The following is a 57,671-nucleotide window of genomic DNA, read 5'->3' as shown; positions in this document are numbered from 1 at the left end:
CCGCACCCAAGGCGCGGACACCCATCATGGCTGAAGCCGTGATGGCCACGGTGGCCGCCGAGAAACCGCGCAACGCCTCGCTGACCGACTGGATCGCCGTCGCCGCCGGCGCGCTCGGCGCGTTGCTGGCGACCCTGGACGTGTCGATCACCAACTCGGCACTGCCGCAGATCCAGGGGCAAATCGGCGCCACGGGCACCGAAGGCACCTGGATCGCCACCGGCTACCTGATGTCGGAAATCGTGATGATCCCCCTCGCCGCCTGGCTCACCCGCGTGTTCGGCCTGCGCCGCTTCTTGATCGGCACGGCGCTGATGTTCACCGCGTTCTCGATGTTCTGCGGCTTGTCTTCCAGCCTCGGCGCGATGATTGCCGGGCGGATCGGCCAGGGCTTTGCCGGGGGCGCGATGATCCCCACCGCACAAACCATCGTGCGCACGCGCCTGCCGCCGCACCAACTGGCGATTGGCACCACGATGTTCGGCATGACCGTCATCCTCGGCCCGTTGCTGGGCCCGGTGATCGGCGGCTGGCTGACGGAAAACATCAACTGGCGCTGGTGTTTCTTTCTCAACCTGCCCATCAGCATTGCCCTGATCACCCTGCTGATCACCGGCCTGCCGACCGAGCGCATGAACCTGCAACGCTTTATCAGCGCCGACTGGCTGGGCATTCTCGGCCTGGCCATGGGTTTGAGTTCGCTGACTGTGGTGCTGGAAGAAGGCCAGCGTGAACACTGGTTCGACTCAACACTGATCACCTGGCTGACCCTCACCACCGTCACCGGGCTGTTCCTGATCGCCGTTGGGCAATTCCGTTCGAGTACGCCGATCCTGCGCCTGCAACTGCTGCTCAACAGAAGCTTTGGCAGCGTGCTGCTGATCGGCACCACCGTCGGCGCCGGGCTGTATGGCACGGCCTATCTGGTGCCGCAGTTCCTCGGGATTCTGTCGGGCTACAACGCCCAGCAATCGGGTTCGATCATGTTGCTGTCGGGCATTCCGGCGTTCCTGCTGATGCCGATTTTGCCGCGAATGCTCGGCCGTTATGACCTGCGCTGGATGGTCGGCACTGGCCTGCTGTTGTACTGGGCCAGTTGCTTCGTCGACACCCAGCTCACTGGTGACAGCGTCGGCCATGATTTTGTCTGGTCGCAATTGTTGCGCGGCTTCGGGCAGATCCTGGTGATGATGCCCCTCAGCCAACTGTCGATGCGCTCGGTCGAGACCAAGGACGCCGGCGACGCGGCCGGGCTCTACAACATGTCACGCAACCTCGGCGGCACCATCGGCCTGGCGTTGCTCGGCGTGCTGATGGACCGTCGCAGCCACTTCCACGACGACCGCCTGCGCGAAGGCATCCTGGCCAACAGCCAACTGGCCCAGGACCACATGGCGAGCAACACCGCCAGCTACCTGGCCCAGAGTGGCGATGCCGCCGCCTCGCAGTTGCAGGCATTCGCCCAACTGGCCAATGACATTGCGCGACAGGCCTCGGTGATGGCCTACAACGACTCGTTCTACCTACTGGGACTCGCAATGCTGGCGTGCCTGCCCCTGATCTTCATTCTGAAAAAGCGCACGGTATAACCATGATTGCTCGTTCCTTTCCCCTGCTGCTGACCGTTGGTTTGTTGTCGGCCTGTACCGTAGGCCCGGATTACCAGGGCGCGCCTGCCGTCGCGCCAAAAACCCTGGCGGCCGGACGCTTGCCCCATGCCGATAACGCCGCGCCGAATGCGCCGGCAGTCGCCCAGTGGTGGCGAACCCTGGGTGATACGCAACTCGATGAGCTGGTGGAGCAGGCGTTGCATAACAGCCCTGACATCGCCACCGCGCAAGCACGTTTGCGCCAGTCCCGCGCGAGCCTCAGCGGCGCCCGCGCCAACGCGATGCCCAAGGTCACCGGCGACGCGGCGCTGCTCAAGCTGCGCTCCCCCGACACCTCCGCCCTGGGCGGCAACAGCGGTGGCGGACGCGGCCCGTTGAGCCTGTACCTCGCCGGTTTCGATGCCAGTTGGGAAGCGGACCTCTTCGGTGGTACCCGTCGCGCCGTCGAAGCCGCCGGTGCCGAAGCCGACGCCTCGCAGGCCCAACTCGCAGACGCCCAGGTGCAACTCGCCGCCGACGTCGTGCAGGCCTATACCGACCTGCGCGACCAGCAAGCGCGACTGGCCCTGGTGGACGCCAGCGTCGACATCGAAAACCAGGCCCTGGACCTCACCCAGCAACGGCGCGAGCGCGGTGTGGCCTCGCAACTGCAACTGGAACAAGTGCTCACCCAAGCCGAAAACACCCGGGCCCAGCGCCTACCCCTGCAAGCCTCCATCGTCGAATCCCTCGACCAGTTGGGCCTGCTCTGCGGCCTGGAACCCGGTGAACTGGACAGCCGCCTCGCCACCGCCCGCGCCCTGCCCGCCATCCCCAACCAAGTGCCCGTGGCCGACCCCGCCGCCCTCCTCAAAGCTCGCCCCGACATCCGCGTGGCCGAGCGCAAGCTGGCCTCCAGCAACGCACAGATCGGCGAAAAAACCGCCGACTGGTTTCCCAAGCTCAGCCTGATGGGCGACCTGTCCTTCTCCGCCGGCGACCCGGGCCACCTCGCCCGCAAAGACAACGGCACCTGGCTGATCCTGCCGCGCCTCACCTGGAACGCCCTCGACTTCGGCCGCGTCGCCGCCAGCGTCAAAGGCGCCGAAGCCGGGCGTGACGAGGCACTCGCGAACTATAAGAGCGTGGTGCTCGGTGCACTGCGCGATGCGGACGTGGCGTTGGCGCGGTACGGGAATCAGCGGCAGAACGTGGTGCTGTTGCGCAATGTGGAATCCTCAGCGGTACGTGCGGCGGACCTGACGCGGCAACGCTACCGCGCGGGCACGGCGAGCACGTTGGATTGGCTGGATGCGGAGCGCACGCGGTATCAGGCCCAGGAGAGCCGGATCTCAGGGGATGCGGAGTTGTTGAAGGATTTCGCGTCGCTGCATAAGGCGTTGGGGTTGGGGTGGGTGTTATGACTATCGGCGGCGGTGCGCAATTGAACTAACATGAGCCTTCACTCATGCAGCTCGCCGAGTTACCGCCAATGAGAGACCTACCCCCCACTGCCGCGTTGCGTGCTTTCGAAGTGGCCACACGGCATGCAACGTTTACGTCGGCCTCTGAAGAATTGCACGTCACCCAAAGCGCCGTCAGCCATCAGTTGAAGCACCTGGAATACATCTGGGGCCTGCAGCTGTTCCAGCGTGGAAAATCTTTGCGGCTGACGCCCGAAGGCGCTGCACTTGCGCCCATCGTGCGCGAGTTTTTCATGAAACTCGAGGCCACACTGTCGGACCTTCGGGAACAAAAAGGCAGGGTGCGCCTCAAGGTGAGTACCACCTACTCGTTCGCACTCAAGTGGCTGCTACCCCGATTGCCGAGCCTGTCGCAGCAGCATCCGGACATTCTGATCACGCTGGAAACCAGTGATAAAGCCATCCACTTTTCAAGCGACGAATCGGACGTCGCGATCCGCCTGGGCAACGGCAATTACCCTGGCTTGCATTCAGAGTTCCTGCTCAGGGAACAGATCTTCCCCGTGGCCAGCCCTGCGCTGCTCGACCGGTTTGGCACCCCGCACGACCCCGCCGAACTATTGCGCTACCCACTGCTGACGCGCGACGGCGCCGACCTTGTGCCGAAATGGGAAGCATGGTTTCAACACGTGGGCGTGGGTATTTCTGCACTCAATGAAAGCGTTCGGTTTGCAGACACCAATATGACGATCGAAGCGGCGCTGTTGGGCCAGGGTGTTGCACTGGCCCGCAGCGGCCACGTCGAAGCGCAGATCAGTGATGGCCGCCTGGTGCGGCTGTTCAACGAACCGTTTGCCTCCCCGGTCGCCTACTACTTTGTCTGCCCGAAAGGCATTGAAGCCCAACCCCACGTCGTCAGCTTTCGCGAATGGCTCCTGGCTGAGTCCAGCCAAGCTCAGCTGCGCTACCTGTAAAGCATGAGGATTTACTCATAGTGCAATGAAAGGACTTCGCTTTAGTCGTGTGCACCGGTTGCCTAGGATGGCGCATGCCTTATCACATCGTATTACTCATCCTCTTTGCCGCACTGCTGCACGCTAGCTGGAACGCGCTGTTGCGCGGCGGCGCCGACCGGCTGTGGTCGATGACCATCATGTGCGTGGCGGTTGCCATCGCCAGCGCTGTCATCGCAGTATTTTTGGCGGCACCCGCCCCGGCTAGTGGGTTCTACGCCGTGCTGTCCGCCGTCCTGCATGTTGGCTACAACCTGTTCCTGGTGCGCAGCTATAAAGTGGGTGATCTCGGGCAAACCTACCCGATCTCCCGTGGCTCCTCGCCCATCCTGATTACCCTCGCCGCGTCGGTGTTCGCCGGGGAGACCGTGACGGCGAGCGCGCTGCTGGGCATTGCGCTGGTGTCGGGCGGGATCATTTCCCTGGCGCTTCATAAGCGCCGCTTTGCGGCTCCCAGCCTGCCCTACGCGCTGGGGACCGGCGTTTTCATTGCAGCCTACAGCGTCACTGACGGCATCGGCGCGCGACTGTCCGGCGCCCCGCTGGCCTACACGGTCTGGATGTGCGCCCTGTGGGGCGTGCTGATGCCATTGGTTTATATAGGCCTGCGTGGCGCGCGGGACTTGTTCAGCCTGCGACCGGGTTTCTCGACAGCGTTCTTGGGCGGGCTGGTCTCGTTGCTGGCATACGCAATCATTATTTACGCCATGTCCTATGCGCCCATGGGCGCGGTGTCTGCGTTGCGCGAAACCAGCGTCTTGTTTGCAGCATTGATCGGCTATTTTTTTCTCGGCGAGGCCCTCACCCCGCGCAAGTTTCTAGCGTGTGCGGTGATTGCGACGGGCACCTTCCTGATCGGTTGAGGCCACCTGTTTCTGTCATACCTAGAGGTTCGCGTCATGAATACACTCACTCAACCCCCCATCATCCTGATCACCGGTGGCAGTCGCGGTGTAGGTGCGGCCACTGCACGACTTGCGGCCTCACGCGGATACGATGTGGCGATCAGTTACGTCCGCGACGAATCCGCCGCACGCTCGGTGGTCACTGATGTGCAAGCGCTCGGACGCCGAGCACTGGCGATACGCGCCGACAATGCAGACCCGCAACAGATTGCTGATTTATTCGCCGCCATCGACCGCGAATTCGGGCGCCTCGATGTACTGGTCAATAACGCTGCCATGCTGGCGCCGCAATCGCGCCTGGAAGACCTCGACTTCACGCGGATGCAGCGCCTGTTTACCGTCAACGCTATCGGGCCAATCCTGTGTGCGCAGCAGGCAATCAAGCGCATGGCCTATCGACACAACGGGCCTGGCGGCGTGGTGATCAACATCTCTTCGGCATCGGCCCGGCTGGGCAGCCCGAACGAATATGTGGACTACGCGGCGACTAAAGGCGCTATTGAAACCTTTACCATCGGCTTCGCCAAAGAGGTGGCGCGCGACGGTATCCGCGTCAACTGCATCCGCCCCGGCCACATCTACACCGACATGCACGCCAGCGGTGGCGAGCCTGGGCGTGTAGACCGGGTTAAAGACTCGATCCCCATGGGCCGCGGCGGCCAGCCTGAGGAAGTGGCGCGAGCTGTCTTGTGGCTGGCGAGTGCCGAGGCTTCATTTATTACTGGAACGTTTCTTGATGTGACTGGGGGGAAGTAGAAGGACGATTTAATCCGGGGCCTAGTAGGTGTGGAACATCTCCTGAATCTTCGCTGGATCGCTACTTACGGTCAGAGCGAGCATCAGAAGGATTCTGGCTTTTTGAGGATTCAAGCTATCACCGAGCAGGCCCGGATAGGCTTCATCTTCTGGAATGAAACCTGCGCCAGTGCGCGTGGAGCGAACAATCAGGACATTTTGTTCCATTGCCTTCTTGATAGCTGGCAAGATGAAGCGCGATTCGCTCCCGGCCCCTACGCCGGCAATGATAATACCCTTCGCGTGGTTCGCAACTGCAGCATCGAACATGTAGCCGTTATCGTTCTGGTAACCGTAAATAATGTCGACCTTCGGTAATGCGGTCAGCTTGGAGACATCGAATGGCGTCTCGACAGTATGCTTTTTGACTACGCGCGTTTCAAAAATAGGTTGCTGATTGACGAGGGTTCCGAGATAACCGCCACCCACGGGTTTGAATGTATCGACAGAGTTGGCATCCGTCTTGGTCGTATAACGTGCGGAGCCAATACGATCATTCATCACGATCATCACGCCTCGCCCGCGGGCCTCTGGTGCAGCTGCAACAGCCACCGCCTGAAGAATGTTGCTAGGGCCGTCGGCGCCAATTGCACTGGCCGGGCGCATCGAGCCGGTGACTACAACGGGCTTGTCGCTTTTGACGACCAAATTCAGGAAATAAGCGGTCTCTTCAAGCGTATCAGTGCCGTGCGTAACCACGACACCCGATACATCTGGGCTTTCGAGTACCTCGTTCACCCGCTTGGCGAGCTTCAGTAAGACTTCATTGTCGACATTGTCGCTACCTATGTTAACAATCTGCTCGCCGCTCACTTTGGCTATTTTGTCCAACGACGGGACAGATTTGAGCAGCGCCGCAGCAGTAAGCACACCAGGCTTGTAGCCCGTGGTCTGGGTCTCCTGATCCGCCGTGCCAGCAATGGTGCCGCCAGTCGCCAGCACGGCGACATGGGGAAGGTCTTTCGGTGGTTGGGGTTGAGCGTTGACAGTCGAAATCGACAACACCGTTAAGATGCCTGCGAACACGCTTCTTTTCAAAGCTTTCATTGTTTCACCCTCGAAAAATTAATGACACACTCGTTAATTAGAGTGCATTCGTTAACGTTCATATATTTTTCTTTAAACGGAGTCACAGCGTACCCGCGCCAATCACTAACAACTTGATGGCCTGCGTAATTATCAACAGCGATTTTTCAATAAACATTTAAAAAGGCGAAAACCCATGCTATTACCCACGGATGTACACCTCGTGCAAAAGTGTGTGACAGCCTCATCAACTTGAACACAACAAACAATTGCAGGTGAGTTCAAGCGGCCACTTTAATGCGGCCGATTGATTACTTGAGTCAGTTTGCAAAGACCGGATATGACGCCTTATCGATGGCCGCCATCGCCTCTGCCCGAGACAGGATCCCGGACTCTTCCAGAATCGTCAGCAGTGAACGGCCTTGCGCCACCGACTGACGGGCGAGCTTACTGACTTGCGCATAACCGAGCGTCGGCACCAAGGCTGTGGCAACTGCCATCGACTCAGTCAGGTGCTGCTCGTTGCGTGCTACGTCGGCGGTGATCCCTGCGACGCATTTCTCACGGAAGCGCTGGATGCCATTGGTCAGCAGCGTAATGCTGTCAAATACCCGGGAGGCAACCACTGGCTCGAAATGGTTGATTTCCAGTTCGCCGTATTGCACGGCCTGGGCTACGGCCACATCGTTGCCGATCACCGCAAAACTCAATTGGATCATCGACATTGGCAACACCGGGTTGACCTTACCCGGCATGATCGACGAGCCCGCCTGGGCTTCTGGCAGCGTCAACTCGCCAATGCCGCCCACTGGACCCGATGACAATACCGTCAGGTCGGAGGCGACTTTCGCCAACGAAGCCGAGCATGTGCGCAGTTCTGCGGAAACCCGAGAGAACACGTCCATATTCTGCATTGCATCGAAGGGGTTTGACGGAGCCTGATACTCGATGCCGGTAATAGCCTCCAAGTGTGCGAAAGCAAATGCTCTGTAGGCCGGCGGTGCACCAAATCCGGTGCCGATGGCCGTGCCACCGAGCGGGAGAGTACGTAGCTTATCGCGTACGTTGAGCAGCTCTGCAGCGAGGCGATGGGTGAGTGAAGCGTAACCGGAAAACAACTGCCCCAAGCGCATAGGTTGGGCGTCTTGCAGGCAGGTACGGCCCAGGTGCAGGACATCCGCAAACTGCTCAGCCTTCTGGTCGAACTGTTTGGCGAGCTTCATGACCTCGGTGATCAGAGGTCCGAACATTGCGTAGGTCGCAATCTTCATCGCTGCCGGATAAACATCGTTAGTCGACTGCGAGATATTGACGTGGTCGTTCGGGTGAATGATTTGGTAGGAGCCAGCCGGATGCCCCATGACCTGCTGGGCACGGTTGGCAATCACTTCATTGAAGTTCATGTTCGTGGAGGTACCACCTGAACCTTCCAACAGATCGACAATCAGGGAGTCATCGCATTGGCCATCAATCACATCCTTGCATGCCTGCACGATGGCACTGCATTGCTCACTCGCCAGTACGCCGCTATCCAGGTTCGCGAGCGCTGCCGCCCACTTACACTGGGCGAACGCATTACGAAACGCGGCATAGTGAGCGACAGTCAGCGAAGAAACGGTGAGGTTATCGAAGCCACGCACCGAGTTCACGCCATAGAGTTTGCCAGCAGCGATCTGGACTTCACCTACGTAGTCGCGCTCCAGTCGGTATTCTTTGGATTCAAAAGTATTCAAGAGTACTGCCCTCGTTAGAATTTATTAACGTCTCAACCCCGCAGCCCATGGACTGCAGCCGTGGCAAAAATGAGTTGAGAACTACCTCACGCGCTGTTTCGCAGGCATCTGCAAAAAAAGCGCTGTATTCATCTCTTCGTGCGACCAAATAGAGCGACCTTTCCAGCCCCAGCTCAGGGGTCAAGTGTACCGTCACCTTGTCAACCCAGGCCGATGCTTGGAGAAAGCACATCGGGCTCGTTACCGCCCAGCCGATACCTTCTGCAACCATTGAGGTCAGGGCGTCAGCGTTGTCCAGTTCCAGTCGATTAGGCACTCGGACATTCAAGCTGCGAAGATGGCGCTCGATCTGCAGCCCAACCTGGGAACCACGGTTGAAGCGGACCACGGGCATGACGTTGGCCATCACCCGGATGTCTTCAATGGTCGCGATGTTCTTGTTCAAATCCTTGGGGGTAATGACAAAGTATTTTTCCGAAAATAGTCGGTAGCGGATCAGGTCATTGGCATCCATGAGTGGATCGCTGGTGACGATCAAATCCAGGTCACGACGCAACAGTGCCTCCCCTTGCTGCGGACTCAAGCCGGTACGAATCGATAACTGTGCGACCTTCCCCAACAGTTTCTTGGTGAAAGCCGAGCCGCAGGTCGCGGCGAAGGAATCGACAAGACCGATTCGCAGGTCGGGCTTCACTCCGCGCCCGGCATCCAAAACTTGAGCCTTTAGATGGAAAAGTTCCTCACTCAACACTGAACCGCGATTGCGCAACGCTATCCCAAAAGTGGTCAAGACCAGAGGGCGAGAGGATCGATCCACCAGGATCACACCCAGCTCTTCCTCAAGCTGGCGGACCATCTGCGAAACACCCGACTGCGAAATCCCCATGCGTGCAGCTGCACCCGACATGCTGCCCTCCTCGGCCACTGCGATGAACACTTGAACCGCATACATGTCGATGAATTTGTTCGCTGCCATTAGGTCTGTTCTCGCTCTATCAGGTCGGGAAGACTTTAGTGCGACTATCGCTTACTCGCCCGTCACTTCCCTTCGGGGACTGTGGCCGGCGTGACGAAGGCTGTCGCTTGACCGCGTCCGTCAGGATTTACGCCAGAGAGTTCTTCCTTGCTGGTTTCCGGCGCAAACAGGTGGCAGAACACTCCACCGAATATCAACACGCCGACGCAAATGCCCAATGCCGTCTGAATGCCGAGGTTTTGCACGGCAATCGGTAGCAGGAACGTTGCAAACGCAGAGCCGAAACGGCTGGACGCAACCGCAAGGCCGATACCGGACGCACGCAGATGGGTCGGGAAAAGCTCGGGGGGATATACGAATTCAAGGTTTACCGCGGCAGTTAGAATGCAGGCAAAAAGGCCAAAGGCCAGAATCGTACCGAAGGCGCCGAAACCGGCATACGCGAGCACGGCAAGGCTCAACGCGCTCAGGTAGAAGGTGCCGACGAGAAATGCGCGACGCGAGATCCGGTCGATACACAACAAGCCAAGGATTGCCCCCAGCATCAGCAGCACGTTGTAAACCAGGCCACCGACAAATTTGTCTCCGACGTTCAGTGCTTCCAAGACTCTTGGAGAAAAGGTGCCCAGGGCGAAGAACGGAATAACCTGGCAGGTGTAGAAGACGCACCCGACCACGGTGTTCTTGCGCCAGCGTTTGCTGAACAACTCAGCCCAGTTGCCACCTTTCTTCTTCGGTGTACTTACAGGCTCCGGCAGGCTGACATTGGGCCCAAACTTACTGCGCACAATATCCATGGCTTCCTCGGTACGCCCACGAGCCATCAACCAGATCGGCGACTCAGGCACGCCCATGCGCAACGGCAGGATGAGCAGTGCGGGAACGCCGCTCAATGCCAGCATGATGCGCCAAGCATCGGGGCCAATATCGCGAACGGCGAAGCCCACCAGATAAGCAGCGACATAGCCGCCTGCCCACGCCACGGCGAGTATGCTGAGCAGCCGCCCTCGGTATCTGCGCGGGGCGAATTCCGTGACTAACGACTTGCTGACGACATAATCGAAGCCCAGCACAAGGCCCAGCAGTAGACGCAACACCAGTAGTTGTTCGGGTGAGGAGACGAAAAACTGGGAGGCGGAAATGGTGGCGAACAACAGCATGTCCCAGGCGAAAATAGTCCTACGCCCGTACTTGTCGGCAAGTGGGCCTGCGATCAGGCTGCCCAAGAAAAGGCCGGCGAGCGACGCAGCACCCAGCAGCCCCATCCACAACGCGGTGAGTTGCAGCGGACCCGCCGCCATGCTCACAGCGATGCCGATAATTCCCAGCACAAAGCCATCACTGAATTGACCACCGGTACCACTGAACACCGTCCTGATATGGAAGCGGGTCAGCGGCAGGTCTTCGAACGATACTTGCTTACTCATTCGTGTCTCCGCTTACTTTTTATAGTTGTTGGATCCGGCGCGAGGTCCGGGTACGAAATGAGTCTATGAGTTCATCATCAGGATTTCAGCATGTGCATTCTCGGTATCATAATAGCTAATACTAAGGTGCGCTTTTCCTTATTCTCTTACCTATTAACTTCGTCACAGTGTGCGAATCCGACGGCGGCTGAATAAAAACCTTAACTTCTCTGACTCCGAAGTCCGCAAGCGCCAACGCGGGTAAGTGCGCAGATGAGCTTGAACGTCCTCGCCTACAACGTTAAGCGAGTCATAAGAATTCTCTGTACCGGCGGTTTATTGAAGGTGCTGTCGGCCTGAAGAGGTCGGAGGATGACCGTAGGCGGCTATGGATCATTCAGCTTCTACAATCCGGGTCAGTCACGGCACTGACCAGAGGCGTCATGCGAAGGACGACGCTCACACAAACCGCAGTGAAACGCTGCTTCCTAACTACCAATTCTTTTTTTTGGGACACCACGCAAGCAGCTTTACGCCTGCGCAGCGATACTGGCTTTGCTTTTGAACATGGCGGTGTCGGCCTTGAAAATCAGATCGTCCAGACCTTCGCCATCTTCCGGATACCACGCCACCCCTAGGCTGGCGCTGACCTTGAGCTGGCTGTTTTTCCATGGGATGGGCAGGTTGATGGCATCGCAGATTTCATGGGTGGTGCGCTGGATATCGCCTCTGTGAAGCGCGCCGTCGAGCAGCACTACGAATTCGTCACCGCCCATGCGCGCGGCTATTTCGAACTCGCGAATATTGGATTTGATGGCCGTGGCTACATGGATCAGGATGGCATCGCCTGCCTGGTGGCCAAAACGATCATTGATCTGCTTGAAGTGATTTAAGTCGATATAGCACAGGGCCAGATGTTCTCCATGGCTCTTTGCAGCCAATAGCTTCTGACTAGCAGAGGGAATAAAACTATTGCGATTGGGTAAGCCAGTCAGGCTGTCATAGAAGGCCAGCTTGTGTACTTCCTCTTCGGCCAGTTTGCGCAACTTGATCTCGTTGCGCAGATGACGCTGGGCATTCAACAGAACCAGAGCGAACATCAGGACAAGCACACCGCCGATACTGATCAGCACAATGGTCTTGCGCAGCCGCTCGACGAGTTGTGGCGGGTTTGGATCGTAAATGAAGTTTTCCAGACCGGCGATATTGTCGACCATACCCAGTTCGAGGAAGGTTTCAGCCATTCGTTGCCAACGCCCTGGGTTCATATGACCGATCTCTATCAAGTCAGATACCACCAGCGGGCGCATGGCCTCAGCTTCGAATTGCAAGTGCGCGCGACTTTTCTTCACCGAATACTGATTGAGCAGCAGGTCTATGATTTGCTCGGGGTTATCCATCGCGTAACGCCAGCCGCGCAAGGTAGCGCGGCGGAAGGCCTCGACCCGCTGTGGATTTTCGTCAATCTCTGCCTGGCTGGTGAACAGGATGTCGCTGTAGAAGTCGATCCCATAGGTGACGGGCGAGATGATGTTGTAATCCACGCCCCGCTCTTGCAGGTAGAAGGGCTCGTTGGTCAGGTACGAGTTGAACGCCGCCACCTTACCGCTGGCTAGATCCCCAATTTGAAAGCTGCTGGGTAGAAGTTGCAGTTTTTCGAGGGGTATACCCTCGCTACGGAACATCGCCAGAAAATCAGCATCGGTCTGTGCATCCATCAACATCAACGGCTTGCTGATCAGGTCGTGCACAGTGCGAATACCTTGGTCTGTGCGAGCCACGAGCACGGAAGGCGAATGCTGAAAAATCACCGCCAGCGCGACCAAGGGCTTTCCATGCAGGCGTGCGTAGAGCAATTCACTATTGGCTTCGCCGTATTGGGCACGCCCAGAGAGCACTTCTTCTACTGGTGTGACATGGGGGCCACCCTCGTGCAAGCGCACGTCCAGTCCTTCTTCGCGGTAATAGCCCTTGGCGATTGCGGCATAATAGCCCGCGAACTGGAACTGATGTTTCCAACGCAGCTGTACATCTATCACCTGTTTGGCGCCATTCTGGCGAGGGCCAGGATCAGCCCACGCAGATTGATCCCAAAGCAGCACTAAACACAGCAGCCGGCGCAGCTGAACCAGGAGAAGTCTCTTCGGTGGGCCTAGCGTGTTAGAACAGCAACAGAGGCTGGGCATGATGATAGTCCGGGAATCGCGCTAATCGTTGAGTGTACAAGGCGTGGCGCATCATTCTGACATCAGTCATGCAGGGCAGCAATCGCGCGCCACCTTACCCAAAGCGGCCGTTATCAGCGCTAGAGGCGTGGTTGGTGTTTGCTTCAGAGGTCAGTGATTCACGTGGTGCCCATTTGCGTGAAACGGGGACAGATTCATTAACCCCGTTTGTAACGCCCGCTTCTCGCCGTTAATTGCAAAAGCGATGACAAAACCGCAGGCAATAAAAAACCCCGTAGACGTTAATCTACGGGGTTTCTAAGAGTGGAGGCCGAGGTCGGAATCGAACCGGCGTAGGCGGATTTGCAATCCGCTGCATAACCATTTTGCTACTCGGCCTCAAACGATCAATGCCCTGGTTGCTGGCACTCACCGCATAAAAACTTGAGTGGGCTTTAACAGCCTGCCTCTACTCTAACTCATTGAATACATTGAAGTTTTTAATGCTTCGTTGCGTTCGATGGGCGCCATTATGTACGTATTTGCCAATGCGTGCAACCCCTTGATTTCAAAAATATTTCGTAGGGACATCAAGGGGTTGCGCGGCCGCCCTACTCCTTGATGACCTGCTCCTGGTACTGCGGATCAGCCTTGATCTGGGCGTCGGTAAACGGCAGTGGGCGCAGCTTTTTCTCGGAAAAGGCCTGGGTTTGATCCTTCGCGTATTTCGATGCGGGATCGCTGGACAGTGAGAACGCCAGTACGCCGAGGGCGTTCGGGCCCTTGTCGTCGAAGGTGACGATTTGCAGGTAGCTGCTACCGCTCACGACTTCACGTTTGCCGTCGGCGCGGGGCACGCTTTGCATGGCGTTGTAGATGCCAAGCTCTTGCGGGCCGCCATGGATCGGCGTTTGGCCGCTGACCTGCACGTCGCCCCAACGGCTGTTGGCGGTCAGGCCGTTTTTGGCCACCTCGGCGGTCGAGGCCAGCATGGCTTCACGCAAGGCGTTGGCCACAACTGGGCGGTCGATGGCAAGACCGCGTGGCGTGGTCAGCGGTTGGGCCGGGTCGAAGGCTACGCGCCAGGCATCGGGGATTTGCTGCAGATGCTGCACCAGGTTGATGAAGTGCACCAGGCCCAGGCCGCTGTCGAGGTTGGCGCGCTGGTCCCAGTCCTTGAGGCTGGTGCACAGCGGTTGCAGGGCCACAGCGTCGCTGCCCAAGTGTTTGGCGCAGAACGCGAGCAGGTCAGGCATGACCTGGCTGGCGAGGTACACCTCGTTGTCCATCACCATGTGCTGCAGCGCGGCCACGGTAATGGGCTGCGATTCCAGGGATTGCAGGCGTTGCACAGCGAAGCGTGCACGCGGGCCGAGGCCGATGTGGTCCTGGCTGATCACCGGCGAGAACCCGGTGAGCGGTGCCTTGGGGTTGGCCAGCCATGCCGAGTCGTTGGAGTGCTGCACGTAGTCGGTGCGCTCCAGTTGCGGCAGTTGATCAGCCGGGAAGATACCGGGCTGGGCCGCACGTGGGTTCACGTCCCAAGCGCAGGCGCTGTGGGCGCCGTCGAGCAGGATCAACTGCAAGCCGGCACGCGGATCACTGCACTGCGCCAACTTGGCGGCGCTGACGTTGGGTACCACCGACAGGTTCATGTACAGGCTCTGGCCCTGATCATCCGCCGCCAGGGTGTTGACCCAAGGAATGCCTTGCAGGGTGTGCACCGAGGTTTGCAATTCCTTGAGGCTGGTAGCGCGGTTCATCGCGTACCACTGCTGCAGCACGCGATCATTGCCGAGGTTGGCATCGCGCAGGCTGAACGCGTAGTGGCTGTCCCAATCCAGCTTGCCCGGCCATTGCACCACCGGGCCGAACTGCGAACTGTAGACCGTATGGGCTTGCGCCTTGAGGCTGCCGTCGGGCTGTTTGACCTGCACAGTGACCGGGGTTTTATCCAGCGGGATGGATTTGCCATCCAGCATATAGCGGGTGGAATCCTTGGGATCGAGGGTCAAGCGGTACAGGGTGAAATGCTTGGAGGTGTCGACCGTGTGGGTCCATGCCACGTGCTGATTGAAGCCGATATTGATCACCGGCAAGCCTGGCAATGCAGCGCCCATCACATCCAGCTGGCCCGGGATGGTCAGGTGCATTTCATAAAAACGCATGCCGCCCACCCAAGGGAAATGCGGGTTGGCCAGCAGCATGCCCCGGCCATTGAAGGAACGGTCCCGGCCCACCGCCACTGCGTTGCTGCCACGGTCGAGGGTGAAACGCTGCTGGTTGGCAGCGGCCAGTGCAAAGGCTTTGCTGTCGACCGGCACGCCGGTAGTCGCCTGGGGTGGCGTCGCGCCTACCAGGGCCTCGGCGAATTGCCCGACACCGCCTTCCACCAGCAGCCGACGGGTCAGCTTCACCAAGTCTTCAACCGCCAGTGGCCGTACCCACGCCGCCTGGCACTGCACCGGCGCGCCCTGCTCTTTCAGGTACCGGTTGTAACCCGCGACGTAGCCTTGCATGCGCTGTTGCATCTGCGGGGTTTGCGCGTTCCAGAACGTGGCCACCGCCTGCGGGGTATTGAGCCAGGTGAAGAACACGTCGCTGGCGAGGTTGTTGCGCTCCTCCAGGGTTGCCTGATCGGGGCCGAAGTAACGGGCGCGCTCGCCGTTCACCGTGACCACTTCATTGGCCAGCAGGCACAGGTTGTCCTGGGCATACGCATAGCCGATGCCGTAGCCCAGGCCGCGCTCGTCATTGGCACGAATGTGCGGCACACCGAATGTGGTGCGACGGATATCCGCCGATGCCTGTGCCACCGGCTCAAGCGCCGATGCGGCGAAGCTCACCCCCAGCAACACCCCTGCCATGCACACCCTGGACAACCCATTGGAAATAATCACGCCGACTCCACCGTCAAATTGAACACCCTCACGAGGGGCAACTACCCCACCGTAAGGACGCAATGCACCGGGAATAATTTAGCGGACGGGCACGTTTATTCAGGGCAACCACAAAGTGACAAACCGGATACCGACAAAATTTCTACATCCGGGACTTCATGATTTCTGTCGCTCATACGTCTTACCTAATAAGAGCGCCATCATTTTCCTGATCAGGCTCTGATAAGGAGTTTTTTGCATGTACAACTCGCAACTGCCCACGGACGGACATTCACCGAGCGCCGACGCCAGTTTTGGCAACGGCACACACGCGTTCGGCAAAGCGCCCGAACAGCAAGGCAACCAGCGGATTCGCCATTTGCTCAAGTGTTTCGGTTTGCGCACCAGCCTGATTCGGCTGAAGGTCATCGACGCCCTGCTCACCGCTGCCGACAACCAGCGCACCCTGGGGGTGCGCGGCGTGCACAGCCATTTACTGGAGCTGGGCATTCCGCTGTCGTTTCTCAGCGTGCGTGAAGTGCTCAAGCGCCTGTGCAGCGAGGGCGTGATCACCCTCAATGCCGATAAGAGCTACAGCCTCCATGAAGAGGCTGCCAAAGTGCTCGAAGGTCGCGCCTGAATCAGAAGTGCGGCTTGACCTTGCGGCGCATGATGCCGTTGATCACCACCACGATCACCGCCACGGCAATGGCGATGTACTGGAAGGTTTTTTCGCTGATCACGCCAGTGTTCTGCAGATAGGACAGGCCAAACATGATCGCCAGTACCGACAGGGCGATCAGAATCGAATATTTCAAACGTTGCTTTTGAGTCATGACAGGGTCCTGAAGCTGAAGTATTGGGCCCTTGTGTATCGCCACACACGAAGCACAGAGGCCGGTGCTTAGGTTACATGTTACAGGGCAATGCCCCCTTTGGCTCGCCCCGATCAAAACACGCTTGCTTGTCCATCCTCCCAGTGCAGCAGACCCCGTCGAAATGTTTAGTGTTAAGTGTCTTACGGTATGCGGGAACGTTCTGCGCGTTACGCCCACAGAATTCGCGAGTCTGACGCGCAAAATTCGACAGCGCCGTCAGACCTTTTCCTAAGTTCGACAGAGAGGTTTAATGATGATACTCGCGGGCCCTGCATATTTGGCGGCATCACAACATCGACACACCTCGGGCCTTCCCCCGACATCACCTTACGACACGCCAAAAGACCTGGAGCCTGGCGTCGTGAATTATAAGAACCATGTGCTGCATACCAAAGGCGACGTCGAGATTAAACACGAAGTCGCCTGGGCTCCTGGCGATAAGCCGCAGATCTTGAACAACCGAATCATTGTAAAAACCGGTAATGACGATGACGTCATTCATGTCAGTAAAGGGCCTGGAAACCAGGTTCGGATCACCGTAAACGGCGATGTATTCAACGTTGATTTCGAGAAAAAAAAAGGCCCGCAACCGGGGCTGGCGATCGACTCCATGGGCGGCAACGACAAAATTACGATCGACCAGGATGTAATGCTTCGTGTCGATGTGTACGGGGATGACGGCGACGATGATATTCAAGCGGGAGGCGGAAGAACGCGACTGTACGGTCAAGCTGGCAACGATACGCTGCGCCTGGGCAGCGGCTTGGGCTATGCCGAAGGCAATGAAGGTGATGACACCCTCATCGGCGGCACCGGTAACAGCGTCATGTATGGCAACAATGGCAACGACCGTCTCTACGCGGGCGCGGGGGGAAAACAAAAGCAAAATTACCTGGACGGGGGCAACGGCAACGACCAACTCTTCGCAGGCAACGGGCATAGTGTCCTGCACGGTGGCAACGGTGATGATGAACTTGTCGGGCATGACAGCACGACGTTTTATACCGGTAAAGGCCGGGACAAGATACGAAACAACCACGCCCACGACCGCATTTACGCCAAGATCAACGATGAATTTGACCGCAACAGGGGTTCGTCCTTTACCCCCGTTGCAACCAGCAACGCGGGCGAGCGGGGTTTTACGGTAACCGGCGATGAAAACTTCAAGCAACGCGTGGCCGATGATCTGGAGTTCTTCCGTAGTTCGCCTAATGGTCAGAAGGTCCTCGCCGAGATGGATAAGCTCGCTGACACCAATGGCGCCAGTGTCAGCATCAATCCCATCGGGTTTGGCGCCTCCGGTTACGACTTTGGCAGTAAGGCCTTGGATGCTCTGAGAGCCGCGGGTAAAGGAAAGATTGATTTGTCGGCCGTTGGGCGAATCACCGATGGCGTAGCCGGTTCTCGCGCTGACCGCGGCGTCATTAACTTCGACGAGCCGTCGATCATCGAGGAACATAACGGAAATACGATTATTCCCGTGACAGTGCTCTACCATGAAATAGCCCACGCCTGGAATGGCGCAAAGGGCACCTTCCTGAGAGGGCGCAGCAAAGTCGACGATCCGTCCACCAAGGACGACTCAGACAGCAAAAACTTGACCAATAACTTAGAGTACCAGGCTATTGGTGTACCCAATAGCGCCACACCTTTTGATCTCGATGATGACCCCTCTACCCCGCCCACGACGGTCAACCCGAAGCACTTCACAGAAAACGCTCTGAATGAAGAAATGGGCAAGCCACTACGAAAATTCCACCAGCTTGTCCCTAGCCCGCAGGGTCGAGGCCTGTAACGCCAAAAGTCAGCGCTGCTGCCCTCAAAGAGCGACCCCCTCATCAGAATGAGGCGTCGGCAAACGGCGCCTCGACTTTCTTGTACGAACGTACCTAAAGCTCCTGACACCCAAGCCGATAGCCCTACGAAGCCCCAAGAAAGCCGCGTGAATAATAAACGCTTCGTAAGGACGATCCCATGCCCCCACTGCGCTCCATCCAAGCCCGCTATACCCTGTTTCTGGTGCTGTTCGTCCTGGTGTTATTCGTGTTGACCGTCGTGGGTATCGGCCAGTTGGTCGCGCCCACGCTGCGCCACACCGAAGAACAGGTGGTGCTCAACCGCATCGCCGAGGTGGCCGAACAGATCAAGGGCGAATTGAACAAGGTTCAAGCCCAGCAACGCAGCATCACCCAGACCATTCCCCTGCTCGACAGCGATGCCATCGACAAGGTCCTGCCGGGCCTGGTGGACCAGTATGGCGAGCTGAAAGTCTTCGGCGGCGGCATCTGGCCATTGCCGAACCAGCGCACCCCGGGGCGCAACAAGCACAGCACCTTCTGGCACCGCGATGCATCGGGCAAGCTGACAGTGAACACCTTCTGGAACAGCGACGCCGCGCCCAACTACTACGACCAGAGCTGGTACAAAGGCGGCCTCGCCTCGCCACGTGGCCAGTGTGCCTGGGCGGCGGCCTACAAGGATGACGCCAGCCAGGAGCCGCGCACCAACTGCGCCATGGCGATCCAGCGCGATGGCGCGGCCTACGGCGTTGCCACCATCGACGTGACCCTGGGCTTCTTCAACGAGCTGGTGGCCAGCAAGGAAAAAGACATCGGCGGCCAGATGCTCATCGTCGAGGGCGACGGCAAGATTATCAGCAATAGCTCGCGCATCAACGGCCCGGTGGTGTTGAAAAACATCAGCGAACTGGCCGGCAGTTCGGCGTTTGCCGCACAGGTCAGCGCAGCCCTGGCCCATCGCGACCAGGGCCTGCAACGCAGTGAGTTCGACAACGGCGGCGTGGCCAGCACCTTCTACCTGCGCCCGATCGAAGGCACGCCGTGGTTCCTCGCCACCGCCCTGCCCACCTCGTTGATCACCGCCCAGCGCGACGATGTACTCGGCACCCTGGCCCTGCTGCAAATCCCCATGGTGTTGCTGCTGGTACTGCTCGCGGCCTATGCCATCCGCCAGTTGGTGCAGCGCATGAAGTCGCTGAAGACCAACATCGACGCGCTGTCGGCGGGTGATGCGGACCTGACGCGGCGTATCACCATTCGCGCTGAAGACGAACTGGGCGCCATTGGCCATTCGGTCAACCGCTTTATTGTCTACCTGCAAAACATGATCGGCGAAGTGACCCAGGCCACGGGGGCCATGTCGTCGGGCCTGGAGCAGTTGCAACAGGCCTCGGCGCAGACCAACCGGATCCTGGTGCGCCACGCCTCGGAAACCGACCAGACCGTCACCGCCATCACCGAAATGAGTTCCACCGCCGAGACCGTGGCGCAAAATGCCGCAGAAACCGCGGCCTTCACCCAGCGCGCCAACGAGCACGCCGACCGTTCCCGCGTGGTAGTGGGTGAAGCCTCCACCAGCGTCAGCGCCTTGATCGGCGAAGTCTCCAGCGCCACCCACACCGTGGAAAACATGCGCCAGGACGCTGCGCGCATCACCGAAACCCTCGGCGTGATCGGCGCCATTGCCGGCCAGACCAACCTGTTGGCGCTCAACGCCGCCATCGAGGCGGCACGTGCCGGCGAGCAAGGCCGTGGGTTTGCGGTGGTGGCGGATGAAGTACGCGCCCTGGCGGCACGCACCCAGGCCAGCACGTCGCAGATCAACGAAATGCTGGCGCGCTTGACCACCGGCGTAAGTTCGTCGGTGGCCGCCATGGAAAACACCCAGGCCAGTTGCCAGTCGGCGGCGGATGCGACGGCGCGGGTGAACACCGGCCTGGATGAGATGGCCGGCTCGGTCAGCCACATCAACAACCTCAGCACCCAGATCGCCACGGCGGCCGAGCAGCAGAGCGCGGTAACCGAGGAGATCAACCGCAGCATGGTGCAGATCCGACAAATGGTCGAAGAGTTGGTGCACAGCGGCCATGCCACCGAAAGCAACACCCAGAGCCTGCTGGACGCCAATGGCCGGGTGATTGCATTGATGAGCCGCTTCAAAGTCCGTTGATCAATTGCCTGGAGGCTCCCGTGCAAAGCGCGGGAGTAGGACTATTCTGACATTTCCTAGTCGTCACACAGGAGGTGTGCCATGCGCGCTGCCGAGCAATCGGTCCGCTTGGAGCGGATCAGTCAGGAACGCTTTATCCAGGCCCCCATCGATGCCGTTTATGACTATGTGACCCAGCCTGATCGCTGGCACGAGTGGCACCCCACGTCCCTGAGTGCCGACACCGGCACCACCGGCTCGCTGCCTGCGGGCACGCGGTTTACCGAAATCATCGACCTGTTGGGCGTACGCGTCCCTATGAGCTACCGCGTGCAGATCGCCCGGCGCCCCGGCGAGTTCAAGACCGTGTTCACCTCCCTGGCCGTGGACGGTTCCATCCATTATTTCCTGCAGCCCCATCGCGGAGGCACCCTGTTCAAGCGTGTGTTGACCTACGAGACCGAGCTGCAACTGGCCACCCTGCATGAGCGCATGATCGAGCTGTCGGGCATTGCCCTCGACCAGCTCAAGCACCGCTTGGAAAACGGCCCCTCCGTATAATTTAGAAACATTACCGCCCCACGCGGCATCGTGTGGGAGCTGGCTTGCCTGCGATGACGTCGTCATGATCGCCTCCCTCATGACGACGTTTACCTGACCTACGAGCCCCACCATGAAAACCCCATTGCGCCTGGTCCTGCTTTCCTCCCTGCTGATCCCCTCCCTGGCCCAAGCAGCCGACCTCATTCCCATCGACGTCCACCGCGACGCCAACTGCGGCTGCTGCAAACAGTGGATCAGCCACCTGGAAAACAACGGCTTCAAGGTCAACGACCACGTCGAAGCCGACATGAGCGCCGTCAAGCAACGCCTGGGCGTGGCCCCGCGCCTGGGCTCGTGCCACACCGCCGTGATCGACGGCAAGTTCGTCGAAGGCCACGTGCCGGCCGAACAAGTGCTAGCCCTGCGCAAGCGCCATGATCTGCTGGGCATCGCCGCACCGGGCATGCCCATGGGCTCGCCGGGCATGGAAGTGGAAGGCCGTAGCGAGGCTTACCAGATCATCGGCCTGACCCGCGAGGGCAACGACATGGTGGTGGCTGACTACCCGGCGCAATGATCGCGGGTTACCTGGGGTTATTTTTCGCGGCGTTTGGCGCCGCGACATTATTGCCCCTGCAATCGGAAGCCGTGCTGGTGGGCCTGCTGCTCAGCGGGCATTACAGCCTGTGGCTGTTGCTGGGGGTTGCCACCCTGGGCAACGTGCTGGGGTCGCTGGTGAACTGGTGGCTCGGGCGCTGGGTGGAACACTTCAAGGGCCGACGCTGGTTTCCGGTGAGCGACAGGCAATTGAGCAAGGCGCGCCACCATTACGAGCGCTGGGGGCATTGGACGTTGCTGCTCAGTTGGGTGCCGATCATCGGGGACCCACTGACCCTGGTGGCCGGGGTGATGCGTGAGCCACTGTGGCGCTTCTTGCTGCTGGTTACCCTCGCCAAAGGCGTACGTTACGGCGTGCTCGCCGCCCTGACCCTGCAGTGGGCGTTAATCCCCACTTAATCCCCTCCCAACAGCATCCGAGCACCTTCTCTAGGAGCCCAGCCGATGCCTCTGATCCGTGCTTTCTGCATTGCCGGCCTGCTGACCGCCAGTGCCGCCCCCGCCTTCGCCGCCACCTACGGCCCCGAGCTGCAAGGCTTCCAATACCCGTATCCGGTTGAGCACTTCCAGTTCCAGTCACAGGGTAAAACCCTGCAAATGGGTTATATGGACGTCCCCGCCAAGGGCAAAGCCAATGGCCGCAGCGTGGTGCTGATGCATGGCAAGAACTTCTGCGGCGCCACCTGGCAAGACTCGATCAAAGCCTTGAGCGATGCCGGCTACCGCGTGATCGCGCCGGACCAGATCGGCTTCTGCACCTCCAGCAAGCCCGAGCACTATCAATACAGCTTCCAACAACTGGCCACCAACACCCACCAACTGCTGGAGAAACTCGGCATTCAGAAAGCCACCCTCGTCGGCCACTCCACCGGCGGCATGCTCGCCACCCGCTATGCCCTGCTCTACCCAGCCCAGACCGAACAACTGGCGTTGGTGAACCCCATCGGCCTGGAAGATTGGAAAGCCCTTGGCGTGCCTTACCGCAGCGTCGACCAGTGGTACGAGCGCGAGCTCAAGCTGAGCGCCGAGGGCATCCGCCAGTACGAACTCAACACCTACTACGTAGGCCGCTGGAAGCCCGAATATGACCGCTGGGTGGACATGCTCGCCGGCCTGAATAAAGGCCCGGGGCATACGCTGGTCGCATGGAACTCGGCCTTGATTTACGACATGATCTTCACCCAGCCGGTGTACTACGAGTTCAAGGACTTGCAGATGCCCACCCTGCTGCTGATCGGCACGTCCGACACCACCGCCATCGGCAGTGATATCGCGCCGCCAGCGGTCAAGGCCAGGCTCGGTCACTACGACGTGCTGGGCAAGCAAGCTGCACAGTTGATCCCCCATGCCACCCTGGTGGAGTTCCCAGGCCTGGGGCATGCGCCGCAGATGGAAGAACCGGCCCAGTTTCATAAAGCGCTGTTGCAGGGTTTGAACGCCCTTTAATTCAACCTTTTTCGAGGCACTCGTGAATGTCGGTACAGATCGCAGTCATTGATGATTGGCAGAATGTGGCCAGTGGCGTGGTGGATTGGTCGGTGCTTGATACCGTCGGCCAGGTGCATTTCCTGCACGACTACCCCGCCGATACCACCACGATGATCGACCGTTTGCAGGGGTTCGAGGTGATTTGCGTGATGCGCGAACGCTCCACCTTCGACAAGGCCCTGTTGCAGGGCCTGCCGAAGTTGAAGCTGCTGGTGACCGGTGGCATGCGCAACGCGGCCATCGACATCGCCGCCGCCAAGGCCCTGGGGATCCAGGTGTGTGGCACTGACAGCTATAAACAGGCCGCACCGGAATTGACCTGGGCGCTGATTATGGCCTCCACCCGCAACCTGCTGGCCGAAGCCAACTCCCTGCGTGCCGGCCAGTGGCAAGTTGGCCTGGGCGGCGACCTGTACGGCAAAACCCTGGGCATCCTGGGGTTGGGCAGCATCGGCCAGAAGGTCGCGCAGTTTGCCCAGATGTTCGGCATGCGTGTGATTGCCTGGAGCGAAAACCTCACGCCCGAGCGCGCCGCCGAATCGGGCGTGACCTGGATCAGCAAGAGAGAACTGTTCGAACAGGCCGACATTCTCACCGTGCACTTGGTGCTCAGCGACCGTAGCCGTGGGCTGGTGGATGCCCAGGCCTTGAGCTGGATGAAACCCACCGCCCGCCTGGTGAACACCGCCCGCGGGCCCATCGTGGATGAACAGGCGCTGGTGCAGGCACTGGAAAGTGGCGGGCTGGCTGGGGCTGCACTGGATGTGTACGCCGAGGAGCCACTGCCGGTGGATCACCCGTTCCGCCGCCTGCCCAATGTGCTGGCCACCCCCCACGTCGGCTACGTCAGCGAGCAAAACTACCGCCAGTTCTACCAACAGATGATCGAAGACATCCAGGCCTGGGCCAACGGCGCGCCCATTCGCATGCTCGGCTAGCGCACCATTGCGGGGCGCATGCTTCCTCGTGGCGAGGGAGCTTGCTCCCGTTGGGGCGCGAAGCGGCCCTTTCTTTATTTCAAATACGGGTCTGCTGCGCAGCCCAACGGGAGCATGCTCCCTCGCCACAAAACGCCGCCGTTCAAACCGTGTTTTCAAAGCTGCATATGGTTACAAGTTTTTTGTCCTACAAAATCTTCTCACAAACCCTACACGCTCTAGGATCTGTCCTAGACTGATGACCGATGGGTCCGTTCGAAAACAAAAACCCCGCAAAAAATCGAAACTTTCCAAACCTGCCGTAGGTCCAGTTTTAAGGTAAGGCGAGCACGCGCGTTTGATCGCAGATGCCCGTCCATCCAATCTTTTTCAGCTGAGTGTGCAACTGGCATACGCCTTGCCAGTTTGTACAGTGCTTGTGCGCCTGACCGCAGGATGCGGTCATCGGAGCTAATGGCAGCGGGCCATTAGCCGACAGACATGTGGGAGAGAACTATGATCAGTGCCGCTGTAGATATTCAGGGAGAGCGTGTCAGTCAGCCGGTAGGGGGACCTTCGCTGGTCGACCTGCCCACCACTGTGCGGCCGATCGTGAGTCAGAACCCTAATCGCAAGAAAGTCCTGTTTGTAACCTCCGAGTTTGCCGACCTGGTCAAGACCGGTGGCTTGGGCGACGTGTCCGCCGCCCTGCCCCGCGCCATGGCCCATCTGCACGATGTGCGAGTGCTGATCCCGGGTTACCCGCAGGTGATGGAAAGCGACAACCCGATCCACATTGTCGGCGAACTGGGCGGCCACGCAGCCCTGCCGCCCTGCAAGATCGGGCGCATGGACCTCAAGGACGGCCTGGTCATCTATGTGCTGATCTGCCCCGAACTCTATGAGCGCGAAGGCACCCCCTACGGCGCCAACAACGGCCGAGACTGGCCGGACAACCACATTCGCTTTGCCCGCCTGGGCCTGGCAGCCGCCGACATGGCCGCCAACCTGGCGCAGATTCACTGGTGCCCCGACCTGGTGCACGCCCACGACTGGCCAGCAGGCCTCGCCCCGGCGTATATGCACTGGCGTGGGTCACGCACCCCAACCCTGTTCACCATCCATAACCTGGCCTACCAGGGCGTGGTCAGCCTGGCCTCGACGCCGGAGCTGGGCATCCCGCCCCATGCCCTGCAACAAGAAGGCATGGAGTTCTACGGCAAGATGTCGTTCCTCAAGGCCGGCATGGCGTACTCCAGCCACATCACCACGGTGAGCGCCACCTACGCCCAGGAAATCACCACCCCTGAATTCGGTTGCGGCCTCGATGGTTTCCTCGCCAGCAAGACCCAACAAGGTTTGCTCAGTGGTATCCCCAACGGCATCGATGAAAGCTGGGAAACCTCCACCGACACGCACCTGACCCACAATTTCAATATTGGGGATTGGGAAGGCAAGGCCGTCAACGCCGCCCACGTGCGCGAACTGTTCGAACTGGATGACTCTACCGGCCCGCTGTTCGCCGTGGTCTCGCGCCTGGTGTACCAGAAAGGCCTGGACCTCACCGAAGCCGTTGCCAGCTTTATCGTCGAACAGGGCGGCCAGATCGCGATTATCGGCCGTGGCGAACCGGAAGAAGAACAAGCCATGCGTGAACTGGCCCTGCGCTTCCCGGGCCAGGTGGGCGTGCGCATCGGCTTCAACGAAACCGACGCCCGCCGCATGTTCGCCGGCAGCGACTTCCTGCTGATGCCTTCGCGCTACGAGCCCTGCGGCCTGAGCCAGATGTATGCCCAGCGCTTCGGCTCACTGCCGGTGGCCCGCAATACCGGCGGGCTGGCCGACACCATCGAGAACGGCGTCACCGGGTTCCTGTTCAATGAATCCACGGTAGAGAGCTACGAAGAAGCCCTGAGCCGAGCGTTCAAGGTGTTTGCCAATACCGGGCTGCTCAACGCAATGCGTTGCCGCGCCATGACCCAACCCTTCAACTGGTGCCAGGCGGTCGAACCCTACGCCGAACTGTACGAACAACTGGTGGCCAAGGCCTTGGGGAAATCCGCTAAATAATCAAGGGAGGGCTTCATAGATGCCGTCACGGACTCTGGAAACCTGGCCCCACGGCGCAATCATGCTGGACGCGCAACACACGCGTTTTGCCTTGTGGGCGCCAGACGCATTTTATGTCAGCGTTGAATTGGAAGACGGCAAGTCCATCGCCATGCTGCCCCAGGCAGAGGGCTGGTTCGAAACAGAAATACGCTGCGCGGCGGGCACGCGCTACCGCTACAACATCGACGGCGAAACCGATGTACCCGACCCGGCGTCCAGAGCCCAGGCCACGGACGTTCACGGGTGGAGCCAAGTCGTCGACCCGCTCGCCTATCCATGGCGGCACAGCCAATGGCAAGGCCGCCCGTGGCACGAGGCGGTGATTTACGAACTGCACGTTGGCGCGCTCGGCGGCTATGCCGGCGTGGAACAACACCTGCCACGCCTGGCCGAGTTGGGCGTCACCGCCATCGAGTTGATGCCGTTGGCGCAGTTCCCCGGCGAACGCAACTGGGGCTACGACGGGGTGCTGCCCTACGCACCCCACTCTGCCTACGGCACGCCCGAGCAACTCAAGCACCTGATCGACAGCGCCCACGAACACGGCCTGGCCGTGATCCTCGACGTGGTCTACAACCACTTCGGCCCGGACGGCAATTACCTCGGCCAATACGCCAAGGGCTTCTTTCAGGAAGACGTGCACACCCCCTGGGGCGCGGGCATTGATTTTGACCGCCGCGAAGTACGCGACTTCTTCCTCGACAACGCGCTGATGTGGTTGCTCGAATACCGCTTCGACGGCCTGCGCCTGGATGCAGTGCACGCCATCGACAACCCGGGGTTTCTCAAGGAGCTGGCGCAACGGGTGCGCCAACAAGCCGATATCGGCCGCCATGTGTGGCTGGTGCTGGAAAACGAATTCAATCAGGCGAGCCTGCTGGAGCATGAGTTCGATGCCCAGTGGAACGACGACGGCCACAACGCCCTGCACGTGTTGCTCACCGGCGAAACCGACGCCTATTACAGCGACTTCGCTTCGGACACCACCGCCAAGCTCGCGCGTTGCCTGGGCGAAGGCTTTATCTACCAGGGGCAAGCGACTCGCCACGGCCACCCACGCGGCGAACCCAGCGGGCACCTGCCGCCCAGCGCCTTCGTGCTGTTTCTGCAGAACCACGACCAGATCGGCAATCGCGCCCTCGGCGAACGGCTGCACCAACTCTGTTCGCCCGAGGCACTCAAAGCCGCCACTACGCTACTGCTGCTGTCGCCGATGATCCCGATGATGTTCATGGGCGATGAAACCAACGCCAGCGAGCCGTTCCTGTTTTTCACCGATCACCATGGCGAACTGGCCGAGGCCGTGCGCGAAGGCCGGCGTAATGAATTCGCCGACTTCGCCGCCTTCCACGACCCCGAACGGCGCAAACGCATTCCCGATCCCAACGCCGCGTCCACCTTTGAGCATTCCGCCCCCAGCTTCACCGACAACGACCACACCGCGCTCTATCGCCACCTGCTGCACCTGCGCCACCAGCACATCGTGCCGCATTTGCCCGGCAGCGTTGCATTGGGCGCACAGGTGCTGGCCGACGGCGCCGTCACTGCGCGCTGGCGCCTGGGCAACGGCAGCCTGTTGCAAATCGACCTCAATCTGAGCGAAGCGCCCGTGACTCACCCTGCGCCGTCCCACCTGCTATTCGAAACGCGCGCCCATGACCCGGCCCTGCTGGCGCCGTTCAGTGCGCGCGTAGCCCTTTTCCCTGTTGGAGAGCACCCTTGAGCGAAGCGAACCTGGAAATCCTCGCCAGCCGCGCGGGCCTGGCCGTCGATTGGATCGACGCAAACGGCCGCCCGCAGCACGTGAAGCCCGACGCCCTGCGTGCGGTCCTCAAAGGCCTGGGCCACCCAGCCGATACCGATGCCGAGATCGACGCCAGCCTGCTCGAACTGGAACAGGTGCAACAGAACAAACACCTGCCGCCTTTGATGACCATCGACAGCGGCGAAGGGCTGGACCTGGCGCGCTACTTCGAACCCGACACCCTGTGCCGGGTCAATCTCGAAGACGGCGAAACCCTAGAGCTGCGCCTGGACGGCAACGCCGTGTTGCCGGGCGTCATTGCTCTCGGGTACCACCAAGTACACATCAGCGACCAGGTCTTCACCTTGGCCGTGGCCCCCACCCATTGCTACAGCGTGGCTGAAGCGGTGGACAGCCGCCCCGCCCGGGCCTGGGGCCTGAGCGCCCAGTTGTATTCGTTGCGTCGCCTCGGCGATGGCGGCTTCGGCGACACCCTGGCCCTGGAGCACCTGGCGCGCTCGGCCGCCGAGCGCGGTGCCGATGCCCTGGCGATCAGCCCGATGCACGCGATGTTCAGTGCCGACCCGAACCGCTACAGCCCTTACTCACCGTCCAGCCGCCTGTTCCTCAACAGTCTTTACGCGTCACCGGGCTGCATCCTGGGCGAGCGCGAGGTGCGCAACGCCATCGATACCGCCGGTCTCGCCGATGAGCTGCACACCCTGGAACAGCACACCCTGATCGACTGGCCTGCCGCCGCGAAGGCCAAGCAACGCTTGCTGCGCACGCTGTATGAAGACTTCCGTCACGGCGAGCATCCGCAACATGCCGACTTCCTGAGCTTTCGCCAAGCCGGTGGCGAGGCCCTGGAAAATCACTGTCGCTTCGAGGCTGTGCAAGCTCAGCGTGCGGCCGCCGGTGAAGATCTGGACTGGCGCCACTGGCCAGACGCCTGGCGTAATCCGCAGAGCGCGGCACTGACTCAATTCGCCGAAGACAACCGCGATGAAATCGGCTATTTCGCCTTCAGCCAATGGCTGATCGCCCGTAGCCTGGAACGTGCGCAGCAAGCCGCCCGCGGCAGCGGCATGGGCGTGGGCCTGATCGCCGACCTGGCCGTGGGTGCCGACGGCGGTGGCAGCCAAGCCTGGAGCCGCCAGGATGAGCTGCTGGCCGACCTGACCGTGGGCGCGCCGCCGGACATTCTCAACCGATCGGGCCAAGGCTGGGGCATCTCCGCGTTTTCCCCGGAGGGCCTCAAACGCAACGGCTTCCGCGCCTTTATCGAAATGCTGCGGGCCAACTTCGCCCACGCGGGCGGCCTGCGCATCGACCATGTGATGGGCCTGCAACGCCTCTGGGTGATTCCCATGGGCGCATCGCCCCGGGAAGGCGCGTACCTGTATTACCCGGTGGATGACCTGCTGCGCCTACTGGCCCTGGAATCCCACCGTCACCAGGCCATCGTCCTTGGCGAAGACCTGGGCACCGTGCCCGATGGCCTGCGCGAAAAACTCAGCGGCCGCTCGATCCTCGGCATGCGCGTGCTGCTGTTCGAACAGAACCATGACGGCCAGTTCAAGCCGATCCTCGACTGGCCGGACAACGCCCTGGCCACCACCAGCACCCACGACTTGCCCACCCTCAACGGCTGGTGGCACAGCCGCGATATCGAGTGGAACATCCAGCTGGGTTTGATCGACGCGCCCACGGTGGAGCAATGGAGCGAACACCGCCTGCGCGAACGCCAGGCGCTGCGCCAGGCCTTGAGCCAGGACCCACAGAACTTCGTCGATGAGATCCGCAACGACACCGACCACATGATCGATGCCAGCGTGCGCTACCTGGGCCACACCCGTGCGCCGTTGGTATTGCTGCCACTGGAAGACGCGCTCGGCATCGAGGAACAGGCCAACCTGCCCGGCACCCTCGACACTCACCCCAACTGGCGCCGCCGCCTGCCGGGTGAAGCCGCCAGCCTGCTCGACAACGACAGCGCCGCGCGCCGCCTGGAACTGCTGGCGGTGGCGCGTAACCAGGCCCACGAGCGTGACCGATGAAGGCCCTGCCGCTGCGCGCCACCCAACGCTTGCAATTTCATAAAGGCTTTACTTTGGACGACGCGGTGCCGCTGGTGCCGTACTTTGCCAGACTCGGCATCAGCCACCTGTACGCCTCACCGTTGCTCAGTGCCCGTGCGGGCTCCATGCACGGCTACGACGTGGTCGACCCCACCACCGTCAACCCGGAGCTGGGCGGCGAACCGGCCTTGCGCCGCCTGGTCGCGGCGCTGCGTGAACACGAGATGGGGCTGATCCTCGACATCGTGTCCAACCACATGGCCGTGGGCGGCGCCGACAACCCATGGTGGCTGGACCTGCTGGAGTGGGGGCGCCTGAGCCCCTATTGCGAGTTCTTCGATATCCAGTGGCACTCGCCCGACCCACTGCTCAAAGGCCAGTTGCTGATGCCATTCCTCGGCAGCGACTACGGCGAAGCCCTGCAAACCGGCACCCTGGCCCTGGCCTTCGACGCCGCCCAGGGTAGTTTCTACGCGGCACACTACGAACACCGCTTCCCCATCTGCCCTCGGGACTACGCGATGATTCTGGGCAGCGACCCGTTGCTCAACCCCCTGGCCGAACGCTTCGCCGCCCTCGCCTACCAAGATGACGCTTACCACGAGGCGGCATGGCTCAAGCAAGCGCTGGCGGAGCGCGCCACCGAAAGCGACGTGCTGCGCGCCATCGAGCAGCAGCTGAGCACGTTCGACTTCGACCGCCTGCATGCATTGCTCGAACAACAGACCTATCGCCTCGCCAGCTGGCGCACGGCGGCGGACGACATCAACTGGCGGCGCTTCTTCGACGTCAACGAACTGGGCGGCCTGCGGGTCGAGCGCAGCGCGGTGTTCGAGGCCACCCACGGCAAGATCTTCGAACTGATCGGCGAAGGCCTGGTGGACGGCCTGCGCATCGACCATATCGACGGCCTCGCCGACCCTCGGGGTTACTGCCGCAAATTGCGTCGTCGTGTCGACACGCTTTCACCCGAACGGCACCTGCCGATCTTCGTGGAAAAAATTCTTGGCGAAGGCGAAACCCTGCGCACTGATTGGCAGGTGGACGGCACCACCGGCTACGAGTTCATGAACCAGCTGTCATTGCTGCAACATGACCCGCAAGGCTTTGAGCCGCTGGCCGAGTTATGGACACGCCACAGCGAACGCCCTTCGGCCTTTATCGAAGAAGCGCGGTTGGCCCGCCAGCAAATCCTCAACGGTTCCCTCGGCGGCGACTTTGAAAGCGTGGCCCAGGCCCTGCTGCAAGTGGCCCGTGACGATGTCATGACCCGCGACCTGACCCTGGGCGCGATCCGCCGTGCGTTGCAGGAACTGATCGTGCACTTCCCCGTTTACCGCACTTACATCAGTGCCCGGGGGCGCAGCGCCGATGACGACACGGTGTTCCAACAAGCCCTCGAAGGCGCACGCAGCACACTGAACGAAGGCGACTGGCCGGTGCTCGCCCACCTGGAGCAGTGGCTCGGCGGCCAGCCCTGGCGCAACCGGCCGGTGGGTCGCGAACGCAAGATCCTCAAGCATGCTTGCGTGCGCTTCCAGCAACTGACTTCACCCGCTGCGGCCAAGGCCGTGGAAGACACCGCGTTCTATCGCTCGGCGGTGCTGCTGTCGCGCAATGACGTGGGCTTCAGCACCGAGCAGTTCAGCGCGCCGCTGGATGACTTTCACGCTATCAACGCACAACGTCTGCAGACCTTCCCCGACAACCTGCTGGCCACTGCCACCCATGACCACAAACGGGGCGAAGACAGCCGCGCGCGCCTGGCCGTGATCAGCGAATGCGCGCCGTGGTACGTCGAGCAGGTGGAGCAGTGGCGCACCCTGGCAGCGCCGTTGCGCGAATCTGCCGACAGCCCTTCGGCGGGTGACGAGCTGATCCTCTATCAAGTGCTGCTGGGCAGTTGGCCTCTGGAATCAAGCCCGGACCTCAAGGCTTATCATCAGCGTCTGTGGCAATGGCAACAGAAAGCCCTGCGCGAAGCCAAGTTGCAGAGCAGTTGGAGCGCCCCCAACGAGGCCTACGAAAAAGGCGTCGAAACATTCCTCACGCGCCTGCTGCTGGGTGACGAAGGCCAGGCCCTGCGCGCCGCCATCGCCGCCGCTGCCCAAACCATCGCCCCGGCCGGCGCGCTCAACGGGCTGGCGCAAACCTTGCTTCGCCTCACGGTGCCAGGGGTGCCGGACCTGTACCAGGGCGCCGAGTTCTGGGACTTCAGCCTGGTCGACCCCGACAACCGTCGCCCAGTGGATTTCGACGCACGGCAACGTGCGCTCAACAGCCCACCGGACATCGGCGAACAGTTGTCGAACTGGCAGGACGGGCGTATCAAACAGGCGTTGATCGCCGGGGGATTGGCCGTGCGCAAGGCCCACCCTGAACTGTTTCGCAACGGGCGCTACCTGCCACTGGAGGTGGTGGGCAAACACGCCGATCACGTGGTCGCGTTTAGCCGTGAGCATCAAGGCAAACAGCTGCTGGTGGTGGTGCCGCGCTGGCCTCATCGCTTGCTTGAAAACGGTGTGCAGCCCCACATCCATGCGCAGGTTTGGGGCGATACACGGGTGAAATTACCGTTCGCCACCACAACCCAAAACTGGAAGGGACTTTTTCATACGGCCGCAGTCACACCAGACAAGGAGCTGCTGATCAGCACTGCCCTGGGGGATTTCCCGGTCAATGTCTTTATCAATCCTGATGATCAAGAAAGCTGAACATTTTCTGTGAGGAGCATTGTGATGAGTACTGAAGACAAACGCATACGCGAGTTGGCGCATCAGATCTGGGAATCGGAAGGCAAGCCCCACGGACAAGACACGCGCCACTGGGAGATGGCGCGCAAGCTGGCAGAAGCCGAAGCGCTGACGCCGAGCAAACCCAAACCTGCGGCTAAACCCAAGACTGCACCCAAGCCGCCGCCCAAAGCCAAGCCTGCGGCTGCCAAACCGGCCGCGCCGAAAAAGCCCAAGGCGCCGCCCAAGCCAGCTGGCTAAACACCTATCCCCTGTGGGAGCGGGCTTGCTCGCGAAAGCGTCGGCACACACAACCCTGTTGTCGCCTGACACACCGCATTCGCGAGCAAGCCCGCTCCCACAGGTGACCGCACTCTGACCTGAATAATTGTCTGGCGCACGGTCGTCACGGCGGCGTTCGGCCTGAAAAAACACACCTTGCAGGAGCAACTCAACCATGAGCAAACCCGATAACAGCCAACCGACGCCGGACCACGAGCCGTCGCGGATTCGTGAAGGTTTGCCCTTCCCCCTCGGCGCGACCTGGGATGGCCTGGGCGTCAACTTCGCCCTGTTCTCGGCCAACGCCACCAAGGTCGAGCTGTGCCTGTTCGACGATGCCGGCGAAGTGGAGCTGGAGCGCATCGAGCTGCCCGAATACACCGACGAAACCTTCCACGGCTACTTGCCCGACGCCCACCCCGGGCTGATTTACGGCTACCGCGTGTACGGTCCCTATGACCCGGCCAACGGTCATCGCTTCAACCACCACAAATTACTGATCGACCCCTATGCCAAACAACTGGTGGGGGCGCTCAAATGGTCCGAAGCCCTGTTCGGCTACACCATCGGCCACCCCGATGATGACCTGAGCTTCGATGAACGCGACAGCGCGCCGTTCGTGCCCAAGTGCAAGGTCATCGACCCGGCGCACACCTGGGGCAACGACCAGCCGGTGCGCGTGCCGTGGGACCGCACGATCATCTACGAAACCCACTTGCGCGGCATCAGCATGCGCCACCCTTCGGTGGGCGAATCGGTGCGCGGCACCTGCGCCGGCTTGATGGAAGACGACGTGCTCAAGCACATCCGCCAGTTGGGTGTGTCATCCGTTGAATTGCTGCCGGTGCATGCGTTCGTCAACGACCAGCACCTGCTGCAAAAAGGCATGACCAACTACTGGGGCTACAACAGCATCGCCTTCTTCGCCCCCGACCCGCGCTACCTGGCCAGCGGCAAGATCGCCGAGTTCAAGGAAATGGTCGCGCACCTGCACGAGCAGAAGCTGGAGGTGATTCTTGACGTGGTCTACAACCACACCGCCGAAGGCAACGAGCGCGGCCCTACGCTGTCCATGCGCGGCATCGACAACGCCTCCTACTACCGGCTGATGCCCGACGACAAGCGCTTCTACATCAACGATTCCGGCACCGGCAACACCCTGGACTTGAGCCACCCGTGCGTGCTGCAAATGGTCACCGACTCGCTGCGCTATTGGGCCAACGAGATGCACGTCGATGGCTTCCGCTTTGACCTGGCGACGATCCTGGGGCGCTACCGCGAGGGCTTCGACGAGCGCCACAGCTTCCTCGTGGCCTGCCGCCAGGACCCGGTGTTGCGTCAGCTCAAACTCATCGCCGAACCCTGGGACTGCGGCCCCGGCGGCTACCAGGTGGGCAACTTCCCACCGGGCTGGGTGGAATGGAACGACCGCTTCCGCGACACCGTGCGGGCCTTCTGGAAAGGCGACGACGGCCAACTGGCCGATTTTGCCGGGCGCATGACCGCCTCCGGCGAGATGTTCAACCACCGGGGGCGCAGGCCTTACAGCTCGGTGAATTTCATCACCGCCCACGACGGCTTCACCTTGCACGACCTGGTGTCGTACAACGACAAGCACAACGAAGCCAACGACGAGAACAACCAGGACGGCAGCAACAACAACCTGTCCTGGAACCACGGCGTCGAAGGCCCGACCGACGACCCCGAGATCAACGCCCTGCGCCTGCGCCAGATGCGCAACTTCTTCGCCACGCTGCTGCTGGCCCAGGGCACGCCGATGATCGTGGCCGGGGATGAGTTCGCGCGCACCCAGCACGGCAACAACAATGCCTATTGCCAGGACAGCGAGATCGGTTGGGTCAACTGGGACCTGGACAATGATGGCAAGGCCCTGCTCAAGTTCGTCAAGCGCCTGATCAAGTTACGCCTGGCCTACCCGATCCTGCGCCGTGGGCGCTTCCTGGTGGGCGACTACAACGAAGACATCGGGGTCAAGGACGTGACCTGGCTGGCGCCCAGTGGCGATGAAATGACCACTGAACAATGGCAGGACAGTCATGGCCGCTGCCTGGGCATGCTGATGGATGGCCGCGCCCAGGAAACCGGCATTCGTCGCCCGGGCGCCGACGCCACGCTGTTGCTGGTGGTGAACGCGCACCACGACATGGTCAATTTCCGCCTGCCACCGGTGCCCGAGGGCGGCTTCTGGACGTGCATGGTGGACACCAACCAGACCTCGGTGCGCGGCCAGGAACGCTTCGAGTTCGATCATGAGTACGCCGTCACCGGCCGCTCGCTGCTGCTGTTCGAACTGCAATATGAACAGGAGGATTGACATGGCGCTGCATGGATTCCTTCAGGGCTTTCGGGGCTATGCGGATACACACGCCCTGGGGAACGCGCTGAGGGCACTTCAGGAAGAAGGCCTGGATCGCCTGCCGTTGCCTGGCAGTGGCCAGACATTGGAGCGCTTCAGCCGCCTGGCCCAGGTGGCCGGGCACGACCTGCGCCTGTGCAAGTTGTTTGAAGGGCACACCGACGCCTTGGCGATCATTGCCGAACTACAGGGCTCGCTGCCCCCCGAAGGCAGCCTCTGGGGCATGTGGGCTGCCGAACCGCCGACGGCCAAGGTACGCGTGCGGCAGGACGGGCATCGTTTGATCGTCGACGGGCGCAAGGCCTGGTGTTCCGGCGCAGCGGTGGTCAGCCATGGGCTATTGACTGCCTGGGACGAAGAGGACCGCCAGCAGTTGGTCGCGGTGGAGATGGGCCAGCCCGGCATCACCGTCACCGACGAGGGCTGGGACGCCGTGGGCATGGCGGCCACCGGCAGTGTCGAAATCCTCTTTGCTGGCGCCCGAGGCATTGCCATCGGTGGCCCGGGTGATTACCTGGCACGCCCCGGGTTCTGGCAGGGTGGCATCGGTATCGCCGCGTGTTGGTACGGCGCGGCGCAACGCCTGGGCGAAGCCTTGCGCGCGCAGTGCAGCAAACGTCCCGAACCCCACGCCCTCGCTCACCTGGGCGCTGTCGACAGCGCGTTGAACAGCGCCGCCTGTGTGCTGCGCGCCAGTGCCGAGCAGGTCGACCGCGAGCCCAAGGCCGATGCCCGGCAACTGGCACAACAAACGCGCGCGTGCATCGAGGACACGGTGGAACAAGTGATACACCACGTCGGGCGCGCGTTGGGCGCCGGCCCCTACTGCAAAGACCCGCACTTCGCCCAGTTGATGGCGGACCTGCCGGTGTATGTGCGGCAAAGTCATGCCGAGCGCGATCTGGCCGCCCTTGGCGAACTGGTCGCTGGTGAACCCACAGGGAGGTGGCAACTGTGAAACCCAATCCGATCGTGGGGCAAGGCACGCCGTTGCATCACTGGCAGGCCTCGACCCAGTTGGCCGAACTTCCAGTGGTGAGCGTCGCGCAGTTGGTGCCCGAGGGCCGACGCGCGGTGATCATCGCCCCGCACCCGGACGATGAAGTGCTCGGCTGCGGCGGCCTGCTGCAAGGGTTGGCCGCATTGGGCCGGCCGATCCTGCTGATTTCCGTGACGGATGGCAGCGCCAGCCACCCCGGCTCCAGGCGCTGGCCGGTGGAACGCCTGAGCGTGGTGCGGCCGCAGGAGTCCGCCCAGGCTCTGCACCGGCTGGGCCTGCCGCTGCACAGCCTGAAATGGCTGCGTGCCGGCTTTACCGACAGCAAAGTGGCCGACCATGAAGACCGGCTTGTGGGGTTTATCCAGCGTTACCTCAAACCCGGCGATGTGGTGTTCAGTACCTGGCGCGAAGACGGTCACAGCGACCATGAAGCGGTCGGCCGGGCCAGCGCTAAAGCCTCGTCGGCGGTCGGTGCGACCTTGTATGAGTTGCCCGTCTGGACCTGGCATTGGGCAACTCCTGAAGACAGCCAAGTGCCCTGGCACCGTGCGCGCAAAATCCCGCTGACGTGCGAAGCCGTGGCGCGCAAGCGCCATGCGATTCACGCGTTTGCCAGCCAATTGGAGGGCGATCCACAGATCGGCCTGCCACCGGTGCTCGCCCCCTATGTGGTGGAACGCTTGCTGCAGCCTTTTGAAGTGGTGTTTGTATGAGTGAGGCAACACGGCATTTCGATCAACTGTTCGCGGGCAACAACGATCCCTGGGCGTATCGTCACAGCTGGTACGAGCGACGCAAGCGCGCAATGACCCTGGCAGTGTTGACGCGCCCGCGTTATGCATCGGTATTCGAACCCGGCTGCGCCAATGGCGAGTTGAGTGCCGATCTGGCCTCGCGCTGTGATCGACTGCTCTGCTGTGACGCGGCAGGCGCGGCCGTCAACCTGGCGAAAGCCCGCTTGCTGGGGTTTCCCCATGCGCGGGTCGAGCACAGCCGGCTGCCCGAACAATGGCCGGCCGGGCCCTTCGACCTGATTGTGCTGAGTGAGCTGTGCTACTACCTCAGTACTGATGACCTGCACCGCCTGGTTGACCGCGCCCTCGCCTCCTTGACCCCTGACGGTCAACTGCTCGCCTGCCACTGGCGCCCGCAGACTGACGATTGTCTGCAAACGGCGCAGCAGGTACATGACCTGCTCCAACAACGGCTGGGCATGCATCACGTCGTACAGCATCACGAAAGTGACTTCCTGCTTGACCTGTGGAGCCGTGACGGCACCTCGGTGGCGCGCCATGAGGGCCTGCGATGATCGGCATTCTGATTCCCGTGCATAACGAACAAACGTTGTTGGCCGAGTGCTTGAAGGCCGCGCTGACCGCCGCCAGCCATCCGGGATTATTGGATGAAGCCGTACAGGTTCTGGCGGTGCTCGACAGTTGCAGCGACGCCAGCGCGCTCATTGCAGCAGGTTTCCCGGTGCATTGCCTTGAAGTGCAGGCGCGCAACGTGGGCCACGCGCGCGGCGCCGGCGCGCGGCATTTGTTGAACCTGGGGGCACGGTGGATTGCCTGCACCGATGCCGACAGCCGTGTGGCCCCCGATTGGCTGGTGGCGCAATTGGCACTGGGTACCGATGCCGTGTGCGGCACAGTGACCGTGGATGCCTGGAGCGAAGGCTTCGACCCCGCCGCACAGATCCGTTATCACCAGGCGTATACCGCGCGCGACGGCCATCGCCACATCCACGGCGCCAACCTGGGGGTGAGTGCCGGGGCCTATGTGCAAGCCGGCGGGTTCGAACCGTTGGCCTGCCATGAAGATGTGCAACTGGTGCGCAACCTGGAACGCAGCGGCGCGTCGATCGCCTGGAGCCACACGCCCCAGGTGATCACCAGCGCCCGCCTGGACTGCCGCGCACAGGGTGGGTTCGGCGACTATTTGAAGAGCCTGATGCAGGCCACGTAAAAAATCGATATATCCAGATGTAAAAGCCGCCGATCCTTGTCTATGCTCAAAACGCCTTGCTGGCACTCCAGGGTTGGAATGCCGCGCGATCATTGCAGCGGAGTCTGCGGTGAATAAAGAGAGTCGTCCCATTGACAGGGCGCGGCCGAGCATCAATCGACAAGGATGTGACACCCATGAAGCCTGCCTCGTTAAGCGAGGGCCGTCGTGGTCCCGCTCAAATCTGGAACAGCGCGCCGCAGTTGGCGCAAATCCCCACGCTTTCCCCTGCTTCGCTGGTGCCACCGGGTGCACGGGTGGTGATCATCGCCCCCCATCCCGGTGATGAAGTACTGGCCTGTGGCGGGTTGCTGCAATTGCTCAGCACCCGCGACCACCCGCTGCAATTGATCTCCATCACCGATGGCAGCGCCAGCCACCCCGGCTCCCATGTGTGGCCAGCCAGCCGCCTGAGCGTGGTCAGGCCCCAGGAAAGTGCCGAGGCGTTGCGCCGCCTGGGCATGCCACTGCACAGCCTGAAATGGATACGTGGCGGTTTTTGCGACAACGCCCTGGCCGCTCGCGAGCAACCGCTGAGCCAATTCATTGCGCGCTACCTGCAGCCGGGTGACGTGGTGTTCAGCACCTGGCGCAACGATGGCAACGACGATCACGACGCCGTCGGCCGCGCGAGCGCCAAAGCCTGCAGCCTGATGGGCGCCCGCCTGTATGAACTGCCGATCTGGGCCTGGCACTGGCCGGCGCGCGAGGGCTCGGTGATTCCGTGGCAACGCGCGCGCAAGGTGCGCCTGGACACCTGGAGCGTTGCGCGCAAGCTGCATGCAGCCCATGCGTATGCCAGCCAGTTGGCAGGCGACCCGCAAATCGGCCTGCCGCCGATGCTGGCCCAGGTGTTGCTGGAGCGCATGCGCGAACCTTATGAGATCGTGTTCGGCTAGGCGCATGCTCGTCTATACCTGTTACTTTTCACAGTAGCGCCGCAAGCCTGGGCCACGATCAATGGCTCGGTGGGCAGGGGCGATAGTGTTCTAGGTTTGTATCGCAGTGTGTACAGAGGCCGCTGTGATACATCGCCTTTAAGTCAGCGGCTTTTCTGAAACAGGCCAGATACAGCGCAGCGTTCAACTGAGCACCAGGCACACATCAAGCCGCAGGAGGCTCGCCATGCACACTCAGTTGACCCCTCGCTCCAAACGCCCACTCTTTCTGGCCTTTGCGCTGTTGCAGTTCGGGGCCCTGGGCGTAGCCCGTGCCGAGATGCCCGAAATCAACATTCCGGCGCCCGTCAGCCAATCGGCCTTCAGCACGCTTAAACACGTCAAGGCCGGCCAGTTGGATGTGGCCTATGCCGAAATCGGCCCGGCCACAGGCCCGGTGGTCATCCTGTTGCACGGCTGGCCCTACGACATCGACAGCTACGCCAACGTGGCTCCACTGCTGGCCGCCAAGGGTTACCGCGTGCTGGTGCCCTATGCCCGGGGCTACGGCGACACGCGCTTCCTCTCGGATAAAACCCTGCGCAATGGCGAGCCCGCCGCACTGGCGCAGGACGTGATCGATTTCATGGATGCGTTGAAGATCAAGCAAGCCGTGCTGGGCGGGTATGACTGGGGTGCGCGCTCGGCGGATATCGTTTCGGCGCTGTGGCCGGAGCGGGTCAAGGCGCTGGTATCGGTCAGCGGCTACTTGATCGGCAACCAGGCTGCCGGCAAGAACCCATTGCCGCCAAAAGCCGAATTGCAATGGTGGTACCAGTTCTACTTCGCCACCGAGCGCGGCGCAGCGGGTTACCAGAAAAACACCCATGACTTTGCCAAGCTGATCTGGCAGACCGCCTCGCCCCAGTGGAAATTCGACGACGCCACCTTCGACCGCAGTGCCAAAGGCCTGCAAAATCCGGATCACGTGGCCATTACCGTCTTCAACTACCGCTGGCGCCTGGGCTTGGTCCAGGGCGAAAGCCAATACGAAGCGCTTGAGCAGAAACTGGCGCAGTCACCGTCCATTGGTGTGCCCACCATCACCCTGGAAGGCGATGCCAACGGCGCCCCTCACCCGGCACCGGAAGACTACGCCAAGCGCTTCACCGGCAAGTACCAGTTCCGCCTGATCAACGGCGGCATCGGCCACAACCTGCCTCAGGAAGCGCCCGAGGCGTTTGCCAAGGCGGTGATTGACGCGGATCACCTGTGATGAAGCGCCTCTGCCTAGCCTTCATCGCCCTGGCCGGCGCGACCAGCCCTTGGGTGTTCGCCGACGACAATGCCTCGCCGATCTACGGCGTGACCATTCCCGACGGCTACCGCCAATGGGAACTGGTGGCGCCCGCCCAGGAAGCCGACCCGTTGAACGAACTGCGCGTGGTATTGGGCAACAGCGCCGCACTCAAGGCCTACCGGGAAGGCAAACTGCCCTTCCCCGATGGCACGGTGTTGGCCAAGCTGGCGTGGAAACACGAACAGTCACCGGACTTCAAGACCGCGTCCATTCCCGGCGCGGCCACCACGGTACAGTTCATGGTCAAGGACTCGAAGAAGTACGCTGCCACCGGCGGCTGGGGTTTCGGGCGGTTCATCAATGGCAAGCCGGCGGACCAGGCCCAGCACGAGACGTGCTTTGCCTGCCACCAGGCATTGGTGAAAGACCGGGACTACGTGTTCACCAAACTGGCGCCCTGAGCGCGGAGGTCCGGGTGTCACCGGACCTCCACGTTTTTCATCAGGCCGGTACGCCCAGGATGATGTGCGACGCTTTGATCACGGCCGTTGCACTGACGCCCGGTGCCAGGCCGAGTTCGGCAACCGCATCACGGGTAACGATGGAGTACACCTTCGAACCACCGGCCAACTCAATCACCACTTCAGCGTTGACCGCACCATCGTTGACGCTCAGCACCTTGCCTTCCAGGCAGTTGCGCGCCGACAGGCGAATGTCGCTGGACTCGGTCATCAGCATCACCCACGGTGCCTTGATCAGCGCCACGGCTTCTTTACCGACGGCGATGCCCAGGTTGCGCACGCTTTCCATGGTCACGACGGCCACCAGTTGCTCACCACCGGGCAGGGTCAGGACAACTTCGGCGTTGACCGCACCATCCTGTACCTGGCTGACCTGGCCTTTGAATACATTGCGTGCACTGACTTTCATGGGGAGCGTCCTTTTCTTGACTTGTAGGTTAGGAATTGCCGCGCATGATTAAACGTAGCGTTGTGTAAAAACAACTATAGCGCCCTGCCCTCCGTTACCCGGGCGTTGAACCGATTGCGAACCTGCGACAGCTGGTAGGCAATCCCCAGCCAGATAAACCATGCGGGCATCACGCACAATGCCAGTCGCGTGTCCGGGCGCAAGGCCAGCAGGCACAGCACGAACGCCAGGAACCCCAGGGAGAACCAGGCCATTGGCACGCCACCGGGCATTTTGTAGAGGGATTTGGCGTGCAGATCCGGGCGTTTTTTACGGTAGGCAATGTAGGAGGCGAGAATAGTCGACCAGGTAAAAATCACCAAGATCGCCGAGACCGTCGACACGATCGTAAACGCGGTCATCACCTCCGGCACCACAAACAGCAACACCAGGCCCAACAGCATCAACAGCGTGGTAAACGCCAGGCTGATAAACGGCACGCTGCGGGTGGACAGCCGTCGGAAGATCCCCGGCGCATCCCCAAGGTCTGCCAGGCCGAACAGCATGCGGCTGGCGGAGAACACGCCACTGTTGGCCGACGACGCCGCCGAGGTCAGCACCACGAAGTTGACGATACCCGCCGCCGCCGGAAACCCCGCCACCAAGAACAACTCCACGAACGGGCTCTTACTGGGCGACACCTGCTGCCACGAGGTGACCGCAATGATGCACGCCAGGGCCAGCACATAGAACAGGATGATGCGCAGCGGGATCGAGTTGATCGCCTTGGGCAAGGTCTTCTCCGGGGCACGGGATTCGGCCGCTGCGGTGCCGATCAGCTCGGTGCCGGCGAAGGAAAAGATCGCCATCTGGAAGCCGGCAAAAAAGCCGAACAACCCATTGGGGAACGCCGCTTGCCGATCCAGCAAATGCCCCAGCGAGGCGGTGACGCCGGTGGGTGAGACAAAGGAGGAGGCAATCAGCACCGCACTCACGGCTATCAGCGTGACCACGGCGATGATCTTGATGATCGCGAACCAGAACTCGACCTCGCCAAACAGCTTGACCGTGAGCACGTTCAGCGCGAACAGCGTCAGCAGCATGCCCACGGCGGGCATCCACGCCGGCACGTGCGGGAACCAGTACTGGAAGAAGCCGCCGACCACCACCGCATCCCCCACCACCGCCACGCTCCAGCTCAACCAGTACGACCAGCCCAGGAAAAACGCCGCGCGCGGCCCCAGGTACGCACCGGCAAAGTCGGCAAAACTCTTGAAGTTGAGGTTGGAGAGCAGCAACTCGCCCATGGCGCGCATCACGAAATACACGAACAGCCCGATGATCATGTAGATCAGCAGGATCGAGGTGCCGGACAGCGCAATGATCTTGCCCGAGCCCATGAACAGGCCGGTGCCGATCGCACCGCCCATGGCCATCAGCTGGATGTGGCGGTTACTCAAAGTGCGTTGCAACGCAGGCTTTTCGGCAAGCCCGGGCGTGGTTGTTTTCATCACAAAACCTCTTGTTATGTTTTTGAGTTTTGGCAGAAAAAAGGATTGAACGGTGGCGCTCAGGCGCTCTTGTTTTCGAAGCCATGCAGCACATTGACGGCGTTGATGCCGATCTCATCGACCATGTAGCCGCCCTCCATCACGAACAGCGTCGGCACGCCGACCCCGGCGATGAGTTCGCCCATGCCAATGAAGTCCGGGCTATCGAGCAGGAAGTGGCTGATGGGGTCGTCCTTGAAGGTGTCGACGCCCAGGGAAATCACCAGCACCTCGGGGGCGAAGTTTTTCAATTGCCGACAGGCGTTGAGCAAGGCGATTTGGTAGCCGGCCCAGTCGGTGTTTTTCGGCAACGGGTAATTGAGGTTGAAGCCCTCTCCCGCCCCGGCACCGCGCTCGTGGGCATGCCCGGAAAAGTACGGATAGGACACGCTCGGCTCACCGTGCAGCGAGATGAACATCACATCGGGGCGGTCATAGAAAATGTTCTGCGTGCCGTTGCCATGGTGGAAGTCCACGTCCAGCACCGCCACGCGCCGGGCGCCCTGGGTGATGGCCTGTTGCGCGGCAATCGCAGCGTTGTTGAGGTAGCAATAACCGCCCATGTATTCGCGCGCCGCATGGTGCCCCGGTGGACGGCACAGGGCAAAGGCGCTGTGCTGGCCTTCATCGATCAGCGCCAGGCCGGTCAGTGCGATGTCTGCGCTGGTTTTCACCGCGTTCCAGGTGGTGCGGGTGATCGGCGAGCCAGCGTCCATGGCGAAAAAGCCCAGCTTGCCATCAATGAAGTCCGGCACTTGCTGGTTGGCCAGGTCACGCACCGGCCATACCAACGGCAGCGCGTCATGGCTGCGGCCAATGGCGGTCCATTCGGCCCAGGCGGTTTCGAGGAAGGTCACATAGCGCTCGCTGTGGGCATTGACATAGCAGGCACGGTCGAAGGTGCGCGGCACGATGATCTCGCCCAGCCCTACCCGTTGCACCCGGTCACGCACCGTGTCCGCACGGCTCGGTTGTTCGAACGAGGGTTTGAGCACGCCATCTTTCAATTCGGTGCCATGGTGCAAACGGTGGTCATCACTAAAAACAGTCAACATTGCTGAGGTTCCGCCAGTAAAAGACAGGGTCTATTTTGTTCTGGCGGGGCGGGGCTTTCTTTGCTTTTACTTCCCTCGCTGTTAGGTTATTCGGTGTTTTTTACCCTTAAGGCGTCGATATATGAAAAATAAAACCAGCCAGGTCGCTCTTGATGACACCGATCTCGCCATCCTCGCCCTGCTGCAGGAAGACGCCAGCATTTCCAATGCCCAGCTCAGCGAGCGCCTGTCACTGAGCCTCACGCCGTGCTGGCGTCGCCGCAAGCGCCTGGAAGAAGAAGGCGTGATCAAGGACTACCAGGCCAACCTCGATCGCAAGCTGCTCGGGCTGAACATCCTGGCCTTCGTACACGTGCGCTTCGCCATCCATGCCGACCAGGCGCCGGACGCGTTCGAGGCCGTGATGCGCGAGCTGCCCCAGGTGCTGGCGTGCCACAAGATCACCGGCGATGCGGATTACCTGCTGCAGGTGCTGGCCGAGGACCTGGACAGCTACAGCGAATTTGTCGAGAACGTGCTGCGCCGACAGCTGGGGATTGCGTCGATCCAGTCGAGCCTGGCGTTGAAGGAAGTGAAGGCGACGAGTCGGGTGGCGATTGCGGGGCGGTGAGGCTCAGAACGGCTCCAGGCCCGTTTAAAGTCCTGCCCGACCAGGCCGATAACTGACTGGCAGTATTGAATCCGAACACTCGCTCCGCGCACGCCAGATCCTCTTACGATTACATGGAGTAAGCCTGAATGCCTGTCCGTACGCGTTTTCTCGAGCATTACCGCAAGGCCGACCGCATCATGCTGGCGTTGATCTGGCTGATGTTTGTGTTCTCCGTGGGCCTGGCGTTCTGGCACGACACCTTGCTGCAAGCGGTGGTCATCGGCGGCGGCACCGCTGTCGTGCTGACCGCGCTTTACCGTGCCCTTTCAGGCACCCGCGTGATGCGCTGCGCACTCGGCGCAGGCCTGATGGTCATGGCCGCCCTGCACATCAACCAGGCCCAGGGCGTGATCGAATCCCACTTCGGCATCTTCGCCTTGCTCGCCGTGCTCACGTTTTACCGCGACTGGCTGCCGATCCTGGTGGCCGCCCTCACCATCGCCGTGCACCACGTGGTGTTCCATGCCTTGCAGCATCAGGGTTTTCCGGTGTTTGTGATGGATCATCACGGCGGCTGGGGCATGGTATTCGTGCATGCGTTCTACGTGGTGATGGAAACCGTCGCCCTGCTCTACCTCGCCGTGCATAGCCAGGCCGAAGCGGTCGAGAGCCAGGAAATGCTCGAAAAAATGCTGGCCGTCACCTCTCAATTCACCTCGCAGGCCAGCCAGGGCGAAGGCAAGGTGCATGTGTCTTTGGCCAAGCGCTTTGATCACTTCCTGCAGCAGATCACCCACCTGATCGATGGCGTCACCCGCGACTCCCACGGCCTCGGCCAACTGGGCCAGGAACTCGCCAGCGCCAGCGGCACCCTGGAAAAAGGTGCGCGGCACCAACTGGCGGAAATCACCCAGATGACCGGCTCGATGCAGCGCATGGAAGACGCCATGGGCCACATCGCCGTGCACGTCGAACAAGCCGTCGAACACGCGGGCAAGGCCAGCCAGCAAATCGTGCGCGGCCAGCAAAGTGTCGGCCGCGCGCAGCACGAAATCACCCAATTGGCCTCCCGCCTCAACGGCACCCACCAAACCGTGCAAGGCCTGGCGGTGCAAGCCGAACAGATCGGCACCGTGCTCGAAGTGATCAGCAGCATCGCCAACCAGACCAACCTCCTCGCCCTCAACGCCGCCATCGAAGCTGCCCGCGCTGGCGAACAAGGCCGCGGCTTTGCCGTGGTCGCCGACGAAGTGCGCAGCCTGGCGCAACGCACCGCCGTCTCCACCCAGGAAATCAAGACCATCATCGAAGGCTTGCAACACGGCAGCCGCCAAGCCGTGGAAGCCATGCACGACAGCCGCCAAGGGGTGGAACGGTGCGTGGAAGACAGCCAGGTCGCGGTGGATATGCTGCAAGCCGTGGGCAATGACATCGCGCATATCGATCAGTTGAACGGGCGGATTGTGAGTACGACGCGGGAGCAGACGTCAGCCAACCTGGAAATTGTTGGGCGGTTGCAGGCGGTACAAGGCATTGCCCAGAACACGGCGGACGACGTGGAAATGTTGGCGAGGAGCAGTGAGCAGTTGCCGGTGATTGCGGTGCGGCTGGATGCGTTGGGGCGGAGGTTTCATCAGTGAACAGTTCCGAAGCATTTTCTTCAATACTGATCTCATTTCCATAAGCATTGCTCCCTAGCGGGTAGCAGGCCCCCACCACAGCCAAATCTGCAGGTATGGCGAGGATGCAACAAGCACTAAATGAAAACCTACGGCAAACAACTATGAGGCACCGCCTAAGTGGGCGGTGCCTCATAGGTGCAAGCCACGAAAGCTAGAACATATTTAGTTGCTGTTTCGTAGTCGCATAGACATCCAGGTCGGAAGCTTCCGCGATCAGCTTGTTCTGCCGATACACTACGCCCCGATCAATACTATTAAACTGAAAAACACTGTCAGTATTGTCCGACTTAAAAAGGCGCAGATTCACTTTTGGCGCAAGGGGCATAACCGCCTTAAAGGAGCTTACATCTTCTTTTTCTTCTCGATCCTCCACATTCCCCCACACCGGATTGCTGCTGGTCACAAGATCCAGATCACTTGCATTGTGATCCAGCGAAAGCGTAAAACCAGTTCTAATTAAATTATTTGCGAGCCTAATCGACTCAACAAAAAGAATAACCTTGGTCACAGTTTCTACCTGAACAGGCGTGAGCTTTTCCGTCCCATTCACGCTTTCCAGATACATATCTTTCGTTAGATCTATAACTGCCTTTCGGGCGCGTCGCGTACGAAAATATTGACTCGCTATCAACTTTAACAAGTTGTCGTGATGTCTTTCAGCATCTTCTTCAACTGCGACATTCATATTTTCAGGCCTAGCACTCATTGCAGCAACGGTATATGCAAACTCACTTTCCAATGCGGAATACATATCCTCGAGAAAGTTTGTTTCCAGAGGTGCCAACTTCTCGTGCCTTTCAAGCCCGGAAACTCTATAAGCATTCACCAAACGCAACTGGTTTATTTTGTGTAACATCTCAGCCACAAACGGCTCACCTTGCAAAGGAGCGAAGTAGTAACTCAACATCCCCCATACAACCTCATCAATCTCAACCCGATAAAACCTATTCTGCTGGGCAACCTTCTTTAAGTTAGCTGTTTTATAAGTGTTTTTATCTTTTTTGTTGTGGACCCAGATCCATGAATCACCATTCGAATCTTGGGTAGCCCAGCTATCGAGATAAAATCTGCTGACATAGTGTTGACGAATTTTTTCTTCCATGAGTACTAACGTATCCTAGGCCAAGTAATGGCCTAATGATGTCACGGCTACTGGAGAAACACCATTAACGTGCCACAGAGCACTCAGGCCGGGCATACCCGATAAGCACACCGCCTCGCCCCCAGTTGAATGTGTTCCACCCGCTCCACTTTGGCTTGCAACACCTGCTCGAACACCTGCAACTCCGCCCGGCAAAAGCCCTGGCATGCCGTGGCCGCTGCACAGATCGGGCAGTGGTTTTCCACCAGGATCAAGGCGCCATCGGGTTGTTCGCTCCATTCGGCCATGTAGCCTTCACGGGTTCGCAGCGTGGCCAGCCGTTCGACCCGTGCCTTCAGGTCCGTCAACCCTTCCATCTCTTGCTCGTACAGGGCCTGGGTCTGACGCTCGCGCACGTCGATCAGGCGATCGATGGCAGCCTCGCCAAAGGTTTCTCGCACGGTCTGCAGCAGTTGCAGGGTCAGGTCCGAATGGGTGTCCGGAAAGCGTGCATGCCCCTGGGCCGTGAGTTGCCACACTTGGGTCGGGCGTCCCACCCCTCGCACTTCGGAGGTGGCTTGCACCAGGCCGCTGGCCGCCAGTTTCACCAGTTGCTGGCGCGCAGCCTCCCCGCTGGTGCCTAGAAATACGCCCGCATCGGCGGCCAGCTGCGGGCCACGGGTCTTGAGCAGGTGCAATACACGGTCTGCCGCAGACGCCGATGAATTTTCCAAGTCATTTCTTGACAAAATATTTAGCCCCGCCGCAATATTCAAAGCAATTGCTTGGCAAATTAACCCAAGCCTGTCGCTCATGCAAACCATTGGGCTTTTCAGCGCCCGTATGACAAGGAATTGTGGATGGACACCCAAAACAGCAGTTGGGGCGAATTGCTCCTCGGCAGAAACGCGGCCCGTTCCCTCGCCCTCTCCGGCGGCATTGCCCTCTACGCCACCAATACCTATATCGCCACCACCATTTTGCCCTCGGTGGTGGCCGAAATCGGCGGGCTGGAGCTGTATGCCTGGAGCACCACGCTGTATGTGGTGGCCTCGATCCTGGGCTCGGCCCTCACCTCCAAGCTGCTGCTACGCACCGGGCCACGCCTGGCCTATGCGGTGGCGACCCTGGTGTTCATGGCGGGCGTGATGATCTGCGCCCTGGCACCGAGCATGCCGGTGATGCTGGTCGGGCGGTCGATCCAGGGCCTAGGCGGCGGGGTCTTGCTCGCCTTGTGCTACTCGATGATTCAACTGGTGTTCGAAGAACGCTTGTGGCCTCGGGCAATGGCATTGGTATCCGGCATGTGGGGCGTGGCGACATTGGTGGGCCCGGCCGTGGGCGGCGTGTTTGCCGAACTGGACGCCTGGCGTTACGCATTTGGCGCGATGGTGCCGGTAAGCCTGGCCTACATCTTGCTCACCAGCCGGGCGCTGCCACCCCGGGACCCAACCGCGACCACCGCCGCACGCCTGCCGGTGCCGCAGTTGATACTGCTGGCCGCGGCCGTGCTGGCGGTGTGTGCGGGTAGCGTTTCGCCGCTGCCGAGCTGGAACCTGCTGGGCATCGCAACTTGCGCGGTGCTGGTGCTGTTGTTGATTCGCCAGGAGTCCCGCGCCGCTGTGCGACTGCTGCCCAGGGATGCGCTGAAGTTCAGCACCCCGCTCTGCGCGCTCTACGCCACCACCTGCCTGCTGGTGATCGGCATGAGCAGCGAGATTTTCATGCCGTATTTCCTGCAGCACCTGCACGGCCAATCACCGCTGGTGGCCGGCTACATGGCGGCGTTGATGGCGGCAGGCTGGACGGTGTCGGAGATCCTCAGCTCCGGCTGGACCGGGCGCGGCGCCCATCGCGCCATCCTTGCAGGGCCGCTGCTGATCGTGGCCGGGTTGGTGATACTGGCCATCACCACGCCGGTGACCAGTGCAGGTGAGTGGACGCTGCTGGCGCCCATTTGCATTGGGCTGTTCCTGGTGGGGTTCGGTATCGGCCTGGGCTGGCCGCACTTGCTGACACGCATCCTGCAAGTCGCGTCGGCCCAGGACCAGGACCAGGACACCGCCGCGTCGTCGATCACCACGCTGCAACTGTTCGCCATGGCGCTGGGCGCGGCATTGGCGGGTGTGATATCCAATATGGCGGGCATCAACGACGCAGCCGGCGATGCGGGTGTCGCCAATGCGGCGCGCTGGTTGTTCGCGGTGTTTACCCTGGCGCCGATGCTGGCGCTGGTGATGGCGGTGCGGGCGACGCGGGCCAAGGAAGATAGCGCTGAGTTGGCGGTTTCTCAGCACTGACCCGTGGGTTTCCAGCAGAATGCCGTCAAACGAAAGAGACCTGCCGATGAACATTCAAGCCCTGGAAGAAAGCAACATCCTGTCGATCTCTATTGACCAAGCCCATCGTTTCTTTGAAATGACCGTCCGCTTGCAAGACGGTGCTTGTTGCAAGTTGAGGGCCTGGAACGACGATGGACTTAAGCTGGCTATCCGGCTTGGCGCATTGAACTTGCACGCCCGCGCTGACCTTGGAGAGTTGGAGGGCATCAGCCTTGCAGACAATGTACTGATCCTGGAAGGTGATTTCGGCGATATCGAAATTGAAACCACGAACGTGGTGGTGGAAAAATTGAAGTAAGTTTTCCGTGACCTTAACCTTCAAAATGATCACCTGAGTATCCAGATGCTATCCGCACAACAAGCCAGCGCTATCGTCCTTGACCTTCATGAAGGCTCCTTCAGAGAGGGTCGCCCGGAGCGATTTGCCATTGCGTTCTGCGAACTCTCTGCCGACCGCGACTACTGGGTGGTGCGCTGCAATACCGAAGAATGCGTGCTGCACGGCAAAACCGAGTACTGCTACGTCGGCGTCAACGCGCACCTAGTGGACGTACACACCGGGGCGCTGGAGACGGTAGCCAGTTGCTTTACGGTGGACCAATACCTGTATGACAAGAGGCATCTGCAGGCTGCCGCCGGCAATAGCTATGTGCTGTGCCCGACGTTCTCTCGTGTGGACAAAGCTTTGGTGATCAAGTTGCGGCAAACGCTGTCGTGCTCTTACACCGAGAGCTTCGCTCTCCTTTCGGTTACGGGTCGCCAGTGGTTGACGGGCATACACCGACACCTGGAAGAGGCCAAGTGCTTGCTGGCTGAGGAAGGGATAGCAACGGACATTGAATTGGTTTCAGAACCGAAAGGCGCCACGGCCATCGGACCTGAAACCTGGCACATCGCTGCGGTACTGAAGGCCATTCAAAAGACGCTTCAACGTGGGTGATTCATTCGGTTAATCACTCGCCCCTGGGTAACCCCCTGCATCAACGAACAGCGTGCGAAGCTTCTTTTGCGCCGCCGCTGAAAGACGCGGTGAGTAGCGCTGAAACTCTTGTTCAGCAGCATCGGGCTTGCCGTTCCTGGCCAGCACAAAAGCGTAGGCAAGCGGGTGTTGCGTGTAGTTGTAAAAGCCCAAGCCGCCTGTCGACAGATGCTGCCTGACCCGCTCAAAAGCACTGGGCAGGTCAGCTATCGAACGCGCCGAGTTCCAGAAGGATTCTGCGGTTGGAATAACTGCCCTGAGGATATCGGGTGCGCACTTGGCGATGGTTTCGGGCCCGTAGCTATAGGAAATATCAAGCGCCCGATCACGCACATCAAACGTCAGGTCAGGTCGCGCCGACTTCACAGTCCTGTGCCACTTGAAGTCATTGCCGGACAGGTGCGGGACAAAATCCAGGGACAACCCCCATGAAGGCGCGAGCGCACCGCCCTTCCACTGCGCCAGGCGAAAGATCTGCCGGATGGGGGCGTCAGCACTGCGCACCCAGGACAATGGGCCTTGAACTTCGAAACCCGATGGCAGCAGAAGTGCGTCCACGGTAGGCGAAACTATTTCGTGGATCTGGTCGATTCGCACGATTTGAAACGCTGTTCCTTGCATTGTCGCCTCCTCAAATTGTGCGGTGGAGTTTTCTCGATTGACACATGGGATTCAAGGCCCTGAGTTTTTTTGCTCCCCCCCTCACCGATCAAAGGCAGGCTCTCAGCGAATTTCGTACTTGATCTTAATATATGGATATCCGTATATTCGTTTATCCACATGTTACGAGTACGCCATGATCACCCCTCCCGAAGTCTTTAAGTGCCTGTCCGACGAGACCCGCGTGCGGGCCACCCTGCTGATTGCCGATCAAGGTGAGCTGTGCGTCTGCGAGTTGATGTGTGCGCTCGACGACAGCCAGCCGAAAATCAGCCGCCACCTCGCCCAACTGCGCAGCAGCGGGTTATTGCTGGATCGCCGCCAGGGCCAGTGGGTCTATTACCGCCTCAATCCAGACCTGCCCGAGTGGGTTCACGAGGTTCTGCAGGTGACGTCCAAGGCCAACGCTGGCTGGCTCAAGGGCAACGCTTCACGCCTGCAAAACATGAATGGGCGCCCCGTGCGCGAAGCGGCCTGCTGCTGACCCCTGATCGAGTGAGTATTCAATGTTTGTCGCCGTGGCTGTTTTTGTCTTCACCCTCGTACTCGTCATCTGGCAACCCAAGGGCCTCGGCGTTGGCTGGAGCGCCTCGGTCGGTGCGCTGATCGCGCTGGCAGTGGGCGCGGTGTCGCTGCAGGATATCCCGACGGTATGGGCCATCGTCTGGAATGCGACTGCCACTTTTATCGCGGTGATCATCATCAGCCTGTTGCTGGATGAGGCCGGTTTCTTCGAATGGGCCGCGCTGCATGTGGCGCGCTGGGCGAAAGGCAGCGGCTATCGGTTGTTCGCCTTCTGCGTCCTGTTGGGCGCTGCCGTGTCCGCCGTGTTTGCCAATGATGGCGCGGCGCTGATCCTCACGCCCATCGTGATGTCGATGCTGCTGGCGTTGCGCTTTTCCCCCGCCGCGACCTTGGCGTTCGTCATGGCAGCCGGGTTCATCGCCGACACCGCCAGCCTTTCGCTGGTGGTGTCCAACCTGGTGAACATCGTCTCCGCCGACTACTTCGAGCTGGGTTTCAACGAGTACGCCTCGGTGATGGTGCCGGTAAGCCTGGTCAGCGTCGCCGCGACCTTGCTGGTGCTGCTGGTGTATTTCCGTCGCGACATTCCGCAGTGCTATGCGCTGGAGGCGTTGCAAGAACCAAAAGCCGCCATTCGTGACCGCGCAACCTTCATCGTCGGTGGCTGGACGTTGTTGATGCTGCTGGTCGGCCTGTTCGCACTCGAACCGCTGGGCATTCCCGTCAGCGCCGTCGCGGCAGCTTGCGCGGCCTTGCTGTTCGCGGTCGCCGCCAAGGGCCACAGGATCTCGACGCGGCGGGTGTTGCGCGAAGCCCCGTGGCAGATCGTGGTGTTCTCGCTGGGCATGTACCTGGTGGTGTACGGCCTGAAGAACGCCGGCCTGACCGATTGGCTCGCCCGGCTGCTGGATCACCTGGCCGGGCAAGGCCTGTGGGCCGCCACCCTTGGCACCGGCCTGCTGTCGGCGTTGCTGTCGTCGGTGATGAACAACATGCCAAGCGTGTTGATCGGCGCGCTGTCGATTGAGGCCAGCGGAGCGGAGGGCATTGTTCGCGAGGCCATGATCTACGCCAACATCATCGGCTGCGACCTTGGCCCGAAAATCACCCCCATCGGCAGCCTGGCCACACTGCTTTGGCTGCACGTGCTGGCGCGCAAAGGCATGCGCATCACCTGGGGTTATTACTTCAAGGTCGGCGCCCTGCTGACCCTTCCGGTTCTGTTGATCACCCTCTCGGCCCTGGCCCTGCGCCTGAGCCTTTGATAGCCGCCCCAAGCGAAAGGAGCACCCTATGCGAGTCCTGTTCATGTGCACGGCCAACAGCTGCCGCAGCATCCTGTCCGAAGCCGTGTTCAACCACCTGGCCCCCGCTGGCTTTGAAGCGGTGAGCGCCGGCAGTTTCCCCAAGGGCCAGGTGTTGCCCCGCAGCCTGACGACCTTGCAGCAGGCCGGCATCTCGATCGACGGCTTGCACAGCAAAGGCAACGACGCCTTTGAGGACAACCCGCCAGACATCGTCGTCACCGTTTGCGACAAGGCGGCCGGCGAAGCTTGCCCGGTGTATTTCGGCCCGGCGTTGAAATCCCATTGGGGGCTGGAAGACCCGTCCGACGTGCACGGCGATGACGCGCAAATCGAGGCCGCGTTCCGCTCGACACTGGCGACCATCGAACAACGCTGCAAAGCCTTCCTCGAACTGCCCTTTGCCCAGCTCAACCGCGACCAGCTCAAGTCTGAGCTCGATCGAATCGGCACACTCTGAAGGAGGCCTCATGTCAGAACACCTGCCCAACCTCGACCCTGGCCTGTTCCCAGACCTGCCAGCATCAGGCCACAAACCACGCATCCTGTTGTTGTACGGATCGACCCGCGAGCGCTCCTTCAGCCGCCTTCTGGTTGAAGAAGCCGCGCGCCTGCTGGAGCACTTTGGCGCCGAGGTGCGTATTTTCAACCCCAGCGGTTTGCCCCTGCCAGACGATGCCCCGGTGGAACATCCCAGGGTGCAAGCGTTGCGCGAACTGGTGCTGTGGTCTGAAGGTCAGGTGTGGTGCTCGCCCGAACGTCATGGCGCAATGTCGGCCGTGTTCAAGGCGCAAATCGACTGGATTCCCCTGGAGCTGGGCGCCGTTCGCCCAACCCAAGGCAAGACCCTGGCGGTGATGCAAGTGTGTGGCGGCTCCCAGTCCTTCAACGTGGTCAATCAACTGCGCGTGCTGGGGCGCTGGATGCGCATGTTCACCATCCCCAACCAATCCTCGGTGCCCAAGGCCTACATGGAGTTCGATGAGGCCGGACGGATGAAACCGTCACCGTTCTACGACCGCGTCGTTGACGTGATGGAGGAACTGGTGAAATTCACTCTACTGTTGCGTGGTCAACAGGCGTTTCTGGTGGACCGTTATTCGGAGCGCAAGGAAACGGCGGAGCAACTGATGGCACGGGTCAATCAGCGTTCGATTTGAGGTTGCCCCTACTGATAGGTATTTTTCGGTTGCGCGCAGGCATTAGACGCAGTAATGGCCTATAGATATTATCGCCAAGGCTACCAGGCCATCTGGTAAGCCCATCTTAGTCAGGGAGTGATTAAATGCGTGTAACGCTCGCCGCCATCGTTTTTGCCTTCATATTGTCCGGCTGCCAAACCTCAGCGCAGTTGGAGCCGGCCTCAGCCATCAAGCCAAACGTTGCCAGTGAGGGCACACTGGCGAATGAAAAACTGGTCTCTGATGCAACAGCTGGCCTGCAAAACATACTGGGTAAAGCTGCGTTTACCTCGGAAACAAAAATAGTGAAATCCGTCGTTCGGCAGCCTGAGGGCACCCCCGGTGCTCAAGCATGGCAAGAAATGTGGATTGTTGACTCCAAGGGCACTCGCACACCGTTTTTGATGACGTTCAGCGAAACCGGCTTGGGTAGCGCGAACTTTATGATTGAAAAGATGCGACAACCCAGTGCTGCCGCCTCTGCAAACTGCCCTAAAAAGATTGGCGACTATAAGGCAGGCGAGGCAACGTCTGAGCAAATTAAAGGCTGCCTGGGAGCACCCGTTGATGAAAACCACAACCCGGACGGTCGATACGTTTACCTTTACGAAGTTGAAAACAATATCACCGTCGGTTTTTTGTTTGACTCATCAGGGAAGTTGATGCGCACCAGTGGTTACAAGCGAAATTGATCATCAAATAATAGGGGAGCGGTTTAGGCCGCTCTTTTGCTGACTGCAGCCCTGGAGACAATAATGGCTTTGCGCCACACCTTTTCCTTCACGAGAACCGCGCAGGACCTGCACAACGCACGTTTGCTGAAAGGTAAGCGACTCAGTGGGCTTGTGTATGACCAGTATTATTTTGCCGATGAAAAAACCTTAGGAGATATTGACCCTATTGAGTGGCGTTTCGGCGAACAAGAAATACTATCCATGTACCTCTTGAGTGACGGTGAAAGTGTAGGCGCTGACTTATATCCCACCGACACACCCGCTGCTTTTGAGATAGAGCCTGATGTGACCTGTGCCTGGAAAAGAGAAGACCTCCTGGCAACGCTATCGATACCTTGCCTCGAAGGCGAGATGATCAGTGAGGTAGAGGGAATACTCGACTCATTTTGCGGGAAGGCACCCAGGCTAGTCGGATTTAAAGTCCAGTTTGAATCCGGGGACTTCCTGGTTTTTCTCAACTGTGGTGACAACGCCGTCATGCTGGTCAATGCTCTCCCGCCCACCCCTGTCGGCGTTGATTCCTGCTTCGTGACCTCTATTCAATGAAACATTGTGACGGTTTGATATTGGGCACCCTCAGTGACACAGGAGGCGCCCAATGCAACATCTAATCCTGTATTTCACCCATACCATCAGGGACATCAGCCCTTGGTGCACATTTATCGAGAACCTGCAGCCCCAACTCGCCAGCAGTGGCGTCGGCCGATTTGATAGCGACGACATGGCAATCGATGGCGGCGACTGCGAGGCAGTCTTTCAAGGTCCCGATGCCAAGGCGCTATTCGCCTTTATCCTTGCGCATATTCAAGGGTTGGCTTTTCTACAAAAGCCAACGACCAGGGTGGAACTCGTCTTCGGGGCACTTGATGGTACTGCGAAGCAGCACACGTTCAACTTGTGGGATGAGCTACCTGCAAGTTGAACTCAGCGCACTTCAAGCACGTTAGGCCCCTCGATATTGATACCCTCAACCGTTCTAGCGGACTGGCTCTGGATAGAAGTTTATGTTAACTGGCTTGAATCATCTTACGTTGGCGGTGGTGAACCTCCCTCGCAGTATCGAGTTTTATGTGGCTTTACCCGGTTTCAGGCTGGCTGCGCGCTGGGACACGGGGGCTTATCTGTCCCTTGGTGATCTATGGCTTTGCCTATCGTTAGACGAGCGCCGTGCGGCGCAAAAGCCACCTGATTACACCCACTATGCGTTTTCAGTGGGGCAAGATGATTTTGAAGCAGTCACCGCTGACTTGCGGCTTCGTAACGTGATTGAGTGGAAATCCAATTCGAGCGAGGGCAACTCGTTCTATTTTTTGGACCCCGATGGGCATCGCCTGGAACTGCACGTAGGCAGCTTGGCTTCAAGGCTTGAGCAATGCCGACGCCAGCCGTATGCAGGTATGGAATTTTTTGACTGACTGTATCGATTTTGATGCGTCGACTAAGGGAAAAGGAATGGACCTGTCCAAACTCGACAATGCAACGCTAATTGAAAAAATTGGCTACATCTATGAGAACGATCACCCGCTATGGACGCCATTGTGCGTCATTCTGAATTCAAGCGGTCTTGGGTTTGTTGACCGCTACCTGTCTAAAAAGGCATTGGACTTTGAGCTGCGACAACTCCGCCAGCTCATTGCCGAGCTTGAAAAACGCGTGCCACTTTCCACACCTTCGGATTCGCCAGACCTCATCCCTGCACTGCGCATCTCTCTCAACGCTATCAATGAATCACTGAGTGAAGAGAAAATCCGAGTTTTTGCATCCATCCTGGGCAATCTCTGGAACCAGAAAACAAGTCACTGGGATGCGACCTCTCAAACCCTTCGCCTCGTACGTGATCTGGAAGATATTCATTTCCTGGTGCTTTCAGAAGCACAAAAACTTCACGACACAGGAACTGGCAACGGTATGTTTTCTGTGGGCAGGAAGCTCTCACTCGCCACGCGTGCAATTGAAGACCTGCTGCCCAGCGATCTGGACCCTATGTTGATTAAGTCTTGCGTATCAGATCTTATTGCCAAAGGGCTTCTGAACGACTCGTTCATCAGCAACAACTCACCAGAAATAGATATTCAATTCTCCCCCACGAAAGCGCCTGTGACGTACTCCATATCTGACCTTGGCCTTTGGCTGGTCAAACAGATAACCCCGGCAACTAAAGATGAGGCATCCCCAAACTGAATCTCCACGGCTGAGCGCGTTGGTGTTCCAACGCGCATTGTCCATCCGCCCCACTCCCCTTATCCTGTCCCTTTTACACCTCT

General features: G+C 60.2%; 54 protein-coding genes and 1 tRNA gene (1 of these 55 running past the window's edge). 41 read left to right on the top strand and 14 right to left on the bottom strand.

Annotated elements, in window-relative coordinates; all coding sequences use genetic code 11:
* The 6 genes from HX803_RS11445 to HX803_RS11420 form a co-directional block, all read left to right on the top strand.
* On the top strand, positions 1–34 hold the 3' end of the coding sequence (locus HX803_RS11445) for an HlyD family secretion protein (protein ID WP_178920626.1). Its footprint begins 1,076 nt before the window's first position; 34 of the gene's 1,110 nt are visible here — the last part of the coding sequence; its start codon lies beyond the left edge, outside the window; its stop codon occupies positions 32–34.
* Positions 27–1,589, top strand: a complete 1,563-nt coding sequence (locus HX803_RS11440; RefSeq protein ID WP_178920624.1) for an MDR family MFS transporter — start codon at positions 27–29, stop codon at positions 1,587–1,589. Before HX803_RS11445 ends, HX803_RS11440 begins: the two co-directional genes overlap by 8 nt.
* Positions 1,590–1,591: 2 nt before the next feature.
* Positions 1,592–3,013, top strand: coding sequence for an efflux transporter outer membrane subunit (locus HX803_RS11435; RefSeq protein ID WP_178920622.1), 1,422 nt, complete (start codon positions 1,592–1,594; stop codon positions 3,011–3,013).
* A 68-nt stretch (positions 3,014–3,081) separates the two neighbouring features.
* Positions 3,082–3,987, top strand: coding sequence for a transcriptional regulator GcvA (gcvA, locus tag HX803_RS11430; RefSeq protein ID WP_178920807.1), 906 nt, complete (start codon positions 3,082–3,084; stop codon positions 3,985–3,987).
* A gap of 74 nt (positions 3,988–4,061) precedes the next feature.
* Positions 4,062–4,889, top strand: a complete 828-nt coding sequence (locus HX803_RS11425; RefSeq protein WP_178920620.1) for a DMT family transporter — start codon at positions 4,062–4,064, stop codon at positions 4,887–4,889.
* 36 nt (positions 4,890–4,925) lie between these two features.
* Entirely contained in the window at positions 4,926–5,687 is a 762-nt protein-coding gene (locus HX803_RS11420) for an SDR family oxidoreductase (RefSeq protein WP_178920619.1), read from the top strand.
* 21 nt (positions 5,688–5,708) lie between these two features.
* Here the strand turns inward: HX803_RS11420 and HX803_RS11415 are convergent, their stop codons facing one another.
* The 7 genes from HX803_RS11415 to HX803_RS11385 all read right to left on the bottom strand — a co-directional run bounded on the left by HX803_RS11415 (position 5,709) and on the right by HX803_RS11385 (position 15,932).
* Positions 5,709–6,773, bottom strand: coding sequence for a type II asparaginase (locus HX803_RS11415; protein WP_178920617.1), 1,065 nt, complete (start codon positions 6,771–6,773; stop codon positions 5,709–5,711).
* 299 nt (positions 6,774–7,072) lie between these two features.
* Entirely contained in the window at positions 7,073–8,485 is a 1,413-nt protein-coding gene (locus HX803_RS11410; protein ID WP_178920615.1) for an aspartate ammonia-lyase, read from the bottom strand.
* Positions 8,472–9,461, bottom strand: coding sequence for a LysR family transcriptional regulator (locus HX803_RS11405; protein WP_178920613.1), 990 nt, complete (start codon positions 9,459–9,461; stop codon positions 8,472–8,474). Before HX803_RS11405 ends, HX803_RS11410 begins: the two co-directional genes overlap by 14 nt.
* Positions 9,462–9,523: 62 nt before the next feature.
* Positions 9,524–10,888 carry an MFS transporter gene (locus tag HX803_RS11400; protein ID WP_178920611.1) on the bottom strand — a complete coding sequence of 455 codons (1,365 nt, stop codon included), beginning with the start codon at positions 10,886–10,888 and terminating at the stop codon, positions 9,524–9,526.
* A 509-nt stretch (positions 10,889–11,397) separates the two neighbouring features.
* Positions 11,398–13,053 (bottom strand): GGDEF domain-containing protein, encoded by a 1,656-nt coding sequence (locus HX803_RS11395; RefSeq protein ID WP_178920610.1) that lies wholly within the window; start codon positions 13,051–13,053, stop codon positions 11,398–11,400.
* A 304-nt stretch (positions 13,054–13,357) separates the two neighbouring features.
* Positions 13,358–13,431 (bottom strand) — tRNA-Cys (locus tag HX803_RS11390).
* 212 nt (positions 13,432–13,643) lie between these two features.
* Positions 13,644–15,932, bottom strand: coding sequence for an acylase (locus tag HX803_RS11385; RefSeq protein ID WP_178920609.1), 2,289 nt, complete (start codon positions 15,930–15,932; stop codon positions 13,644–13,646).
* Between the two features lie 238 nt (positions 15,933–16,170).
* Here HX803_RS11385 and HX803_RS11380 point away from each other — a divergent pair, with 238 nt between their 5' ends.
* The gene (locus HX803_RS11380; protein ID WP_178920607.1) at positions 16,171–16,551 is read left to right on the top strand and encodes a fe2+ zn2+ uptake regulation protein; all 381 of its coding nucleotides are present in this window, start codon (positions 16,171–16,173) and stop codon (positions 16,549–16,551) included.
* 1 nt (position 16,552) lies between these two features.
* Here the strand turns inward: HX803_RS11380 and HX803_RS11375 are convergent, their stop codons facing one another.
* Positions 16,553–16,747 carry a hypothetical protein gene (locus tag HX803_RS11375; protein ID WP_176995952.1) on the bottom strand — a complete coding sequence of 65 codons (195 nt, stop codon included), beginning with the start codon at positions 16,745–16,747 and terminating at the stop codon, positions 16,553–16,555.
* A gap of 403 nt (positions 16,748–17,150) precedes the next feature.
* Here HX803_RS11375 and HX803_RS11370 point away from each other — a divergent pair, with 403 nt between their 5' ends.
* The 20 genes from HX803_RS11370 (at position 17,151) to HX803_RS11275 (ending at position 41,274) form a co-directional block, all read left to right on the top strand.
* Positions 17,151–18,584 carry a M91 family zinc metallopeptidase gene (locus tag HX803_RS11370; protein WP_372339907.1) on the top strand — a complete coding sequence of 478 codons (1,434 nt, stop codon included), beginning with the start codon at positions 17,151–17,153 and terminating at the stop codon, positions 18,582–18,584.
* 179 nt (positions 18,585–18,763) lie between these two features.
* A complete protein-coding gene (locus HX803_RS11365; protein ID WP_178920604.1) occupies positions 18,764–20,758 on the top strand; it encodes a methyl-accepting chemotaxis protein in 1,995 nt (664 codons plus the stop codon).
* An 81-nt stretch (positions 20,759–20,839) separates the two neighbouring features.
* Complete coding sequence (locus HX803_RS11360) at positions 20,840–21,298, top strand: SRPBCC family protein (RefSeq protein WP_178920602.1); 459 nt, start codon at positions 20,840–20,842, stop codon at positions 21,296–21,298.
* 112 nt (positions 21,299–21,410) lie between these two features.
* A complete protein-coding gene (locus HX803_RS11355) occupies positions 21,411–21,857 on the top strand; it encodes a DUF411 domain-containing protein (protein WP_178920600.1) in 447 nt (148 codons plus the stop codon).
* Positions 21,854–22,297 (top strand): YqaA family protein, encoded by a 444-nt coding sequence (locus tag HX803_RS11350; protein WP_178920598.1) that lies wholly within the window; start codon positions 21,854–21,856, stop codon positions 22,295–22,297. The genes HX803_RS11355 and HX803_RS11350 overlap by 4 nt, the downstream gene beginning before the upstream one ends.
* A 45-nt stretch (positions 22,298–22,342) precedes the next feature.
* A complete protein-coding gene (locus tag HX803_RS11345; protein ID WP_178920596.1) occupies positions 22,343–23,344 on the top strand; it encodes an alpha/beta fold hydrolase in 1,002 nt (333 codons plus the stop codon).
* A gap of 26 nt (positions 23,345–23,370) precedes the next feature.
* Complete coding sequence (locus tag HX803_RS11340; protein WP_178920594.1) at positions 23,371–24,324, top strand: D-2-hydroxyacid dehydrogenase family protein; 954 nt, start codon at positions 23,371–23,373, stop codon at positions 24,322–24,324.
* Between the two features lie 495 nt (positions 24,325–24,819).
* Entirely contained in the window at positions 24,820–26,373 is a 1,554-nt protein-coding gene (gene glgA / locus HX803_RS11335) for a glycogen synthase GlgA (RefSeq protein ID WP_178920592.1), read from the top strand.
* Positions 26,374–26,392: 19 nt separating this feature from the next.
* Positions 26,393–28,138, top strand: a complete 1,746-nt coding sequence (treZ, locus tag HX803_RS11330; RefSeq protein ID WP_178920590.1) for a malto-oligosyltrehalose trehalohydrolase — start codon at positions 26,393–26,395, stop codon at positions 28,136–28,138.
* Positions 28,135–30,219: a 4-alpha-glucanotransferase gene (malQ, locus tag HX803_RS11325; RefSeq protein WP_178920588.1), complete on the top strand. Its 2,085-nt coding sequence runs from the start codon at positions 28,135–28,137 to the stop codon at positions 30,217–30,219. The genes treZ and malQ overlap by 4 nt, the downstream gene beginning before the upstream one ends.
* The gene (locus HX803_RS11320) at positions 30,216–32,954 is read left to right on the top strand and encodes a malto-oligosyltrehalose synthase (protein ID WP_178920587.1); all 2,739 of its coding nucleotides are present in this window, start codon (positions 30,216–30,218) and stop codon (positions 32,952–32,954) included. Before malQ ends, HX803_RS11320 begins: the two co-directional genes overlap by 4 nt.
* Before the next feature lie 24 nt (positions 32,955–32,978).
* Complete coding sequence (locus HX803_RS11315) at positions 32,979–33,233, top strand: DUF2934 domain-containing protein (protein WP_178920585.1); 255 nt, start codon at positions 32,979–32,981, stop codon at positions 33,231–33,233.
* 196 nt (positions 33,234–33,429) lie between these two features.
* Positions 33,430–35,589 (top strand): glycogen debranching protein GlgX, encoded by a 2,160-nt coding sequence (gene glgX / locus HX803_RS11310; protein ID WP_178920583.1) that lies wholly within the window; start codon positions 33,430–33,432, stop codon positions 35,587–35,589.
* Position 35,590: 1 nt separating this feature from the next.
* The gene (locus HX803_RS11305; RefSeq protein WP_178920581.1) at positions 35,591–36,589 is read left to right on the top strand and encodes an acyl-CoA dehydrogenase family protein; all 999 of its coding nucleotides are present in this window, start codon (positions 35,591–35,593) and stop codon (positions 36,587–36,589) included.
* Positions 36,586–37,344: a PIG-L family deacetylase gene (locus HX803_RS11300; protein ID WP_178920580.1), complete on the top strand. Its 759-nt coding sequence runs from the start codon at positions 36,586–36,588 to the stop codon at positions 37,342–37,344. Before HX803_RS11305 ends, HX803_RS11300 begins: the two co-directional genes overlap by 4 nt.
* Positions 37,341–37,940 (top strand): SAM-dependent methyltransferase, encoded by a 600-nt coding sequence (locus tag HX803_RS11295; protein WP_178920577.1) that lies wholly within the window; start codon positions 37,341–37,343, stop codon positions 37,938–37,940. Before HX803_RS11300 ends, HX803_RS11295 begins: the two co-directional genes overlap by 4 nt.
* Positions 37,937–38,596 carry a glycosyltransferase family 2 protein gene (locus tag HX803_RS11290; protein ID WP_178920575.1) on the top strand — a complete coding sequence of 220 codons (660 nt, stop codon included), beginning with the start codon at positions 37,937–37,939 and terminating at the stop codon, positions 38,594–38,596. The genes HX803_RS11295 and HX803_RS11290 overlap by 4 nt, the downstream gene beginning before the upstream one ends.
* A 176-nt stretch (positions 38,597–38,772) precedes the next feature.
* Positions 38,773–39,534: a PIG-L deacetylase family protein gene (locus HX803_RS11285; RefSeq protein WP_178920572.1), complete on the top strand. Its 762-nt coding sequence runs from the start codon at positions 38,773–38,775 to the stop codon at positions 39,532–39,534.
* 226 nt (positions 39,535–39,760) lie between these two features.
* The gene (locus HX803_RS11280; protein WP_178920570.1) at positions 39,761–40,789 is read left to right on the top strand and encodes an alpha/beta fold hydrolase; all 1,029 of its coding nucleotides are present in this window, start codon (positions 39,761–39,763) and stop codon (positions 40,787–40,789) included.
* Positions 40,789–41,274, top strand: a complete 486-nt coding sequence (locus HX803_RS11275) for a cytochrome P460 family protein (protein ID WP_178920568.1) — start codon at positions 40,789–40,791, stop codon at positions 41,272–41,274. Before HX803_RS11280 ends, HX803_RS11275 begins: the two co-directional genes overlap by 1 nt.
* Before the next feature lie 40 nt (positions 41,275–41,314).
* On the opposite strand, the gene HX803_RS11270 is transcribed toward HX803_RS11275, so the two are convergent.
* The 3 genes from HX803_RS11270 to HX803_RS11260 all read right to left on the bottom strand — a co-directional run bounded on the left by HX803_RS11270 (position 41,315) and on the right by HX803_RS11260 (position 44,327).
* Positions 41,315–41,743: a molybdopterin-binding protein gene (locus HX803_RS11270; RefSeq protein ID WP_155585186.1), complete on the bottom strand. Its 429-nt coding sequence runs from the start codon at positions 41,741–41,743 to the stop codon at positions 41,315–41,317.
* Positions 41,744–41,817: 74 nt separating this feature from the next.
* Complete coding sequence (locus HX803_RS11265) at positions 41,818–43,233, bottom strand: amino acid permease (RefSeq protein WP_178920566.1); 1,416 nt, start codon at positions 43,231–43,233, stop codon at positions 41,818–41,820.
* Positions 43,234–43,292: 59 nt separating this feature from the next.
* Complete coding sequence (locus HX803_RS11260) at positions 43,293–44,327, bottom strand: histone deacetylase family protein (RefSeq protein WP_178920563.1); 1,035 nt, start codon at positions 44,325–44,327, stop codon at positions 43,293–43,295.
* 121 nt (positions 44,328–44,448) lie between these two features.
* On the opposite strand from HX803_RS11260, the gene HX803_RS11255 reads away from it, so the two are divergent.
* Together HX803_RS11255 and HX803_RS32940 are read left to right on the top strand one after the other, a co-directional pair.
* A complete protein-coding gene (locus tag HX803_RS11255; protein ID WP_178920561.1) occupies positions 44,449–44,937 on the top strand; it encodes an Lrp/AsnC family transcriptional regulator in 489 nt (162 codons plus the stop codon).
* A 128-nt stretch (positions 44,938–45,065) separates the two neighbouring features.
* Entirely contained in the window at positions 45,066–46,559 is a 1,494-nt protein-coding gene (locus tag HX803_RS32940; protein WP_178920559.1) for a methyl-accepting chemotaxis protein, read from the top strand.
* Between the two features lie 193 nt (positions 46,560–46,752).
* Here the strand turns inward: HX803_RS32940 and HX803_RS11245 are convergent, their stop codons facing one another.
* Together HX803_RS11245 and HX803_RS11240 are read right to left on the bottom strand one after the other, a co-directional pair.
* Positions 46,753–47,703 carry a DUF4238 domain-containing protein gene (locus tag HX803_RS11245; RefSeq protein ID WP_178920557.1) on the bottom strand — a complete coding sequence of 317 codons (951 nt, stop codon included), beginning with the start codon at positions 47,701–47,703 and terminating at the stop codon, positions 46,753–46,755.
* A gap of 83 nt (positions 47,704–47,786) precedes the next feature.
* Positions 47,787–48,416, bottom strand: coding sequence for a metalloregulator ArsR/SmtB family transcription factor (locus tag HX803_RS11240; protein ID WP_218647008.1), 630 nt, complete (start codon positions 48,414–48,416; stop codon positions 47,787–47,789).
* Between the two features lie 126 nt (positions 48,417–48,542).
* Here HX803_RS11240 and HX803_RS11235 point away from each other — a divergent pair, with 126 nt between their 5' ends.
* From HX803_RS11235 to HX803_RS11225, 3 genes are read left to right on the top strand one after another with little or no spacing between them, the layout of a single operon-like run.
* Positions 48,543–49,982, top strand: a complete 1,440-nt coding sequence (locus HX803_RS11235) for an MFS transporter (protein WP_178920553.1) — start codon at positions 48,543–48,545, stop codon at positions 49,980–49,982.
* A gap of 46 nt (positions 49,983–50,028) precedes the next feature.
* On the top strand, positions 50,029–50,322 hold the full coding sequence (locus HX803_RS11230; protein WP_178920551.1) for a hypothetical protein: 294 nt from the start codon (positions 50,029–50,031) through the stop codon (positions 50,320–50,322).
* Positions 50,323–50,367: 45 nt separating this feature from the next.
* Positions 50,368–50,964 carry a hypothetical protein gene (locus tag HX803_RS11225; protein WP_178920550.1) on the top strand — a complete coding sequence of 199 codons (597 nt, stop codon included), beginning with the start codon at positions 50,368–50,370 and terminating at the stop codon, positions 50,962–50,964.
* A 9-nt stretch (positions 50,965–50,973) separates the two neighbouring features.
* On the opposite strand, the gene HX803_RS11220 is transcribed toward HX803_RS11225, so the two are convergent.
* On the bottom strand, positions 50,974–51,624 hold the full coding sequence (locus HX803_RS11220) for a hypothetical protein (RefSeq protein WP_178920548.1): 651 nt from the start codon (positions 51,622–51,624) through the stop codon (positions 50,974–50,976).
* A gap of 175 nt (positions 51,625–51,799) precedes the next feature.
* Here HX803_RS11220 and HX803_RS11215 point away from each other — a divergent pair, with 175 nt between their 5' ends.
* The 9 genes from HX803_RS11215 (at position 51,800) to HX803_RS11175 (ending at position 57,588) form a co-directional block, all read left to right on the top strand.
* On the top strand, positions 51,800–52,147 hold the full coding sequence (locus HX803_RS11215) for a metalloregulator ArsR/SmtB family transcription factor (RefSeq protein ID WP_178920546.1): 348 nt from the start codon (positions 51,800–51,802) through the stop codon (positions 52,145–52,147).
* Between the two features lie 22 nt (positions 52,148–52,169).
* A complete protein-coding gene (locus HX803_RS11210; RefSeq protein ID WP_178920544.1) occupies positions 52,170–53,453 on the top strand; it encodes an arsenic transporter in 1,284 nt (427 codons plus the stop codon).
* A 28-nt stretch (positions 53,454–53,481) separates the two neighbouring features.
* On the top strand, positions 53,482–53,952 hold the full coding sequence (locus tag HX803_RS11205) for an arsenate reductase ArsC (protein WP_178920542.1): 471 nt from the start codon (positions 53,482–53,484) through the stop codon (positions 53,950–53,952).
* A 10-nt stretch (positions 53,953–53,962) separates the two neighbouring features.
* Entirely contained in the window at positions 53,963–54,652 is a 690-nt protein-coding gene (gene arsH, locus HX803_RS11200) for an arsenical resistance protein ArsH (RefSeq protein ID WP_178920540.1), read from the top strand.
* 125 nt (positions 54,653–54,777) lie between these two features.
* The gene (locus HX803_RS11195) at positions 54,778–55,365 is read left to right on the top strand and encodes a hypothetical protein (RefSeq protein WP_178920538.1); all 588 of its coding nucleotides are present in this window, start codon (positions 54,778–54,780) and stop codon (positions 55,363–55,365) included.
* A 63-nt stretch (positions 55,366–55,428) separates the two neighbouring features.
* Complete coding sequence (locus tag HX803_RS11190) at positions 55,429–55,953, top strand: hypothetical protein (protein ID WP_178920537.1); 525 nt, start codon at positions 55,429–55,431, stop codon at positions 55,951–55,953.
* A gap of 52 nt (positions 55,954–56,005) precedes the next feature.
* Positions 56,006–56,329 (top strand): hypothetical protein, encoded by a 324-nt coding sequence (locus HX803_RS11185; RefSeq protein WP_178920535.1) that lies wholly within the window; start codon positions 56,006–56,008, stop codon positions 56,327–56,329.
* An 82-nt stretch (positions 56,330–56,411) separates the two neighbouring features.
* Positions 56,412–56,822 (top strand): fosfomycin resistance glutathione transferase, encoded by a 411-nt coding sequence (fos, locus tag HX803_RS11180; RefSeq protein WP_178920533.1) that lies wholly within the window; start codon positions 56,412–56,414, stop codon positions 56,820–56,822.
* Between the two features lie 37 nt (positions 56,823–56,859).
* Positions 56,860–57,588, top strand: coding sequence for a hypothetical protein (locus HX803_RS11175; RefSeq protein ID WP_178920531.1), 729 nt, complete (start codon positions 56,860–56,862; stop codon positions 57,586–57,588).
* Positions 57,589–57,671 lie beyond the last annotated feature (83 nt).

Source organism: Pseudomonas sp. P7548, assembly GCF_013386585.1.
GTDB lineage: Bacteria > Pseudomonadota > Gammaproteobacteria > Pseudomonadales > Pseudomonadaceae > Aquipseudomonas.
Note: the sequence above shows the minus strand (reverse complement) of the source record. Positions and strands in the feature narration are given on the sequence as shown.

Excerpts from the sequence above, each read along its gene's own strand:
- HX803_RS11440 (WP_178920624.1), top strand. The coding sequence starts at position 27 with ATGGCTGAAGCCGTGATGGCCACGGTGGCCGCCGAGAAACCGCGCAAC.
- HX803_RS11435 (WP_178920622.1), top strand. The coding sequence starts at position 1,592 with ATGATTGCTCGTTCCTTTCCCCTGCTGCTGACCGTTGGTTTGTTGTCG.
- gcvA (WP_178920807.1), top strand. The coding sequence starts at position 3,082 with ATGAGAGACCTACCCCCCACTGCCGCGTTGCGTGCTTTCGAAGTGGCC.
- HX803_RS11425 (WP_178920620.1), top strand. The coding sequence starts at position 4,062 with ATGCCTTATCACATCGTATTACTCATCCTCTTTGCCGCACTGCTGCAC.
- HX803_RS11420 (WP_178920619.1), top strand. The coding sequence starts at position 4,926 with ATGAATACACTCACTCAACCCCCCATCATCCTGATCACCGGTGGCAGT.
- HX803_RS11415 (WP_178920617.1), bottom strand. The coding sequence starts at position 6,773 with ATGAAAGCTTTGAAAAGAAGCGTGTTCGCAGGCATCTTAACGGTGTTG.
- HX803_RS11405 (WP_178920613.1), bottom strand. The coding sequence starts at position 9,461 with ATGGCAGCGAACAAATTCATCGACATGTATGCGGTTCAAGTGTTCATC.
- HX803_RS11400 (WP_178920611.1), bottom strand. The coding sequence starts at position 10,888 with ATGAGTAAGCAAGTATCGTTCGAAGACCTGCCGCTGACCCGCTTCCAT.
- HX803_RS11395 (WP_178920610.1), bottom strand. The coding sequence starts at position 13,053 with ATGCCCAGCCTCTGTTGCTGTTCTAACACGCTAGGCCCACCGAAGAGA.
- HX803_RS11380 (WP_178920607.1), top strand. The coding sequence starts at position 16,171 with ATGTACAACTCGCAACTGCCCACGGACGGACATTCACCGAGCGCCGAC.
- HX803_RS11375 (WP_176995952.1), bottom strand. The coding sequence starts at position 16,747 with ATGACTCAAAAGCAACGTTTGAAATATTCGATTCTGATCGCCCTGTCG.
- HX803_RS11365 (WP_178920604.1), top strand. The coding sequence starts at position 18,764 with ATGCCCCCACTGCGCTCCATCCAAGCCCGCTATACCCTGTTTCTGGTG.
- HX803_RS11360 (WP_178920602.1), top strand. The coding sequence starts at position 20,840 with ATGCGCGCTGCCGAGCAATCGGTCCGCTTGGAGCGGATCAGTCAGGAA.
- HX803_RS11355 (WP_178920600.1), top strand. The coding sequence starts at position 21,411 with ATGAAAACCCCATTGCGCCTGGTCCTGCTTTCCTCCCTGCTGATCCCC.
- HX803_RS11350 (WP_178920598.1), top strand. The coding sequence starts at position 21,854 with ATGATCGCGGGTTACCTGGGGTTATTTTTCGCGGCGTTTGGCGCCGCG.
- HX803_RS11345 (WP_178920596.1), top strand. The coding sequence starts at position 22,343 with ATGCCTCTGATCCGTGCTTTCTGCATTGCCGGCCTGCTGACCGCCAGT.
- HX803_RS11340 (WP_178920594.1), top strand. The coding sequence starts at position 23,371 with ATGTCGGTACAGATCGCAGTCATTGATGATTGGCAGAATGTGGCCAGT.
- glgA (WP_178920592.1), top strand. The coding sequence starts at position 24,820 with ATGATCAGTGCCGCTGTAGATATTCAGGGAGAGCGTGTCAGTCAGCCG.
- treZ (WP_178920590.1), top strand. The coding sequence starts at position 26,393 with ATGCCGTCACGGACTCTGGAAACCTGGCCCCACGGCGCAATCATGCTG.
- HX803_RS11320 (WP_178920587.1), top strand. The coding sequence starts at position 30,216 with ATGAAGGCCCTGCCGCTGCGCGCCACCCAACGCTTGCAATTTCATAAA.
- HX803_RS11315 (WP_178920585.1), top strand. The coding sequence starts at position 32,979 with ATGAGTACTGAAGACAAACGCATACGCGAGTTGGCGCATCAGATCTGG.
- glgX (WP_178920583.1), top strand. The coding sequence starts at position 33,430 with ATGAGCAAACCCGATAACAGCCAACCGACGCCGGACCACGAGCCGTCG.
- HX803_RS11305 (WP_178920581.1), top strand. The coding sequence starts at position 35,591 with ATGGCGCTGCATGGATTCCTTCAGGGCTTTCGGGGCTATGCGGATACA.
- HX803_RS11295 (WP_178920577.1), top strand. The coding sequence starts at position 37,341 with ATGAGTGAGGCAACACGGCATTTCGATCAACTGTTCGCGGGCAACAAC.
- HX803_RS11290 (WP_178920575.1), top strand. The coding sequence starts at position 37,937 with ATGATCGGCATTCTGATTCCCGTGCATAACGAACAAACGTTGTTGGCC.
- HX803_RS11285 (WP_178920572.1), top strand. The coding sequence starts at position 38,773 with ATGAAGCCTGCCTCGTTAAGCGAGGGCCGTCGTGGTCCCGCTCAAATC.
- HX803_RS11280 (WP_178920570.1), top strand. The coding sequence starts at position 39,761 with ATGCACACTCAGTTGACCCCTCGCTCCAAACGCCCACTCTTTCTGGCC.
- HX803_RS11275 (WP_178920568.1), top strand. The coding sequence starts at position 40,789 with ATGAAGCGCCTCTGCCTAGCCTTCATCGCCCTGGCCGGCGCGACCAGC.
- HX803_RS11270 (WP_155585186.1), bottom strand. The coding sequence starts at position 41,743 with ATGAAAGTCAGTGCACGCAATGTATTCAAAGGCCAGGTCAGCCAGGTA.
- HX803_RS11265 (WP_178920566.1), bottom strand. The coding sequence starts at position 43,233 with ATGAAAACAACCACGCCCGGGCTTGCCGAAAAGCCTGCGTTGCAACGC.
- HX803_RS11260 (WP_178920563.1), bottom strand. The coding sequence starts at position 44,327 with ATGTTGACTGTTTTTAGTGATGACCACCGTTTGCACCATGGCACCGAA.
- HX803_RS11255 (WP_178920561.1), top strand. The coding sequence starts at position 44,449 with ATGAAAAATAAAACCAGCCAGGTCGCTCTTGATGACACCGATCTCGCC.
- HX803_RS32940 (WP_178920559.1), top strand. The coding sequence starts at position 45,066 with ATGCCTGTCCGTACGCGTTTTCTCGAGCATTACCGCAAGGCCGACCGC.
- HX803_RS11245 (WP_178920557.1), bottom strand. The coding sequence starts at position 47,703 with ATGGAAGAAAAAATTCGTCAACACTATGTCAGCAGATTTTATCTCGAT.
- HX803_RS11235 (WP_178920553.1), top strand. The coding sequence starts at position 48,543 with ATGGACACCCAAAACAGCAGTTGGGGCGAATTGCTCCTCGGCAGAAAC.
- HX803_RS11230 (WP_178920551.1), top strand. The coding sequence starts at position 50,029 with ATGAACATTCAAGCCCTGGAAGAAAGCAACATCCTGTCGATCTCTATT.
- HX803_RS11225 (WP_178920550.1), top strand. The coding sequence starts at position 50,368 with ATGCTATCCGCACAACAAGCCAGCGCTATCGTCCTTGACCTTCATGAA.
- HX803_RS11220 (WP_178920548.1), bottom strand. The coding sequence starts at position 51,624 with ATGCAAGGAACAGCGTTTCAAATCGTGCGAATCGACCAGATCCACGAA.
- HX803_RS11215 (WP_178920546.1), top strand. The coding sequence starts at position 51,800 with ATGATCACCCCTCCCGAAGTCTTTAAGTGCCTGTCCGACGAGACCCGC.
- HX803_RS11210 (WP_178920544.1), top strand. The coding sequence starts at position 52,170 with ATGTTTGTCGCCGTGGCTGTTTTTGTCTTCACCCTCGTACTCGTCATC.
- HX803_RS11205 (WP_178920542.1), top strand. The coding sequence starts at position 53,482 with ATGCGAGTCCTGTTCATGTGCACGGCCAACAGCTGCCGCAGCATCCTG.
- arsH (WP_178920540.1), top strand. The coding sequence starts at position 53,963 with ATGTCAGAACACCTGCCCAACCTCGACCCTGGCCTGTTCCCAGACCTG.
- HX803_RS11195 (WP_178920538.1), top strand. The coding sequence starts at position 54,778 with ATGCGTGTAACGCTCGCCGCCATCGTTTTTGCCTTCATATTGTCCGGC.
- HX803_RS11190 (WP_178920537.1), top strand. The coding sequence starts at position 55,429 with ATGGCTTTGCGCCACACCTTTTCCTTCACGAGAACCGCGCAGGACCTG.
- HX803_RS11185 (WP_178920535.1), top strand. The coding sequence starts at position 56,006 with ATGCAACATCTAATCCTGTATTTCACCCATACCATCAGGGACATCAGC.
- fos (WP_178920533.1), top strand. The coding sequence starts at position 56,412 with ATGTTAACTGGCTTGAATCATCTTACGTTGGCGGTGGTGAACCTCCCT.
- HX803_RS11175 (WP_178920531.1), top strand. The coding sequence starts at position 56,860 with ATGGACCTGTCCAAACTCGACAATGCAACGCTAATTGAAAAAATTGGC.